General features: G+C 39.2%; 39 protein-coding genes. 17 read left to right on the top strand and 22 right to left on the bottom strand.

What is annotated here, in order from left to right; translation table 11 throughout:
* The 7 genes from HPC41_RS15855 to HPC41_RS15825 all read right to left on the bottom strand — a co-directional run.
* Positions 1-204: hypothetical protein (locus HPC41_RS15855; RefSeq protein ID WP_172394910.1), on the bottom strand; the 204-nt coding region annotated here is incomplete at its 3' end.
* A 7-nt stretch (positions 205-211) separates the two neighbouring features.
* Positions 212-673 carry a DUF6932 family protein gene (locus HPC41_RS15850; RefSeq protein ID WP_172394909.1) on the bottom strand — a complete coding sequence of 154 codons (462 nt, stop codon included), beginning with the start codon at positions 671-673 and terminating at the stop codon, positions 212-214.
* Positions 674-835: 162 nt separating this feature from the next.
* Positions 836-2482, bottom strand: coding sequence for a hypothetical protein (locus HPC41_RS15845; RefSeq protein WP_172394908.1), 1647 nt, complete (start codon positions 2480-2482; stop codon positions 836-838).
* 36 nt (positions 2483-2518) lie between these two features.
* Complete coding sequence (locus tag HPC41_RS15840) at positions 2519-2680, bottom strand: hypothetical protein (protein ID WP_172394907.1); 162 nt, start codon at positions 2678-2680, stop codon at positions 2519-2521.
* A 323-nt stretch (positions 2681-3003) separates the two neighbouring features.
* A complete protein-coding gene (locus HPC41_RS15835; RefSeq protein WP_172394906.1) occupies positions 3004-4518 on the bottom strand; it encodes a hypothetical protein in 1515 nt (504 codons plus the stop codon).
* 392 nt (positions 4519-4910) lie between these two features.
* Positions 4911-5048 (bottom strand): hypothetical protein, encoded by a 138-nt coding sequence (locus HPC41_RS15830; RefSeq protein ID WP_172394905.1) that lies wholly within the window; start codon positions 5046-5048, stop codon positions 4911-4913.
* 237 nt (positions 5049-5285) lie between these two features.
* A complete protein-coding gene (locus HPC41_RS15825; RefSeq protein WP_172394904.1) occupies positions 5286-5435 on the bottom strand; it encodes a hypothetical protein in 150 nt (49 codons plus the stop codon).
* A 68-nt stretch (positions 5436-5503) separates the two neighbouring features.
* Here HPC41_RS15825 and HPC41_RS15820 point away from each other — a divergent pair, with 68 nt between their 5' ends.
* Positions 5504-5944: a YybH family protein gene (locus tag HPC41_RS15820; protein ID WP_172394903.1), complete on the top strand. Its 441-nt coding sequence runs from the start codon at positions 5504-5506 to the stop codon at positions 5942-5944.
* 90 nt (positions 5945-6034) lie between these two features.
* On the opposite strand, the gene HPC41_RS15815 is transcribed toward HPC41_RS15820, so the two are convergent.
* The 11 genes from HPC41_RS15815 to HPC41_RS15760 form a co-directional block, all read right to left on the bottom strand.
* Entirely contained in the window at positions 6035-6202 is a 168-nt protein-coding gene (locus HPC41_RS15815) for an SDR family oxidoreductase (protein ID WP_216660781.1), read from the bottom strand.
* Positions 6203-6287: 85 nt separating this feature from the next.
* The gene (locus tag HPC41_RS25145) at positions 6288-7346 is read right to left on the bottom strand and encodes a carboxymuconolactone decarboxylase family protein (RefSeq protein WP_216660780.1); all 1059 of its coding nucleotides are present in this window, start codon (positions 7344-7346) and stop codon (positions 6288-6290) included.
* Positions 7347-7357: 11 nt separating this feature from the next.
* Positions 7358-7906 carry a cupin domain-containing protein gene (locus tag HPC41_RS15800; RefSeq protein WP_216660779.1) on the bottom strand — a complete coding sequence of 183 codons (549 nt, stop codon included), beginning with the start codon at positions 7904-7906 and terminating at the stop codon, positions 7358-7360.
* 10 nt (positions 7907-7916) lie between these two features.
* On the bottom strand, positions 7917-8483 hold the full coding sequence (locus tag HPC41_RS15795) for a sugar O-acetyltransferase (protein WP_172394902.1): 567 nt from the start codon (positions 8481-8483) through the stop codon (positions 7917-7919).
* A 106-nt stretch (positions 8484-8589) separates the two neighbouring features.
* A complete protein-coding gene (locus HPC41_RS15790) occupies positions 8590-9651 on the bottom strand; it encodes an alpha/beta hydrolase (RefSeq protein ID WP_172394901.1) in 1062 nt (353 codons plus the stop codon).
* A gap of 88 nt (positions 9652-9739) precedes the next feature.
* Entirely contained in the window at positions 9740-10603 is an 864-nt protein-coding gene (locus HPC41_RS15785; protein ID WP_172394900.1) for a helix-turn-helix domain-containing protein, read from the bottom strand.
* Between the two features lie 326 nt (positions 10604-10929).
* Positions 10930-11175 (bottom strand): Abi family protein, encoded by a 246-nt coding sequence (locus HPC41_RS25825; protein WP_216660778.1) that lies wholly within the window; start codon positions 11173-11175, stop codon positions 10930-10932.
* A gap of 560 nt (positions 11176-11735) precedes the next feature.
* The gene (locus tag HPC41_RS15775) at positions 11736-11993 is read right to left on the bottom strand and encodes a hypothetical protein (RefSeq protein WP_172394899.1); all 258 of its coding nucleotides are present in this window, start codon (positions 11991-11993) and stop codon (positions 11736-11738) included.
* Positions 11994-12219: 226 nt separating this feature from the next.
* Positions 12220-12669: a DUF1569 domain-containing protein gene (locus tag HPC41_RS15770; RefSeq protein ID WP_172394898.1), complete on the bottom strand. Its 450-nt coding sequence runs from the start codon at positions 12667-12669 to the stop codon at positions 12220-12222.
* A 187-nt stretch (positions 12670-12856) separates the two neighbouring features.
* The gene (locus HPC41_RS15765) at positions 12857-13426 is read right to left on the bottom strand and encodes a KilA-N domain-containing protein (RefSeq protein ID WP_288808886.1); all 570 of its coding nucleotides are present in this window, start codon (positions 13424-13426) and stop codon (positions 12857-12859) included.
* A 165-nt stretch (positions 13427-13591) separates the two neighbouring features.
* Positions 13592-13882 (bottom strand): hypothetical protein, encoded by a 291-nt coding sequence (locus HPC41_RS15760; RefSeq protein WP_172394897.1) that lies wholly within the window; start codon positions 13880-13882, stop codon positions 13592-13594.
* Between the two features lie 400 nt (positions 13883-14282).
* On the opposite strand from HPC41_RS15760, the gene HPC41_RS15755 reads away from it, so the two are divergent.
* The 9 genes from HPC41_RS15755 (at position 14283) to HPC41_RS15715 (ending at position 26819) form a co-directional block, all read left to right on the top strand.
* Entirely contained in the window at positions 14283-14882 is a 600-nt protein-coding gene (locus HPC41_RS15755; protein ID WP_172394896.1) for an RNA polymerase sigma factor, read from the top strand.
* Between the two features lie 93 nt (positions 14883-14975).
* On the top strand, positions 14976-16205 hold the full coding sequence (locus HPC41_RS15750) for a FecR family protein (RefSeq protein ID WP_172394895.1): 1230 nt from the start codon (positions 14976-14978) through the stop codon (positions 16203-16205).
* A gap of 181 nt (positions 16206-16386) precedes the next feature.
* Positions 16387-19599 (top strand): SusC/RagA family TonB-linked outer membrane protein, encoded by a 3213-nt coding sequence (locus HPC41_RS15745; RefSeq protein ID WP_216660777.1) that lies wholly within the window; start codon positions 16387-16389, stop codon positions 19597-19599.
* Between the two features lie 12 nt (positions 19600-19611).
* The gene (locus tag HPC41_RS15740) at positions 19612-21039 is read left to right on the top strand and encodes a RagB/SusD family nutrient uptake outer membrane protein (protein ID WP_172394893.1); all 1428 of its coding nucleotides are present in this window, start codon (positions 19612-19614) and stop codon (positions 21037-21039) included.
* A gap of 3 nt (positions 21040-21042) precedes the next feature.
* Positions 21043-21750 (top strand): DUF4843 domain-containing protein, encoded by a 708-nt coding sequence (locus tag HPC41_RS15735; RefSeq protein ID WP_172394892.1) that lies wholly within the window; start codon positions 21043-21045, stop codon positions 21748-21750.
* A 14-nt stretch (positions 21751-21764) separates the two neighbouring features.
* The gene (locus tag HPC41_RS15730) at positions 21765-23186 is read left to right on the top strand and encodes a PKD-like family lipoprotein (protein ID WP_172394891.1); all 1422 of its coding nucleotides are present in this window, start codon (positions 21765-21767) and stop codon (positions 23184-23186) included.
* Between the two features lie 394 nt (positions 23187-23580).
* Positions 23581-24936 carry a TlpA family protein disulfide reductase gene (locus tag HPC41_RS15725; protein ID WP_172394890.1) on the top strand — a complete coding sequence of 452 codons (1356 nt, stop codon included), beginning with the start codon at positions 23581-23583 and terminating at the stop codon, positions 24934-24936.
* 141 nt (positions 24937-25077) lie between these two features.
* Positions 25078-25671 (top strand): Crp/Fnr family transcriptional regulator, encoded by a 594-nt coding sequence (locus tag HPC41_RS15720; protein ID WP_172394889.1) that lies wholly within the window; start codon positions 25078-25080, stop codon positions 25669-25671.
* A gap of 80 nt (positions 25672-25751) precedes the next feature.
* The gene (locus tag HPC41_RS15715) at positions 25752-26819 is read left to right on the top strand and encodes an SDR family oxidoreductase (protein ID WP_172394888.1); all 1068 of its coding nucleotides are present in this window, start codon (positions 25752-25754) and stop codon (positions 26817-26819) included.
* A 99-nt stretch (positions 26820-26918) separates the two neighbouring features.
* On the opposite strand, the gene HPC41_RS15710 is transcribed toward HPC41_RS15715, so the two are convergent.
* Positions 26919-27482 carry a hypothetical protein gene (locus tag HPC41_RS15710; protein ID WP_172394887.1) on the bottom strand — a complete coding sequence of 188 codons (564 nt, stop codon included), beginning with the start codon at positions 27480-27482 and terminating at the stop codon, positions 26919-26921.
* A 187-nt stretch (positions 27483-27669) separates the two neighbouring features.
* Between HPC41_RS15710 and HPC41_RS15705 the strand changes: the two genes are divergently transcribed.
* From HPC41_RS15705 to HPC41_RS15680, 6 genes are all read left to right on the top strand, one after another.
* A complete protein-coding gene (locus tag HPC41_RS15705) occupies positions 27670-28062 on the top strand; it encodes a sulfatase/phosphatase domain-containing protein (RefSeq protein WP_172394886.1) in 393 nt (130 codons plus the stop codon).
* Between the two features lie 745 nt (positions 28063-28807).
* Positions 28808-29401: an RNA polymerase sigma factor gene (locus HPC41_RS15700; protein ID WP_172394885.1), complete on the top strand. Its 594-nt coding sequence runs from the start codon at positions 28808-28810 to the stop codon at positions 29399-29401.
* A 115-nt stretch (positions 29402-29516) separates the two neighbouring features.
* On the top strand, positions 29517-30647 hold the full coding sequence (locus HPC41_RS15695; protein WP_172394884.1) for a FecR family protein: 1131 nt from the start codon (positions 29517-29519) through the stop codon (positions 30645-30647).
* A gap of 236 nt (positions 30648-30883) precedes the next feature.
* Positions 30884-34411, top strand: a complete 3528-nt coding sequence (locus HPC41_RS15690; RefSeq protein WP_172394883.1) for a SusC/RagA family TonB-linked outer membrane protein — start codon at positions 30884-30886, stop codon at positions 34409-34411.
* A 4-nt stretch (positions 34412-34415) separates the two neighbouring features.
* Positions 34416-35834 carry a RagB/SusD family nutrient uptake outer membrane protein gene (locus tag HPC41_RS15685; protein ID WP_172394882.1) on the top strand — a complete coding sequence of 473 codons (1419 nt, stop codon included), beginning with the start codon at positions 34416-34418 and terminating at the stop codon, positions 35832-35834.
* A 24-nt stretch (positions 35835-35858) separates the two neighbouring features.
* Positions 35859-36971, top strand: coding sequence for a thioredoxin domain-containing protein (locus HPC41_RS15680; protein WP_172394881.1), 1113 nt, complete (start codon positions 35859-35861; stop codon positions 36969-36971).
* Between the two features lie 406 nt (positions 36972-37377).
* On the opposite strand, the gene HPC41_RS15675 is transcribed toward HPC41_RS15680, so the two are convergent.
* On the bottom strand, positions 37378-37566 hold the full coding sequence (locus HPC41_RS15675) for a transposase (RefSeq protein WP_172394880.1): 189 nt from the start codon (positions 37564-37566) through the stop codon (positions 37378-37380).
* Positions 37567-38340: 774 nt separating this feature from the next.
* Here HPC41_RS15675 and HPC41_RS15670 point away from each other — a divergent pair.
* A complete protein-coding gene (locus tag HPC41_RS15670) occupies positions 38341-39063 on the top strand; it encodes a YoaK family protein (RefSeq protein WP_172394879.1) in 723 nt (240 codons plus the stop codon).
* Positions 39064-39096: 33 nt separating this feature from the next.
* On the opposite strand, the gene HPC41_RS15665 is transcribed toward HPC41_RS15670, so the two are convergent.
* Both HPC41_RS15665 and HPC41_RS15660 read right to left on the bottom strand, forming a co-directional pair.
* The gene (locus HPC41_RS15665; protein WP_172394878.1) at positions 39097-39693 is read right to left on the bottom strand and encodes a methyltransferase domain-containing protein; all 597 of its coding nucleotides are present in this window, start codon (positions 39691-39693) and stop codon (positions 39097-39099) included.
* Positions 39694-39771: 78 nt separating this feature from the next.
* Positions 39772-39948: a hypothetical protein gene (locus HPC41_RS15660; RefSeq protein WP_172394877.1), complete on the bottom strand. Its 177-nt coding sequence runs from the start codon at positions 39946-39948 to the stop codon at positions 39772-39774.
* Positions 39949-40468: the final 520 nt, after the last annotated feature.

The following is a 40468-nucleotide window of genomic DNA, read 5'->3' as shown; positions in this document are numbered from 1 at the left end:
TATCAAAGAAAAGCTTTGTGGAGATTGTACTTTAGGGGCAGCTAATGCATCAATAAGTTCGCCTACAAGTTTAACCTTTTTTGCTTCGTATTGAGAGGCCATGAAATCCCCGCCTTCTGCATTTTTATGAAGAAGTAGAAGCGAATCAATTTTTTTGATTTCGTCCATGAGATCTAAAATATTATATACTTCTGACTTTTTCATTAGATTCTCAATTATTTATTTCAATAAATCCTTTGGGTATCTTAATACCCCTTCTATTACGTCTGTTCTTGTCAAATAGATCTCTCCAATACATTTCATCACTTATATAAAAGTGATAATTTTTATGATCTCTCGGATATACCTTTACAATATATGCATCTAATCCAAATTTACTTAAAGAATTTGGAAATTTAAAATTTTCAAGGTCTTGCTCAAAATTTTCTACTAAAGTATGGTTTATAAATACAACCAGATCCATATCATTTGGCACAATTTTCTTTGTTGTGTATGATCCGTCGATCCAAATAGTCAACGAGTCGCTATCTAATAATTTTTTTAGTGTATCCAAATATTTTTGAAAATTATTGAAAAGTTCTTCACGGACAGGTGAGGGGATATTTTCGACAAATGTTTCGTGAAAAAGCTGCAGTGAACATCTAATATTCGAATTTGGTATTAGGTTACCCACTGAATCGAAATTTTCATAATCAGTTATAATTATTCATGTGTATTAAGAAGGAAAGGAGGATGTAATTCAATAAAAAGCAACCTACCGAAGTAGGCCGCTTTTTACCGTTATCCATCAAATTGTCCGGATAACTATATTATACATGTAAAAAGAACGCACAAATTAGTTTCTTACACAACGGACGTTTTTGAGCTGGGTTTCTACAAGATCGACTCCAATTACTGACACATTGAGTAAGCTAGCTGTAAGGTCGTCATTGTGAATATTGAAAGCCCCTCTATCGGCATGATAATACCATGCGCCAAAACCAAAAAGCCCGCCAAGGTCTATCCCCGATGTACCTGTCCATAATTCGGCACGGTTACCATAATTGGCCAGGTTGATCTGTAATATACCATTGATAATAGCGAATGAGTCACTACCACCGTTAAAGTTAAAATGAAGTTTGTTGCTTGGATAAGGAGCGGCCGTTCCACTTGCATCATATTCAAAATAACCACGGTTATTGACTGACCCGTAAGTCGTTTGCTTACCGCCAATTCCTAATATTCCAGTGAGCTTTCTGAAATCGCTTTCACTCGCCTGGCGCCATACGCCAGTAGGATACACCTGAGCACAAGGGTCACTATTTACGCCAAATTGATCCGGAACAAGGCCTTTAAATGAGAAGTATGTATTTCTGGCATTGGAGTGCGCATACGTGTGGTGAAAACGATAAGGGTTGTGTCCGGCTTGGTAATAAATGTTTTGTCTAGCCCATCTGGTCCCTTCCACTGTCAATGGAGATTCTATCAAGTTGACCAACAAACGGTGACTGTTTCCCAATACCGGAGTGATGTTGAATGAAAAGTTGACAGGAGTCGCCGAAAATTGACGCGTGGAGTTGTCATCAATCTCTAATGCCAGATTGGAGACATTCACTTTGATTCCGCCGGTTACTGCCGCTGGATCCGCTGTGTACGTATAGGCAATTTTAGCATCTTGATAAAGTGCGTTGATGTCCTTAAAGTCGACAAACGGGATTTCGTGGTCGGCGGAGACAAGGTCACTTAAGGCGCCGCTGGCGATATCAATCGATGCAGTCTTAATTCCGGCTACTGCGACCTTTGCTCCGCTCATATTTGCAAACGTCCCTTGTGTATTTAATTCTATACCAAGTCTTGCAAATTTGTGGTTGAACATAATATTGATAGGTACATTGACGCTACTGCCACCGATTGGGACCGATACTTCGCCCGATGTATATAAGATATCTTTTCCGCCGGGAAGGCTGATTATGGTGTTAGCAGAAGTTACGTTAGGAACATCATCTGCTGTATTATACGAAAGTGCCACCCATTTATACGTTGTTCCTTGCGTCACATCAATAGTTCCCTGAGTTCCGGCAATAAACTGCTCAGAAGAAATCAATTGAGACCCATCTTGTGAAAACAAGTATAGACGATATTTTACCCCATTTTCTATAGCAGCAGCTCTTGTTGAGCTACCGCTAGTTGAAGCTGCCTTCGTTAAAGATTGTGCTGCCTTAAATGGTACGTTATTATCTGTCTGTAGGACAGCATCAAATTCTGGAAATTCTAATACTTTCGTATTCCCTGATTTTGCTTCGGCTACTTTTGCTTGAGAACCCTTTGTCGAAATAGGTTGACTTTCATTAATACCCGACACGTTCAGCATTAATTTAGTCCCCTCGACTTTGGCTGTTTCTTCCACTTGTTCTTTATCTTTCGAACAACTTGAAAAGATACCACTTCCCACCAGCAATAAAGCAATGGTCCAATTTATTTGCTTTTTATATAATACTCTCATAAAAATTTAATTTTGTAGTTTCTTAATAGCTTAATTTTATAAATCTCCATTACCACTACCATCCGAACCATCACCCCAGTCACCTACACCAGGGTTAGGGGTACCTGTTCCTCCAGAACCAGCAGCAATCCCTTGCTCCAGTTCGATTGTAAGCACGCTGATAGCAGGTGCTTCATAAGTTCTCTTTTCTGTTTTCATTTTGAATTATTTAAGTTTTAAATCATTGTTAATGATTAGTCGTTGAATTTTAATACATGGCCGAGCTTCTTCGGGAGCAAGGCGAGTCCTTAGAAATCCGATACAAACATGAATATTTTATGAAATAGAAATGAAAAACCTCTCCCCCCAAGAACTACTCCTTTTTTGTTAAGTTATTGTTTCTTAGTGTTTTAATCTTGATTCAAGGTGTTGGGTTGCGCTTGGGGAGCCTGCTGTGTATTGTTATTATCGAAAATATTTTAATATTTTATGATGATAAATAATTTTGAACAGATTTGGAGTTGATTTTTTAGGAGGATTTCTTAATCTTTTGTTGGAGGATTGTCGTCTACACGGCTACGTAACCAGAGGATCAGGTCTTCTTCAGGTACGAGCCCCAGTTTTTTTCGCAGGTTATAGCGATTATTTTCGATTGTTTTCGTTGCTTTAAAAGTATAATCTGCAATTTCTTTTGTTGAAAACCCCAGGTAAATGTAAGCACATAGGATTAATTCGGAGGACTTGAAATTTGCATCCATGCACAGCATCCTATTTAAGAATCTCGGATGAATTTCTTGAAACCGTGCCCAAAATGTTGGAGAGTTTTTTTTAGCTAATTCAATAAGTTCTGAAAATGATTCATTTACTTTAAGCTCAAGGGTCTCTATAAGTTGTTTCTTTTGCTCAATTTCTATTTTTTGTACTGACAAGATTTTTTTCTTTTTGTATTTGTATTCCTTGTACTTCCAGATAAACAGTAGTAAGGTTATTAACAAAGCAATACTGAGGATTATTTTTAAATGGTTATCCCTAGTTTTTAGTATTATATCATGCTTTTCGATATTATCTAATACGGCCTGTACTCTTTTTCTGTTTTTATTTTCGTCAATCAGCCGTTCTGAGGCAGATAACTTAAGGAATTTTTCTCCTTTTTCATACTGATTGATTTTATTATAACTTTTAGATATTTTTAAATATAAGTCTGCTGAAGTTGATCTGTTCCAAGTTCTTTTTTTCTTGTCTGCTATGGCAAGCAAATAATATTGAATGGCTGTTTCCGTTTTTCCAGTTTGCATATAGTAATCGGCATATAGTTCAAGAAATAGGGTTAGCGGCCTATTATCTACTATGGCTTGTTGATAGGCCAGTTGAATAAAAGGAAGGGCCTCCTTAGGCTGTAATTGTTCAATGTAGGTCATCGCCTTGGAATAGCATAAATTTGCCTTTACTTTGTAAATTTTCTTTAGTTTTTGATATACTGTGTCTGGGACTGATTTTGCATGGTCCAACGCTTTGTCTATATAATGATGGGCATTAGCATAATCTTTGACTATAGTGTATGAGAGGCCTAGAGAAGACAGACTTAGTGCCGCCGTCATCACGGATTCAGGATCTTTTCTTGATATGGTTAGATTTATTACTTCTTGGTGTTGCTTCGCCTGCAGTTTATAAAGGTAAAGTCGGGAATAATGAAAACCTTTTAATGATAAAAATCTAGCTTTTAAAGGTTTGTATATTTTGGATGCGTTTTCTTTAAGGCCTTTTTCAATAGATGGATAAGATTTTTCATATTCTTCAAGGATATTTAAAGAATAAGCGATATAATAATATGCCTCCGCTCTTCTCTTCGAATCATTTGTAGCGTTGGCAATAACACTTGCCTTTTGTGCATATGCTAATGATTTGAGGGGATTTATTTCAAGGGAGTCATCGGCTTGTAGCAAAAGTGAGTCAATCGTTGTTTTGGTATGGTGCTCTCCATTACAGGCAATTAGATTGAATATGCAAATAAAAAGCGATGAAAATATGAGATTTTTAAATAAAATACTTTTTAGCATATCTGTATGTGTATCTTCTTGAATATAAGGTGATTATGGTGTTAATTTAATAAGTAGGCCTCCAAGGATGTCTTAATTATGAGATACGTTGGTGTGACCATCCGGAAAAAGGGTGCGTTGTGCTAAGTATAGAATAAAGGAAGTAGGACTGTTGTAAACCTTTTGTAATTTCAGAGGCCTCTTTTATAGAATATTCGTGATCCAAAGGTGTAGAAGGAAAATTTTTCTACATACCTATCTGATCTAGCTATATAAAATAGCTAGCTGTTTTTTTTCCAAACAAAGAGGTAATTTAACAAATGACACAATTTTTGACTTTAATGCGTAGCCGGATTAAAGGTTCTTAACGCCTACATTAGGCTTTTCTATTCTATCTCGTACTTACTTTCACATCAAATAACTATGGTTCTTTTTTCGATAATATTATATTTTTCCATTGTTTCTTCGAGAAAAAGTTCGCCATTCACATTAGAAAGAACAATAAGCGTCCTATTTGCTTTGGAAAAACGGTAGACAGAATTTTTTTTCATCTTTTTAATAACTTTAATTTGTTAATTAGTAAGGGCTTAATATGGCAGAAAGATTCTATAGCTTAGTTTTTCTTTATTCCGATTTAAATTTGACACTTTTTCCAAAACAATAAAAATATACGTACCCCCCAACAACTACCTTTATTAGGTTTGATGACGTTATTTAGCTTTATAGATGATTATATTTTTGTAAGAATCATGTTAATAAGGTCTGAGTGCGCAATAGAAATTCGCATTTTAATAATTTAAATTACAATGCTCGGAATTATGATGTCCAAGAAGGTCTGCAAAATCCCATCCAAGTTTTCTTGCAGCTAAAGCCGTTAAGCTATCCTGGTCCTGACGGTGTTGCCTTGCTGCTCCAGTCTGTATATTCCTTTCCATCATAAGGATTTGCTTTTGGCGCGAGATAATCTCTATACACCTCTTGGAATTGTGGTTGTTGAGCTAGTAGTATGCAAATTTTTGGACAGACATCACGGGAAGAGGCGGAAAAAATTGCCGTCAAAAAAATACTTAGCACCTATATTGCTTCTATCAACCAAGCGGATACCACATTAGGTGCGAAAATTTCTCTAACTGAAGAGAACTTGAATTTCATTCATCCCCGTGGACATGAAAAAGGTTGGGAAGGCATCAAAAGTGATATTTACGGCATGTTCGATAGTACATTTAGCCAACGGGATTTGAAAAGTACAGAGGAAATTATCACCTTTTTTGATGATGTAGCTATTCTGGAATTCTATTGGGTCTTCGATGCTGTGTTTAAAGATGGTAATTCCCTTCAAACCAAGGGACGTGAAACCCAGGTGTCGAAGAAAATTGGAGGTGACTGGAAAATTATCCATGTCCATTATTCGAATATGCCGGTTACCGGTGAGTGTGAAGGGTTTTAAGGTGGGGGATAAAATTAAAATTGGTCAAGGAGTTGTTCTTGACCGATTCTTTCTTCCGATAGACAAATGTATTTGTATTTTATCGAGTCTTTACAACGCCTGCGCCGTTGGGCGGAAAAGGATTTCATTGATATCCATATCCTCCGGCTGGCTGATGGCAAAAGCGATCAAGCGGACGAAGGCATCCGGTGTTAAACCGACTTGACCGACATAATCTTTGTTTGCATCCTGTATGCCTGTGTCGGTGATGTGTTCCAACAGCTGATCCTTCAAAAACCTTATGTCCGGCTACGGAAGATACATTGATAAAATGGCCGGATTTTCGTTCATTTTCTTATTGTTTCTATTTCAATTTGCTAAAAATATTCAACATCGTTTCTTGGTCAATGCCATTCATATCCACAAGTTTGAGTGATTTCACCATGTCCAGTGTGGTGGTTTTGTAATGCTGGAAATGCGGCGTTTGGAGATGCGATTGATAAGCCGCTTTGTTGGCATAAATCTCGATAATACGCACTTGGGTAGGATGCTCTTTTTGATACATCGGGAAAATAGCAATCACGCCTGGTTCCACTTCAACCGACGCGGCTGATTCTTCTTTTAAAATGGCTTTGTATTCCTCTAGATATTCCGGTTGGATTTCAATTTCCGAGATGCGCACCATCATACCGTCTTCAATTACCGGAACAACAGGTTGTTTCAATAAATCCCGAAGAATATTGGCCTGTGTTCTGTTGATGTGTTGTTCGATCAGATCGGCAAGCTGTGTAAACTGACCGTCGGTCAATCCGGTATTTCGTCCCATTCCCAAATGCGCGTTCAGTTGAGGGGCAACACCAGTCATTGCAGACAAGGCAGAGATCGTTGCCAGTTCTCGTTGCTGATAGCTTAATACATCGCTGGCAAAAATATCGGCAAACAGGTGCTCTTTCAGAAAAGCATCCACCCGGGGTCCAAATTTCCCAAAGCCCGAAGCAGGTTTTACCTGCGGTACCTTGGTTAAGATCTCCAAGGTTTTTCTGCCTTGTTCGTATTTGTCTTCAACCTTATTCTCCACCACAATCTCTTTTCCTTCAACGTCAATGATCCCCTTCGCTTTGCGTTCATCCAATACCGTTGTAAAAGTATTTAGCGCATTCAAACTTCTCGGAAAACCCGAATAGGCATAGAGCTGAACCAATATTTCTTTGATTTCATTGACGGTAAGACCAGAATCCAAAGCGGTATTCAACTGTACTTTTAAGGCATCTAAATCACCCGTTGCAGTAAGGGATGAAATGGCGACAATACTTTGTTGCCGAGGATCTAGTGATTCTGTTTTTTCCTGTGCCTTCATGGTATTGATATTTAGGACGAAAGCTAAAAGCAAGATCCATTTCGGAAATTTCTGTTTGCACTTCATGTGGAATTTTTTTAATTATTTAAAGCTGCTGTATATTCTTCATCCGTTACAGGTTCCAACCAGGTGTTTTCATTGGTCTGCGGATTAGCCGCAATGGCCAAATGCGAAAACCAACTGTCCGGGGCCGCTCCGTGCCAATGTTCTACATTGGGTGCGATTTCAATCACATCACCCGGTTCCATACGTACAGCAGCTTTTTCCCGCTCTTGATAATAACCAACGCCGCCCACGGCAACCAGAATCTGTCCGCCGGTATGGCTGTGCCAGTTGTTGCGGCAGCCCGGTTCAAAAGTCACATTGCTCATTGGAACGTTTAATGCATCATTTTTTGTCAATCGTGCGAGCCAGGATTTTCCGGAGAAATACTGCTCATATGCTTTATTTTCTTCCCCGATTGGGAAATCACTGATTTTTGGAGGTATCGTATCCATATTTTTTGTTGTTTGTGTTGTCTTTTCTTGATTCACTGCCTTTTCCTGCGACTTTTCATCTTGCTTGGTTTGCTGGCAGCCGGTGCTAGCAAACAGCACCACAATAAACACTGCTATCTTGGTTTTCATACGCTCTGTTTTAAATAGTTTTAATAACCTTCGCTGGAATTCCTCCTACAACAGTATTATCCGGTACGTCTTTCGATACCACCGCCCCTGCAGCCACGACAGAATTCTCGCCAATGGTTACACCCTGTAAAATCGTCGCATTAGCGCCAATCCATGCGTTCTTTTTAATGTGAATGGGAGCTGGAATCAAGGACTGCCGTGCTTCGGGCGATATGGGATGTCCTTCGGTAAGCAGATTCACATTAGGTGCCAACATCACATTATCTTCAATCGTAATACCGCCCATATCTAAGAAAGTACATCCAAAATTTATAAATACGTTCTTACCAATCTTCGTATGCTTTCCGTAATTGATGTATAATGGCGTAAATAGCCCTACGCTTTCATCAATCTCCGAACCGGTGATTTGTTCTAACAGCCACCTTATCTCGTTGGGGTCTATAGACTTGTTCATCTGAAGCAACAACTCCTTGGTTTCAAATGCCGCTTCCCGCATTCGGTAACCCTCAGGGTCGCCTGATGGAATAGTTTCACCGCTCCGCAACCGCTCGAAAATATCTATATTATCTTTACTCATTTCCACCTTATTATATTTTAAAATTAATAAATACGTTCGGTATCAATATTATACAAAACACGGATATATCTACCATTTTTACAGTTTCCGAACAGAAAGCTTTCCTTTATTTCAAATTCTCTGTAAAAAACGTTTCCAATTTATCGAAGGGTATCACATCCAATTTATCGTACAGATCTGTGTGTACACCATTGGGGATAATCATCAATTCTTTGGGCTCAGAGGCATTTTTGTAGGCATCCTCACTGAAATACCGTGAATGGGCATTTTCACCTGCAATCAAAAGCATTGGTCTAGGCGAAATCTCTTTAATGTATGTCAAGAGTGGCATGTTCATAAAAGACAGACTGTTGGTTGCTGTCCAAGCCGCATTAGAGTTTAGCGAGCGTTCGTGAAAACCTCTCTCGGTTTTGTAATAGTCGTAGTATTCCTTTACGAATTGTGGAGATTCTGTATTGGTCTGTGCCAATCCGTTTTCAGGATATTTGGGCGTGCCATTTTTGGCATCTTCCCACCGTTGCAAACTCATTTGTGTTAGCATTTCAGCGCGTTGTTCGGGTGTGGTAGAACCAAAATATCCCTCTGCATTCACCCTTGACATATCGTACATACTGGTGGTAGCAACCGCCTTGACACGCATGTCAACAGCAGTAGCATTCAGAGCAAAACCACCAAAACCACATATTCCGATAATCCCGATCTTCTCCTTGTCTACATTATGCTGTAAGCCGAGAAAATCTACTGCCGCACTGAAATCTTCGGTATTGATATCCGGTGAGGCCACATTGCGCGGTTCTCCACTGCTTTCTCCAGTATAGGAAGGATCAAAAGCCAATGCTACAAATCCACGTTCAGCCATTTGGTTGGCATACAATCCCGATGATTGCTCTTTTACCGCTCCAAATGGACCACTAATGGCAATTCCTGATAAGGCATCACCACCTTTTTTTGGAAGGTATAGATCTCCGCTAAGGGTAATACCATAACGGTTTTTAAAGGTTACTTTTTCTCTAGTTACTTTGTTGCTTAACGGAAAAGTATAGCCGTCATACTTTGCTCTATGTTCCATATTATGCTCGTTTTGAATTGTACTTGTCCTGTTGTTTTGTGCGGATAGTAGCCCTGTAAATAAAAGGGACAATACCAGTGCTATGCCTGTTGTTTTCATTCTGCTTTATTAATGAATAATTACAGGTACAAAGGTACCGGACAAACAAGCGTTCAACTAACGAGATTCAAACCAATCATTAAGAATTTCAAACCATCGACTTTCGAATGGATTTTGGATTGGTTCCAGTGATTTTCTTGAAGAAATTGTTGAAATAGGTAGGGTATTCAAAGCCTAAGGCGAAGGCAATTTCGGAAATATTCCAATCTGTATGCTGTAACATGGCTTTAGCTTCCGCTATAATTCTTTCTGTGATATGTATGGTTGTCGATTTGCCAGTCACTTCTTTTACAGAGCGATTTAGGTAGTTTACATGAACGGCAAGGTTTTGTGCAAAGTCGTTCGCTGTTTTAAACTGTAATGGTCGCTGGGGTGTCTCTATCGGAAATTGGCGTTCCAATAGCTCTAAGAATACAGAGGTCAGTCTCTCAGAAGCATTCTGGTTTCTGTGGAAATTTTCCGAAGGCTGTAGTTTCAACGCTTCATGCAGAATCAGTTGGATATAATTACGAATGAGTTCATCTTTGTATTGATAATCAGATTTTTGTTCTTCTATCATTTTCAAGAAAATCCCATTGAGAAATTCCCTTTGGGTTTCGGAAATTTCCAAAATAGGTGTACCGTCGATTTTAAACAAAGGAGATTGCTGTAAACTTTCAGAGCGCTTATCGGGAAAGAGAAAGTCTTCTGAAAACAAAATGGTATAGCCTACATAGGTCCTCGATATCGTCTCCCAGGAATAGGGAATATGCGGATTACCGAAGAACAGGACAGTGCCTTCCTGTACAAAACTCCGGTCGGCATAATGGACATTGCTTTTGCCGGTAGTCAAGCAGATTTTATAAAATTCCTTTCTGCTGTAGACACGGGTTGTATTACTGTCTTCCTCAATTTGAAAAACGTTGAAACCTTTTAACTTTAGCTCGGTGTTGAAATCGGAAACTGTTCTCATAGCAGATGCAAAGTTAATAAATTCAAATAAACAGGAGTTGATATTTAACAATCCATATTTGATACTGATGTTTACTATTATTCCTGCTGTACCAAATGCTGCCACTCGGGATCATTTTTGATCCGCTCCAGTTCGGTTTCAATGACCTGCACAATGTCCTGTTTTATCTGAATCAAATGTGGCAATGGTATTTTACATCCTCATTGTAAGTGTTAATTAGGTTGTATTACACTCAAGTACGAACACAAGTTCTAAAAGTTATGGTCACCAGGTAACGAGAATATTTATATTCAGAAAATCTCGAATAATATTGCTGGTGAATGACATTATTGCCAAAGTGGCTCCTCCATCCATGTTGGTGGGAAACCCATTGCTGCAGGATCAATATTTTGGTATTTAACAAAAAGATCAAGAAATTTATCTTTAAACCTGTGGCTTGGATTTATAAAACAATACATGTTAAATGCCATACCGAAGGTTGAACCGGCCTTAAATACATGTGAATTCTTGGGACTATCAATTAACGGATACCAATAACCGCTTAGTCGATAATAGCTGATGTTTTGGAGCAAAAATAACGCTTTTGAATCATTTTCGATCCCAATCCTCTATTCTTTAATTGCTGTAGCTGATCTGCATAAGTTATCGCAGGTTTGGCATAAGGTATAATTGGCATATTCTAAAAAAGAAAAAGCCCACCCTGAGCGCGCTGTTCGACGGGAAGCGGGGTGAGCATGTTGATTCAAAGATACGAATTAAAAAGTTTTTAATAAAAATTTATTTATTGATTTTACAAAACACCAACAGCTTTATGCTTTGGTCTATTTCGGAATAGGTACATTGTCCGTATGTTCGATTTTTCCTGACGATCCGTTTTATAACGAATGGTTTGTTGTCGGTGCGGTATTTACATTTCCAGTGTCGATTGTAAGTTTTTGATATCGCTATGCCGAAGGAGATTTACTTTACCCGGTAACGCTCAAACAAAACTGTGTGCAACTAGTGGCCATGCAGGAAGAATAGCCTTATTTTAAATTTCGTCTGTTATTCAGTAATTGCGTTGAAAATATTGTACCCTGCATAGGAATCTAGCTGAGTTTTGCCTCCCTTGTTAGTTTACTTTTGTCTATCCCTAAATCATTACTGAATAAATCAACCAGTATTTTTTCAATTTCGCTTTTATTAAAAGTGCCCGGGTTGCGTCTAGATTTGAATAACTTTCACTTGTCATTTTTTTTGCTAATTGTCCAACTGTTTGCAGGTTAAGTATGTTGCCGAATTTTTTTGCAAACCAAAGTTCGGCATTTGAAAAAGCAAGTCCTGCAAGTCCGATCTGCCAATTAAAGAATAGTGCAGCGCAAGATGTAACTAGTAAAATCGCAAGTGTCACGGATGCCCAGTAGGGTGGTCGTAGGATATGAAGTTTAAACCCCAAGTGCACTTACTTCAAATAGACTACAAAACAATCACGACCAGCTCTGCGCTCCTCCACCTTCTACCAAAACAAAGCAGACGTTCTATTCAATATATCGGCTTCGCTGGCATAAATGGAAACCTGCCATAGAACGAATCTGTTATAACGCCTGACCCATGTAGCGGTTTCGTGGCTTTTTGGGTTACGCTCCAAACTGCTTTAAATGGTGGTTGCAATGTTTGTATATGAACTGACCTAATTGGGCTCTGGACATTCTACCAAAGAACCAATGTACAAATGTATCTTTTTCAAATGTTTCATATTTCTCGATTAATAATTTCCAATTTCGTTTCTCCATTTCTAAATCATGTATGTCTTCATTTACGATAAATACAGAGGATGTGGGTGCGTTTTTGCCAAAACTTGTTGTTTCATCTTTCAATATCCCCTTTATCGCATTTTGACCAAACATTCGCCCTAAAAATGAACGCTTAACCTTTATGGATCCTTGGTAATATTTTTCACATAATATACAATGCCTAACCATTTGCGTTACTGTCATTTTTCCCCAAAGAGCATCGCTGTCCTCGTGTAATAAATTAATTCTTTCGATGACCGCTTCTCTTATGTTTTTCTCAAATATTGATTTCATATTAGGAACATTTATCTATTCTATCTAGATTTTGATCATTTGCAGTCTTACAAATCTAACAGATTTGTTCTTCGATCGGCTTGGCATAGGATAAGAAATAGAACTGCATATCTAACGCATTGATGATAAGATTTGTTTAAAACTCATCATATTTCCAGTTAGAGGAATGGATAAATATGACACCTTTCTATTTCAATTTTTTAACAGCCTTATTTTCTACGAGCGACTTCATTTGGGTTACCGCTACTTTGTTCAGTTGTATAAGTCTTTCATTTTGTGGTAGGCCTTGTTGGACCAGCAAGGCATTTATACTTTCCATGTTGCTTAGCACGACCAACTGTTCTATAATCGCGTAGTCTCGAATATTGCCCTTTTTGTCAGGATTAGTATCTCTCCATTGTTTGGCTGTCATACCAAATAGTGCGACATTCAGTATATCGGCTTCGCTGGCATAAACGGAATTCGCTTGTTGCTTGGTAATTTCTGAAGGAATGAGGTTTTCCTTTATAGCATCAGTGTGAATGTGATAATTTACTTTGGCTAATGTCCTTTGTAAATCCCAGTTCAATTTCAAACGATCATTTTCTTCATCTTTTAGACGCTGAAATTCTTTGATTAAGTAAATTTTAAAATAGGGGCTAATCCACATGCCCAATTCAAAAGCTATATCAGGATGCGCATATGTCCCCCCATATCTTCCTGCGGTCGCTTTTAAGCCAATAGCATTTGTCTTCTCAACCCAATCTTTAACACTGATTTTATAACTGTTAAGTCCGGCCTGACTTTTAATTATGGCGAATTCGCCATAATTAAAAAGGGGGTTATAAATGCTTTCCTAAATAGCCAGATATTCAACTGTGTTTCTGTTTCGAAGCCAATCAGAAATGAAAAAGTCTCTAAATCCTATAAAAGGAAAGCAAAATTATATAGCTGCGATAATCTCTTTTAAGGATTCATCTTCAGGATCTCGAGAATTAACTGAGGGATAGAACTTGTCAAGAATTTTTTGTATCAAAGAAAAGCTTTGTGGAGATTGTACTTTAGGGGCAGCTAATGCATCAATAAGTTCGCCTACAAGTTTAACCTTTTTTGCTTCGTATTGAGAGGCCATGAAATCCCCGCCTTCTGCATTTTTATGAAGAAGTAGAAGCGAATCAATTTTTTTGATTTCGTCCATGAGATCTAAAATATTATATACTTCTGACTTTTTCATTAGATTCTCAATTATTTATTTCAATAAATCCTTTGGATATCTTAATACTCCTTCTATTACAAATAGATCTCTCCAATACATTTCATCACTTATATAAAAGTGATAATTTTTATGATCTCTCGGATATACCTTTACCCTGTGCTTGAAGCACTGTTCGAAAAGATCAATAAAAAATGTGTCAAAGAGAAGCTTTATTCCTACAGATGTCCGGGTAAGCCCAGCTGCTATTACCAGATAGATTCCGCTTTGGAGACCAAACTGAGAGATAAATTCAAAATGAAATAGAATGGTAGGTTATAGGTATTACTATTCTTCTATAGCTATTTTTTATATATTTGTAGCCATAGCAAAAATAGATAAGAGTTCTTGCTACTAATCCAAAAGATTAATCTGAAATATAATGGATAGCCACATCCTTAAAAACGAGATAGCAGAGATATTACTTCGTATTTCTAATGGGGACGAGCAAGCTTATCGTATCGTTTTTGATGCCTATAAAACTTCTATTTATTCTACTATTTTTAATCTGAGTGACGATGAGTTCATCGCGGAGGAAGTCTTACAGGATACCTTTATACGGCTTTGGAACTATAGGAGCAAGCTTGTTGAAGTTGATAATTTCGATGCGTGGATTTACAAGGTGGCGAAAAACGTCTTCTTGACAAAGATCAAAAAGATGAGTCCATCGCAAGAGCCCTTTGACCTAATCTTGCATGATATGTTTGCAACGCCTCTATCTTATGATGATATCGAGTATAGGGAGTTGGAGGCTGCCTTTGAACAGGCTGTCCAGAATTTGTCACCTAAACAGCGGATTACCTATCAGCTGATAAAGATTGAAGGGCTTTCTCGCAAAGAAGTAGCTAAGATACTTGAAGTATCCGCGGAAACTGTCAAATGGAATCTCAATGAATCCGTTAAAAAAATAAGGACAACGATGGTAGAATTGCTGAAAAACATGCCATTGGTCTTCATTTTATTTTTCTTGCAAAAAAAATAATCACCTTCCCCCCCAAACCGGAAGAAGACGAAGTCATACTATTAAAAGGGTTAGGTTGTTTGAAATCCTCTAACTCTTCTTTTTACAATTCATATGAATTATAACGATAGCTATATAGATTTATTGATACAGCGTTGCCTCGATCGCACAGCTACTGCCGAAGAGCGCAAGATATTTTTGCATATAATAAAATATATGGATAATGAAAATATCGAAGCTAAGATAGTCGCTGCCTTTGAACAAGAGCAGTTCAGAGCGGAGCCGGGGAGCACAGTTTGGGCAACAATCGAACAGCAGATCGCTACGGCACATCCTACAAGACGCATTCCCGTTTACAAAAGGGCGCTATCTCTGTTGAAATATGCAGCAGTTTTACTATTATTTTCAACTATTCCGATATACCTTTTTAGAGATGTTTTACCTCCGGTGGTCAGCAAATTGAAATTTGTACGCAAGGTAAGCACGATACTTGAAGGCCAGTCGAAGAGCGATTCTTCAAAAGAATTTGCGAAAGAAATTCAATTGGTTTTGTCGCCAGATAAAACCGTCAATCTTATCGCTAGGGACTCATTTGTCAACATAAGTGCAGAAAAATATATCCGTATTTCCCATAGCGATAATCAGATCACATATTCCCTCAAAGATAGCTTAGCGCCAATTGTGCCACTATCTGCGCTATACCATACCATAAAGGTACCTTATGGCAAGCGCTTTTCTGTAAAGCTGATCGACGGAACACTGGTGTCTCTAAATTCTGGTACGGAGCTACGTTATCCCATGAATAGACAAGAGCAACAGATGGATTTGTACTTGACGGGAGAGGCATATTTTGACGTGGCCAAATCTAAAAATCGCAAATTTAATGTACATGTGCAAGGGGATAAAAATAAAAAAGAGCACATCATCCAGGTCCTGGGAACACAGTTTAATATAAAGGCATTTCCAAAAGATAGGCAGAGCATTACTACATTGTTTGAGGGAGCGATACAGGTGTCAGGTATAGATAAGGTTCCCGTTCATTTGAGACCATCCCAACAGATCGCCATTGGAAACACTTTCGCTGTATCTGATGCGGATTTGGAAGGAGCTTCCGCATGGCGTCATCAGTTTTTCTATTTCAAGAACACGCCACTGGAGGAGGTCTGCATGGAACTAGAGCGATGGTACGGTGTTAAGATCAGCTATAGAAAAGGGAGGGGATCCAAAACCCTATTGGCGCAGATCTCCCGAAAAAAGAATTTGAAAGAAGTATTAGAAATGTTGGCCCAGACTTACGCTATCAAATACCAATATTACGGAAAGGAGGTTGTATTGACAGATTAAAATATTAAATCATATCAGAATAGCTTTTGGCTATGAAATTTTTAACCCTAAAATGTAGAGACGCTAACCAGTCTTTTCTTAAATATTTATGAAGATTTTTTTTCTTAATCACATGTATAGATGCTGTGTATTAATTTGCAGTTTCATTTTTACGACTGCTGTATTCGGACAACAACCTAAGGTGAATATTGACAAGAAGAATATTACCTTAGGTGATTTTCTTACCGAAATTCGTAAACAGACAGGATTCGATTTTGTATCCCTTACCAATAAGCTTGATTTTTCACGAAGAATTGATCCAAAGTTTACAGATGGTGATCTCGATATGGTTTTGGACAAGTATTTTAATGCTCATACTGGAGTAGTCTACGTATACAGAAATAACAGTATCATCCTGATGGATGAACAAAAGGCTAAATTACGGAAAATAACCGGATCGGTCGTACATGCCGAGACTGGTAAAATGATGGCTGGAGTAACGGTTTCATTTCCGGTAAAAAGTATCCGGGAACGTACAGACGAAAATGGAAGGTTTGAAATTCAGATACCCGAATATGCGAGGGAGCTGGAGTTTGTGTATCTAGGCTTTCAAAAAAAAATATTGCCTATATCTTCTGCTTCTAACTATATCGTTCGATTGACAGGAAAGTCCGAAAGCCTTGATGAGGTCGTTGTGACCGGTATTTTCAACCGCGATGCAGAGAGTTTTACCGGAGCTACTACTACGATCAGTGGTGAAGAAATCAAAAAAATAAATAACACTTCTGTGCTGGCAGCAATTTCTGCGTTAGACCCGGCTTTTAGGATGGTAACCAACAACCAGTTCGGAGGAGATATTAATAGACTGCCTCAGGTTCAAATGCGAGGGGAAAATTCATTTCCAAATCTAAGTGGTGAGCTGTCAAATAATCCGAATGAACCATTATTCATACTGGACGGGTTCCAGGTCAATTTACAGCGCGTAGTGGATCTGGATATGAATTTGATAAAATCCATTACACTTTTAAAGGATGCTTCTGCGACAGCGATTTATGGTTCTAGAGGGGCAAATGGGGTAATGGTTATTACAACGATACCTCCCGCGCCCGGCAAGATTCAACTTACATTTACGAATGATTTTAGAATAAATACACCCGATTTGTCGGTGTACAATCTTTTGAATGCCTCGGAAAAATTGGATCTTGAAAAGCGTGCTGGTTATTATTCCGCGAATACAAATTTACAACAATACTTTAGAGACGTATACTACAATGCACATCTGAAAAATGTATTAGAAGGCATTGATACGGATTGGTTAAAAATTCCGACCCAAGTCGGATACAGTAATCGTTCTTCTTTAAGACTTCAGGGCGGGGATCAGATTTTCCGTTATGGTCTACAGTTTACTGCGGATTTGCAGGAGGGGGTGATGAAAGGGCAAGACAGGGACAATTACTCCGGTCAGATTGACCTGAGCTATAATATGGATAGATTCCGTTTTATGAATTCGCTTCGTGTCTTTCAGAATAGGGCCAACGTATCTCCTTACGGTAGCTTCGGGCAGTATGTCGACGAAAACCCATATTTCTCACCGTATGACGCCGAAGGGAATGTGACAGCATTACTTGAAGAAGTATTTGTTCATCCTTGGTACTCTCCCTATACAACTAGCAATCCGCTGTACAATACGAGATTACATTCGATAAATAAATCAGAATACTTCGGTGTGACAAATAATTTTTCTGTACGTTACAATATATTGCCTTCATTTTTTGTGGAGTCAAATCTAGGTATTACGAAGCAAACGGACGGAGCTGATCAGTTTTATTCAGCGCAGGATTCCCGTTTTGCATCAATTAGCGATCCGAGTCGCCGCGGATCATACACAGCGAGAAACGGCAAGACTTTTAGTTATGAAAGTATGACTACCGCCAATTATAATTTACGAACTGACAAGAGTCAATTTTTCTCTATGTTGGGCGTTAATATCGCCAGTGATAATAATGAATTTTATCAGATAGTTGCTGAAGGATTTCCTTACGATCGTCTTGATAATCTATTGTTTGCAAATCAGTATCAGGCAAACGGACGGCCTTCTGGAGATGAAGCTACAACACGAAGGGTTGGGTTGGTATACTCCGGTAACTACAGTTATGACAATCGTTATCTGATAGATCTTTCGATACGTAGGGATGGCTCATCCCAATTCGGAACCGACAAACTTTTTGGAACATTTTGGTCAACAGGTTTAGGCTGGAATATTCATAACGAGTCTTTTTTTAAAGAGAGTAAAGTTGTGAATAAATTACGCTTAAGAGCCAATTATGGAAGCACAGGATCCCTGAATATTCCTGCTTACGCAGCACAATTCCGTTATAATTTTGGCGTAGGATCATCTTATTATGATGAACTTGGGGCAACATTAAACAATTTGGGTAATCCTGAGCTAAGCTGGCAGAATGTGTATAAATTGAATTTAGGTATGGATGCCACCTTGCTTAACGAACGTTTGGACCTTCGTATGGAACTGTATCGGGAAAATACGAAAAATGCATTGACCTCTGTCACACTTGCCCCATCGACAGGGTTTAACAGTTATTCCGAAAATTTAGGAGAGTTACAAAATACTGGGGTTGAGTTTTCTGCCCGATATACAATCATAAGACGAAAAACCGAAGGAATTTTATGGTCTGCCAATGTCAACGGATTCTCCAACAAAAACATCCTTAAGAAGCTTTCCAATAAATTGAATTCTGCTAATTCTGATTTGGATGCCGCCAATGGGGATCAGATCTATCCCAATACCCTACTGCAGGAAGGACAATCGATGAATACGATTTATGCTGTACGTTCGCTGGGAATTGATCCGGCAACAGGATCCGAAGTGTTTTTGAAAAAAAACGGACAATCTACCTATGACTGGAATGCGTCGGATAAGGTGGCCGTAGGTATAGAACAGCCAAAGTGGAATGGAAATTTTGGAACAAATTTCGTCTATAAAGGTTTTGAAATGAATCTAATTTTCAACTACCAATTTGGAGGGCAACTTTATAATTATACGCTAGCAAATCGTGTAGAAAACATAGACGTCGGAAACAACGTGGACCGTAGGGCATACGATTTAGGATGGACCAAGCCGGGCGACGTAGCGCTCTATAAGCGGATAACAGCTACGCCAAATGAGACAAAAGTAACTTCACGTTTTGTGCAGGACGACAACAACCTTAAGTTGACTTCTGCCTCGCTAGGCTATAACTTTTACGGGAAGGCCTTCCTAAAACGTTGGGGGCTCAATGGACTTTCCATTACTGCATTGACCAACGATCTTGTGTGGTGGAGCTCAATACATATCGAAAGAGGAGTTGATAACCCATTTGCACGTAATTATTCACTATCGCTTCGTGCGAGCTTCTAAATCTATTGTATCATGAAAATATATGTTATAATATTCTTTTTTGCGATCAGTATTACAACGATAAGTTGTTCGAAATATTTAAACGTTGAACCCAAGTCGTCGGTATCAGAAGATCAGATGTTTGCTTCGGAACTAGGCTTTGAGCAAGCCTTGAGCGGAGTATATTCTCAACTAGGAGGACAAAAAATGTATGGCGATCGTTTGTCGCTAGGGTTTGTTTCAGCACTCGCCCAGAACTATGCACAGCGCAATGTAGGTGCCCCGTATTATCAGACAAAAGCACTGAACTTTGATACAGACGAGGTTAGAAAATCACTGCTCGATATATGGTCTTCTACCTATAATGCTATTGCCGGCCTCAATAAGATCATAGACAAGACGGAGGGGAATCGTTCGGTACTCTCCAGTAATGGCTATAAACGTATTCGTGGTGAGGCTTTGGCAATGCGTGCTTACTTGCATTTTGATTTATTCCGTCTATTTGGCCCGGAATATCAAACTGGAAAGGCAGAAAAGGCAATTCCATACGAAACACAAATTGATGCCTATGCAAATGTTCCGAGTACTTCTGAAGCTTTTTGTCAATTTGTACTAGAAGACATAAAAGCTGCCTCTCAATTATTGAAAACAGTTGATCCCATCCTTTTTCAGGAAACGGAAATGAATATGCGTAGGATTAAGATGAATTATTACGCGGTCAAAGGATTAGAAGCCCGGGTACAAATGTATGTAGGAGACAAGCAAGCGGCTGCATCGGCAGCACAAGAAGTGGTCGACGGAGCTAAGTTTCCATTTGTTGGTATCGCTACCGTCAATGCTGCTGCCAATGTAAAGGATAGGTTGTTTATGCCCGAGTTAGTATTCGCTATTCGATCTACAAGCATTTTGAATTGGACCGAACGATATTTTAAGGCCTATGGTGGAAATGCAGGATTTGGATTGACACGGACAGCGACTGAACTTAATACTATTTATGAAAATTCAGCGACAGACATTAGACGTCTATATCTCTTTCAGGAAGATAATAGTGTGCTATTCCCTTCGAAATTCTGGCAGACATATGTTCCACTCACTGGCGAAAGCGGTACCTCGTCCAATAGAAAAGACCAAATTATTCCATTGATACGTATTTCCGAGATGTATTATATACTCGCCGAAACTGCAATTACGCCCGTACAAGGTGCAGCATTATTGAATAAGGTAATAGGTGCTAGAGCAGCCTCCAAACTGGCCGAAGGACAGCCCATAACAGGGGCTTTTTTAGAAGCGGAAATCCAGAAAGAATATCATAAAGAGTTTTATGGCGAAGGGCAGTTTTTCTTCTATTTAAAAAGAAAAAATGCCAAGAGACTACCATTTATGACTGTGGATGTTCCTTCCACTATTTTTAAACTACCTATTCCAGACAGTGAGATGGAGTATAACCCAACTTATCAATAGCTTATGAAAGTACTTAAATATTTTTTTGCCATGTGCATGCTAGTCACAGCCTGTGAAAAACAAGAAACAATGTACTATCAGGGCGAAGCACGTATCTCCTTCTATTTAGCCCAATATGAAATAGATTCCTTAAACTACTCATTTGCCTTTGATCCAATCCCTAAGGATGTAGATACAGTATATGTCAAAATGAGGATACAAGGACCGACTCTCAGTCGCGAGCGTATTATTTCTGTTAAGGCAGGAGAAGGTACTACAGCGGCCCTAGGGATAGACTTTGAGCTACCAACGATCAAGCTACCAGCTGGAGCCAATGTTATTGATTACCCATTGGTCATCTTTAATTCGTCTGCAATTAAAGATAAGTCTGTTAAGGTCGTACTGCAAGTAGCGGAGTCAGAAGATTTTCTACCTGGCGCTACTGGCCAAGAAATAGGTGGTACTTCTGCGGTTAATTCCTATAAAGTATGGCTTTCAAACAAACTTGACAAACCAGCCTATTGGGATGATGTATTATACTATTTTGGAAAATTTTCGGAAGTCCGCCTACGTTTCATGATCAGTACGTTGGGCATTTCTGATTTTTCAAGAGCGTCTATTGGAGCTTATGGTCTTTATAATTATCCGTTATCCCTCAGGAACGCATTGGTTCAATACGAAGCTCAAAATGGGCCACTGATCGATGAATTCGGTAATCCTGTCACCTTTTAAATAGCATCAAAATCATGAAACGAAAAATACACACCTTTCTTAAAAGTATGATCCTATTTGGATCTATCTTTGTCGCAGCGGGCTGTTCTAAGTTTGACCAAGATTTTAGTCGAAACCCGATTGGGGAGTTAAAGATTGAGGCAGATGAAACTGAATTTAACGCTGTTCAGTTTGAAGAGTTACGTATACCAATAAAGTTTGAAACACCTCCGAAAGGCGATGCTGATTACAGTTATCGCTGGCGCGCCATCGCCGAGGACTCCGTCTATGTTATATCCCGCCAGAAAGATTTAGATATAACTTTAAAGTTGCCTGTGGGTGAGTATAATCTCCAATATACGATAATTGATAAAACGACGGGCTTAGAGTTCAATAAATTATTTCAGCTTACTGTAAATGGTGCTTTCTTCAAAGGATGGTTAGTTTCTCACAATACTGCCGAGCAAGGTAAGCTTTCGTTTGTACGTGCTGACGGTACAGTGTTTGATAATCCTGCTGTCGATATAAATAATAAAGTGTTTCCAGGAAAAGCTATCTCCTCCTTTTATTCAAAAGTGCCATATCAGGAAAAGTATGCCTGTATTCACTATTATACAGATGCTGGTATATATCGATTTGACCCAAATAGTTTTTTATTGACAGGTGGAACAGATGATGTTTTGCCGAAAGTTTCAAGTTTTTCACAGATCGCGGATCGGTCTGGGAGAGAGGGATATGATAAGTATATTATAAATAATGGGGAGCTGTATGCTGGGATGGGATCTTTTTATCCAGAACAAATTTTAAGGCCCTATTCAGAGGGATTTGGAGGTGATTATAGATTGTATCCTGCCATTATATCGACCGATTGGTCACTTACTTATTTTTATGACAATAAATACAAACGATTTTTGCAGGCCGAGAATCTCGGAAGGAAATTACTTCCTGCCACTGGTAATGTCGAAGATTTATTTGACAAGGCAAATGTAGGTAAGACGATGATTGCGGCAGGAGAGGGTAAACCATCATATTATACCAGCATTTTCTATTTTGTCATGGAAGATCACGATGGTCGTTATCTGTATGGTCTGGACGGTACAGTGCCGAGCAAAAAACAGAAAATAGAGGATGTCCACTGCCCACGTTTCAGCAAAGCTAGCTCCTTTGCTGTTTCTAGCGTATTTGATCACATGTATTATGCGGTCGATAATGAGCTTTACCTATATAATATAATGTCGAATACAGCATCGCTTTTGTATAGGTTTCCTTCTTCACAAAAAATTTCTGACATAGAGAACGATAGTTCTGGAAATGAATTGGCTGTTAGTACGGTTAATAATAAAGTAGAAGGTGTATTCCATATTTTTAAAATTGATGAAATTGGCCATTTTGTGGCTAATGGACCAGCTCTAACGCTTAGGGGGTTTGGTGATATTGTCCATATCTCTCAAAGATGAAAGGCTGGTAATATTGCCGTGCCAATGGAAAAAATATATCAATAATAAAAGTTGAATATTAGTTATGAAACCATCATGATTTATTCAAGCCGGGTGCACCGAACGAAGTGAATTCACGGATACCTTGAAATATCAATTTAATGAGTAAACGAGCTCATGGATAGAACTAAGGAACAAAATTGTGAATGAAATAATCACATACGGGAATGAATAATCGCTTCATCCTAACTGAAAAGCCAAAGCAGCAGGAGCGCCTTTGAGAAAAATTGACTAATGAATAAACAAACCGAGTGTAAGGAGCTTATTTATACAAATGAGGCTATACACTTATACCGCCGAAGGTAGCATGAATACCTTCGTTAGAAAATAATTAATGAACAAATAATTTAAACGGATGAAAAATATAGTATTGTTACTTTGCTCATTGAGTATTAGCTCAGCTTATTGCCAAAATCAAAAAACTGATTCGGCTTTAGAGTCATTAAATCATATTAAAGATTCTAAAGTGCTCTCGAAAAAATTAAAATCATTGGGAGCTGGTTCAGAAACAGATCTACAATTGTTATTACAATTTTACAGCACATCAAGAAAGTCATCAGATTCTATCGCAGAAATTGCACTCAAGAGGTTTCCGAAGGGTAAAATCGCGCAGGAAATATTGTTCCATAAGGTCTATGAGGAAAATGATGTTGAAATGCAAGAAAACCTCTTTAAACAACTCATAAACGAATACCCTGAAACTGATGTAGAGCACCTAGCGCAAATAATGGTTGTTAATTTCTCCAGACAGCGGTATTCAGCAAAAGTGCCAGCTTCTTTGGCGTATATTCAAGGAAATGCTCGTCCCTGGGCCTTAGATGAAGTTCTAAAAGTTATTTTTAGCAGTGATTTGGAACTAGCTGAAAATCTTGTGCGTGCAGAGATGTCAAAACCGGATAATTCGAAAGAAGTACAGCTGTTGTTGCTAAAATGGCAGAGTCAACTGTTGGCAAAAAAAGGTAATTTCGTGGAAGCATATGCCGCGCTTAAGGACTATTATAACCAGACAACTTATAAAACTCCTGAATTAAATGCGCATTATTATTACCTGATGAGTAAAACAGGAGGTTATCGAGAAGCTTTCTATGAACTTGAAAAAGCAGTATTACAGGGAGAAGCAGACGAAGAGATCATACAAGAGCTAACACATGCTTATGCAAAACTCTATCCTGATAAAGATCCTGCTGTTTACCTTTCTGACCTCGGCAAAAAATACGAAAATAAGTATTTGCAGGAAATGGTTAATGAACCTGCCCCCAATTTTGTGGTAACCGATAGTAGTGGTAAAGAGGTTTCACTTTTGGACTTTAAAGGCAAGACCATCGTGCTGGATTTCTGGGCTACCTGGTGCGGTCCCTGCAAAAGGGGGCTTCCTTCTATGCAGATGGCGGTAGACAAATATAAAGATGATCCAGATGTCAAGTTTCTTTTTATTCACACTTGGGAAAAAATGCAAGATCCGACTGCCGATGCAAGAAAATACTTATCTGGTAACAAATTCAATCTGCCATTGTATATGGATCTGAAAGCTCCTGGGAGTAAGGTGAATAGGGCAGCTTTGGCCTTCAAGATTCGTGGGATACCTGCTAAGTATGTCATTGATTCCAAAGGCAATATCCGTTTTAAGCTATTATCAGGATTTTCAGGCTCAGACGAGGCCGCTGTATCGGAACTTTCGACAATGATTGAATTAGCACGTCGTCACATTTGATAGACTGGATATGCCAAAGATAAACCAGCCAATAATCAAGTCGGTAATAGGTTATCATTTTAGGGAAGGGAAGCCTGACCTAAATGTTTATGACTGAAAAAATTGTTAATTTTAATCGGACTGCGAATTAATAATTGGAATATGGAGCAACTATTTAGTACTTTATTTGAGCATATAGAAGAGAAAGCCCAACTTACTGATAAAGAGAAAGTATTGATTAAGGGGTTTTTTAAGTTTAAAAAATTGAGGAGGCGACAATACTTGCTCCAAGAGGGCGATATGTGCAAGTATATATCGTTTGTATCACAAGGCCTAATGAAATCCTATACCATTGACGACAAAGGGACCGAACACATCAATTTGTTTGCCTGGGAGGGCTGGTGGATTTCTGATTTTGCAAGTTTCATCTTTGGCAATGAAGCCAAGCTAAATATAGATACCGTTGAAAACACGATACTCTTACTTCTTTCAAGGGAAAATTATGAAAAAATGTTGACAGAAATCCCTGTAATGGAGCGTTATTTTCGCATACTTTATCAAAATAGCCTAGCCACTAAAGACAATAGACTCATCAGTGCGCATACGCACACAGCGGAAGAAAAATACGCCCTATTTCTCGATACCTATCCAGCGATCAGCCAGCGGTTACCGCAGAACTTAATTGCTTCCTATCTGGGGCTGACTCCGGAAACAATAAGCAGGATAAAAAGAAAAATGGTTAAAGCCAATACTTGATTTAGATCAATCCTATTTTTTGATCTGGGTCAAGTATGGTTACGTTGCCATAGCCTATTTTTGTGAAAAATAATTTAGATATGGAAAAAATAGCCTTGGTTGTCGGTTCAAGCGGAATGGCCGGCAACAATCTGTCAAAAGAATTATTGGAGCAAGGGTGGACAACATATGGCCTATCAAGAGGGGCTGGTAGAGATATCGAAGGTGTTGTTTCCCTACATGCCGACTTGTTGGATGTAGATAGTTTGAAACGCGCATTAGCGGATGTACACCCTACACATGTATATTTTACAACCTGGATGCGTAGAAATTCCGAATCGGAGAATATTGAGGTCAACAGTGCGATGGTTCGGAATTTGCTTGATGTCATATCCGAAAAGAAGAGTGTCAAACATGTTGGGCTGGTAACAGGTTTAAAGCACTATTTAGGCCCTTTTGATGCCTATGTGACAAGTGGAGTATTGCCTGAAACACCACTTCGGGAGGAACAACCAAGATTGAGCACCCCTAATTTCTACTACGCACAGGAAGATGAGGTGTATGTTGCGGCCAAAAGAGATGGATTTACCTGGAGCGTACACCGTCCACATACATTGATAGGGAATGCCATTGGTAACCAGATGAATATGGGGACAACGTTAGCCGTATATGCCTCCATTTGCAAAGAGGAGAATCTACCATTTGTATTTCCGGGCTCGCAGGCACAGTGGAACGGATTAACAGATGTCACCGATGCCGGAATTTTAGCGAAACAGGTTATATGGGCGTCCGAAACACCTACCGCATTTAATAAAGCATTCAATATTGTAAACGGGGATCTATTTAGATGGAGTTGGTTGTGGCAAAAGATTGCCGAATGGTTTTCAATTGAGCATGTTGGCTATGAAAACGAAATTAGACCATTAACCAAGACATTGGAGGGAAAAGAAGAAGTCTGGAGATCTATGGCAATCAACTATGGACTGGAAGAAGAAGACCTGAATAAAGTAAGCTCAGCCTGGCATACAGACCTTGATTTAAGTCGCCCAATTGAAATAATGACCGATATGACCAATAGTCGTATGCTTGGTTTTAAGGAATACTACAATACAACGGATTCATTCTTTAAGCTGTTTGAACAACTGAGATCCGATAAAATTATCCCTTGATAATTAAAGCGCTTCGTTTGATCAAAATAGTTCTATCTCTTAAAAAATAGCGGCAATTATTGATTTAGTTTTGCCATAACAAGTGTTACTTGAAGTTCTTCAGTGTTTGGCGTGGTATTGTAGCTGTTTTTCTATCCAGGCATCAATACAAGGAAATAGTGCTTTTAGATTGTATTGTTCTGTATGAAATGCTACTGCTGCTGGCTCATTTATATAATTTTGTTCAACATATGAAATATGTCTCCTATCAGGATTACATTCATACAGACGTATGAAGTTATTTTGATAATCGCCTTTGAGCATCAGAAAAGGTTCATAGTCATACCGATCGCGTAGCATATAAGCCCTATTGCCGACAAATAATGTCAGAAATGGGCTGTCTCCATTGTGGCACAAAAACATCGAGTTCTTGGATTTATGGGATTGCATCTTGATTTCCAAATTCCTTTCTAAAAAAAGCGCTTGCAGCGGAGCCAAAAAAGTTCGAAATTCAGGAATTATAGTTTGATTAAAAAAATTTTTTTGCGCTCTTAATTTCATTAAAAGTTCCTCACGTTCCTTCTGTTTGATTTCAGCTTGAAGTTTGAGTATCTCCTGCGTTTCGGCAAACTGTTTGTCAAATACGCTGAATTTCTCTTTGATTGATGAAATGAAATTTTCCATATAAAATGTTATTAACATTAAAATTGATGGTAGAAACCATTCAGGTTAAAGTATTGTTGAGCGAAATTTAGAAAAAAATGTAATTATTAATAATTTTTTTTTAAAACAGTACGGTTTTTCTGCACTACATTATGCTGCAAGCTGGACCACCAATAAGCAGCGGATAGAACTTGATGGCAATGGATTGATGGCACAGGGTCAGTATGCACCGGCATTGATTCAGGAGAGGACCATTGCTTTTATCGATGCCGACAAAGATAAACCAAGATATACGGATGGAATTTCTTTTGTTCCGACCTTGCTGGGTCAAAGCAAAAAGCAAAAGCAGCATGACTATCTTTATTGGGAATTTCATGAGGACGGCGGACGTCAGGCCGTGCGTAAAGGTAATTGGAAGCTCATATTGCAGCAAGTAATGAGCGGTGCACCAATAACGGAATTGTATAATCTGAAGCAAGATCCAAAGGAGCAACATAATATTGCTACCAATAACCCCAGAAAAGTAGCTGAATTACGTCATTTGATCGAGGAAGCCCATGTTGAAAGTCCTATTTTCCCTTTGATCAATAAGACTAGATAAACATTAGAAGAGCTTTGTTAAGCGATATATGTTAATTCGGGGAAGCAAGGTCAGCTTTGTGATAATAAAACGATGGAACATCTTGTTCCATCGTTTTACTGCATTTGTATCTTCATGATCAACTTAGTTGGTAAGTGAGTTCAAAACACCATTTATGTATTTAACCTTTCTGATTCGATCCCAGCGGAAAGATCATAGCGAAAGGTTGTCTAATCATTCAGTCAGAAGCTTAATCGAAGAAAAGAAAACCTGAGTTAAGGCATAAAGAAAGGAGATATGAGTAATATGTAATTCCTTATTCGTATAGATGGCCAGAATTTAGCTGTTGTTAATAGTAAAATTTTCGATCTATCTAAAGGGAGTATTGTGTATCAAGATAAAGATCGTTGATATATGCTCCGTGATATTCAACTTCGAGATGCTTCGATGATTTCGACACCAAATTTGAAAAGATACTTATCAGAAGTTTTAAAAAGGGAAGTCCGATAAATTGATCTCCCCTGAAAATTGAAGTGTTAAAATGAGCTGTTCGATCCCGAATTCTACTTTTAAAAAAGTCCTGTTTTATGGGAGATTTATTTTCCTGAGGCTGAAGCACCCAAATATTTTGTTAATAATCAATCCAATAATATCTCAAAAAAACAGCCTTATTTTATAATATTTTCCTACTATTGTAGCAGATAATAATATTTTAAAATTTATCTAAACTAACCGGGGCTGTTTTTTAATGCGGCTAAGAATTAAAATGGATAACTATAAAGTTTTGTCAGACAGTGAACTGGTCTCTTTGCTCAAACAGAGGGACAGACAAGCTTTTGCCGAAATTTACGATCGTTATAGCATGATGATCTATTACAAGATCAATCAGATGCTCCGCGATGAAGATTTATCCAAAGATTTGGTACAGGATCTATTTACTACAATTTGGGAAAAGTCTGATCTGATCAGAGATCATGTCGGCATTTCGTCATACCTTTATGTTGCCTCCCGCAATCGCGTACTGAACTATATTCAAAGAAGAAAAACTAAAAGTGATTATCTGGCGGAAATCGGAAAGTATAGCCTTCAAATGAGCCATGAAACACTTGAAAAAATAGACGAGAAGGATCTAATGCTTTTAATAACAGGTGAAATAGCGAAACTGCCTGCCAAAATGCGAGAGGTTTTTGAACTCAGCAGATTGGAAGATCTGTCTCACAGAGAAATTGCTGAAAGACTAAATATAAGCGAATCCACGGTGAAAAAACAAGTTCAAAATGCATTAAAAATTCTAAAAGCCAGGCTGTCCCATTACAATTCGCTTGGAATTATGCTGCTGATCTTTTTAAGAGGCAGCTGAATCGGTCGGCAGTTTAGTACCCACACTAGGCGTTATTTTTTTTACTTTTTTCTACTCCCTAGACTCTACTTAACGGTATAATATATCAAACGGTTACAGACCGCAACTTCGACTTATGGAAAAGAAACTTGGAGCAAAGCTTGTAAAGAGATATCTTTCTGGCACAGCCACGCCAAAAGAACAGCGTGTTGTTGAAGAATGGTATGCATTTAATCGCCTTGAAGAGCCGGCAATAGATTCACCCGAAGATTTTATACGAATAAAATCCGAGATGTGGGCCGCTATTGATACTCAATCCCGTCCCCAAGTTAGGATTTTCGAAAAATGGAAATGGCTGCCCTATGCGGCTGCTATTCTATTATTTGTAGGTATTCTAGGTATATACGAATGGCAACAAAGCCCTCAGGAATATGAGGTAGCAAATTATGCTGGACCGGAGATTAAAGCTGGACATGAGGGAGCTACATTGTTGCTGTCAGATGGTACAGAAATTGATCTTGCGGCTGCAAATGTCGGAGAAATCACGACAAAGCAGGGGGTGGTTATTTCTAAAAACGCGCAGGGGGTGCTTGTTTACAGTGCGAATGATACCGAACCTCAGGTCAATAAAGCCATTAGCAATACGATCGTGACAAAAAATGGCGAAATGTACCAAGTGGTCTTGCCCGACGGATCGAAAGCCTGGCTTAATGCAGCATCTAGCTTGACATTTAATTCCGATCTAGCTACCAGTGCTACACGTATGGTTAAATTGCAGGGTGAAGGATATTTTGAAGTAAGCAAAAATTCCAGGCCATTTATTGTCGCAACGGCATCTCAGCATGTTCGCGTCCTTGGTACACATTTCAACATCAATGCCTATGCAGAATCAAAGGGGCTTGTCAAAACCACGCTTATTGAAGGAAAAGTCAATGTGGTGAGCAGCTCAGGAGAACGTATTATCAAACCTGGCGAGCAAGCTGTGAACCGACTTGGACAAATCAATGTCCATGAGCAAGATACGGAAGAGATTTTGGCGTGGAAGAATGGTTTCTTTAAAATTGACGGAAATCTTCACGATATCATGCTGTCCATAGGACGTTGGTACAATGTGGATGTACAGTTTACAGCAGATGCGCCAAAGTCGCTCAATTTGTGGGGATACATCTCCAGGTCAAATGATTTAGTAACCACATTACGCCAAATCGAAAGAACAAACAAAGTAAAATTCAAAATTAAAGAAAGGACCCTTATAGTAACAAATTAAAGCTATTTATCTTAAATCAGCAGGGGAACGACCGAAAGGTGAATTTTCGAGAAAACCGCAAGGTGCATCACCACCTCGCGGCTATAAAAGAAAAATGATGCTGCCCAAAAGATGCCCATTAAAAACGAACGACACTAATCAGACATGAACCATTTAACCAAAACAAAAGTATGAAAAAAAATGTGCTATTGGGTGTTTTTTACCCCATGCGGCCTTTACCTAAACTACTATTTATTATGAAATTAGTTTTTTTTATCATGACATGTATGTTGATGCATACCTACGGGGCCTCGTATGCACAACGTGTCACGATAATGGAGCGAAATGCCTCCTTAGAACAGATCATAAAACAGCTGCGGCAACAGACGGGATATGACTTTTTGCTGGACAAAGCTATTTTTCAACAACATCGGTCGATTCATCTCGATCTTCAGAACATAAGTCTTGATCAGGCTCTGCAATCACTTACGAAGGGGCGTGACCTCGCCTTCTCTATTGAAGGAAAGTCCGTTGTGATAACAAGCCTAAAGAAGCCTAAGTTAAAAGATGAATCGACTGATAGCGGGCTGAGCATGCAGCAAGGATTAGCAGGTTTGGTGGTGGGAGACAAGTCTATCCCTTTGGCTGGTGCTACAGTGAAAATAAAAAGAACCAATCAGGTCTCAGCTACAGACAACAAAGGTTTCTTTCGTTTTGATCGGCTTGAGGTCAATGATATTCTTGAGGTGAGCTATGTGGGCTACGAAACCAGCGAAACGACAGTGACAGCTGGACAATTAGCGCAAAAAGAGTATATGATCATCAACATGAAGCCTACGCTGCGCAGTCTGGACGAAGTAACAGTTGTCAATACCGGTTTTCAAAAGATCAGTAGAGAAAATATTACCGGTTCCGTGACTACTGTGACCAGCAAAGATATCGAAAAACGCAATAGCATCAACGTGATGGACAATCTCGAAGGCATCGTTCCCGGCTTGGTACAGTATCAAGGCAAGGCTACTATTCGCGGTACGAGCACAATGGAGGCTTCAACAGGTATTTTGGTTGTTGTCGATGGTTTGCCGATCGAAGGATCCATTGCGGATGTCAATCCCTATGATGTAGAAACGGTGACCGTGTTAAAAGATGCTGCGGCTGCAGCCATATATGGTGCCAGGGCCTCCAATGGAGTGATTGTCATATCGACAAAAAAAGCAACAGAAAAGGGGAGAACCACTGTTGAAGCTTCGGCCAATGTGACAGTTACCGAAAAACCGGATTATAGCTATAACAATTTTATGTCGCCGCGCCAGCAGGTAGACTGGGAGAGCACTTATTATAAATGGTGGTTCAGTGGCGGCAGTGGAACAGTTAAGCAACCTATTCAAGATTTTGAAAGTAATATCGCCACCGGGCAGGCAATTACCCCTGTCCAATATGCATATTATCAACTCAACACCAATCGCATTAATCAATCTGAGCTCGATGCACGATTAAAAAATTATAAGGAGAATGATTTTGCAAAAGAATATCATGATCATGTCCTGCTGAAAGGTGTAACCCAACAATACAATCTGGCCTTACGGACAAATACCGGTAAAGCTCAAAATAGCTTTGTATTAAATTATATGAATGACAATAAAAGTATTATTAATGCATTTGATCGCCGTATTAATTTACACTATAAAGGCGGTTATAGTGTAGATAAGTGGCTTGATATCGATTACGGCATCAATAGTGTCATCGGGAGGGCTCGCACTCACAATAACCAATTTGCACTTACCCCTTTTAATGTTCCTTCTTATTTCAGATTGTTCAATGATGATGGTAGCAGAGCATACTATACAAACAATCGTTTTAATGTCTATAACACTATTACCGAGAGCCAACCAGAACTACAGTCCGCGTTGTTCAATCACATGGACGAATTGGAACGCGATTTTGTGAATACCAATACACTAAATACCCGGTATTATTTAAATTTAAATATCAGACCTTTCAATGGTTTGTCTTTGCAGCCGATGTTCCAATATGAAGATATCCGCACAGATGTATCGGGTTATTCGGAAGAAGATAGTTATACGATGCGATGGTTGCATAATGTGTACACTTATCGGTATGAAGATCCTGTAACGAAAGCTGTTTCCTACCCATCTTATATTCCAAAAGGCGGAAAATTGGCCACATCTCATTTACGTAGTCCCAATTATACGGCACGTTTGCAGGCCAATTTTGACCGTACTTTTAATAAACATCGCTTCATTGCATTGGCGGGTATGGAATTTCGCCAAACGCGATCCCATGGTACGAATGGGATCCTGTTAGGCTATGATGATCAGTTGCAGACCCAGCTGACCAATACCGTTAATTTTGATGCAATGGACGAGAAAAAAATGGGCACCCTTTGGGACCTGAACTATCCCTTATATCAATATCATTTTGCAGAGGCAGTATCCATGGGGCTGCAAAAAGACATCATGCATCGTTTTGCCTCTGGGTATGCTAATCTGACTTATACTTATGATCAAAAATATAATCTTTTTGGTTCCTTACGTAAAGATTACGCCGATCTCTTTGGGGGCGATGAAAAATATAGAGGGCGCCCACTGTGGTCAATCGGCGTTTCGTGGGTTGCTTCCAATGAAGATTTCATCAAGCAATATTCCTGGATAAATTATCTAAAGATTAGATCATCTTACGGGCTTACTGGAAATATTCGCAACGTGAGTGCGCTCTTGGTAGGGACAGCGGGGATCAATAATCTAACACAGGAACCCAATGCTACAGTCTCCAATCCACCAAACCCACAATTACGCTGGGAAAAAACAGCGACAGCAAATATGGGTATAGATTTTAGTCTTTTGGAAAGCCGGCTAAGAGGTACCATAGATTGGTACCGTCGTAAGGGAACAGATCTATTTGCACAGAAAAGATTGGATCCGTCCGAAGGTTTTGCTTCCATGGTGATTAACAATGCCAGTATGGTTAATAATGGTGTTGAATTTAATCTGAGCTATGATTGGTTTAGAGCCACGTCACGGGAAACATTTGGCTGGACAAGTAATTTAACCGGTGCTTATAATCAAAACCGTATTACTGATGTCGATGAATTGACCAGAAATCCGATTACGCTGGCAGCCGGCGATTCGTACCGTAGAGGGTACCCTGTAAATTCATTATTCTCTTTCCGTTTTGCTGGACTCGATGATATGGGAATGGCACAGTGGTATAATACTGCCGGTGTACCGACCAAGACAACATTAGGGCCGACGGAGGCAGATGCTGTTGTCTTTTCAGGTAGTGGTGACCTTAAGATCAACATGGGTTTCAATAATGATTTTTCATATAAAGGTTTTACCCTCAGTGTTTTTGCAATGTATTATGGCGGGCACTATTTTAGAGCAAGGCCAGTACCCTTGGCCTATCGATCGGCCAATTATGGTGCTATGCCTTCCTATTTATTGGATAGCTGGACACCGGAAAATACTGATACCGACATACCGGGAAGTGGCCAGTATTATCAATTAGCACCAACGAACCAATATTATTATTCAGACAATCTAGTGCGCAGGGCAGATTTTATTAAAATCAGGAATATTGCTTTAGGTTATCTTTTACCGTCGAATTTAGCGAACCGAATCAAGGCCAAAAATCTCAGGCTACGTTTTCAGGTCGATAATCCGAGGTCACTATGGATCAGACAAAGTGATGTTCACATCGATCCTGAGACCGGTGGTGCGCCTCTTCAGACTTCGTTTGTCTTTGGAATCAATGCAAATTTTTAAGATCATGAGAATAAACTTTAAACTATACCTCTTAGCGCTTGTGATTTCCATTTTTGGGATGAATGGATGCGCAAAATACACCGATTTTGTACCTAAAGGCCAGAATCTTCTAGACCGTGCCGATGACCTTGACCAGTTAATGAATGTAAACTTTTCGGGGAACGCCTTTAATATGAATAGGCTTTCTTTGATTGTCAACGATATGTATCTCTTGGCATACAACGTTCCGAATGTCATTTCATCTAATGTCCTGACGATGGACAAAGTATTGTTGACCTATGACGAAGCTGCCGACCGTGCCGCACTTACCCCTACAGATGCACGATACGATGGGTTGTATAAAAATATTGCGATGGTCGCCAATATTGTATTAGCCAATGCTGATCAGGCAAGCGGTGACAAAAAACTTTTGGAGCGACTCAAGGCAGAGGCTTATGTGCTTAGATCCTTTATGCATTTCCTTCTGGTCAATATGTATGCAAAAGCTTATGATCCTGCCACAGCATCAACAGATGGTGGTATTCCCTATGTCACTGATATTAACTTTGAGAAGATAAACCCCAAAGTAACAGTGCAGGAGGTTTACGACAAGATGCTTGCAGATATTGATGCTGCAATGGCGACAGGAGCATTGCCTGAGCGGCCTAAAAATAGCATGCGGTTTGGGCAAGGATTTGCATATGCGTTAAAGGCAAAAATTTTGATGTCTCTACGCAATTACACCGGCGCATTAGAAGCCGTAAATAGCGTACTAGCTATCAATAACAATTTAGAAGATCACCGTTATCTGCTGACAGAACCTGTTAAGGCTAATCGCGTTCTGAGCCGAAATGGCCTCGCTGCCCAGGACAATTTGTTTTATGCATTTTCCAATACATTCGATCCGTCTTTGCTCACGCCTACTTATGAGATACTAAAAGATTACTATGAGCCAGGCAATATCATTAAGGATTACACCAATGTATATAATTATCAAAATGGTTTTCTATATGTAGGGCTTCCTGATATCCCTGCCTGGATTGCGATTAGTTATGAAGGAAATAGTGCCGGAATGACCGTGTCAGATCTCGTGCTTATGAAAGCCGAGTGTTTGATCCGCAGCAATAAACTTTCTGCTGGTATGGAGGAAATTGAAAAGATCCGGGTCCGTCGCATTGCGCCAGAAGTGTATGCTCCACTCGTGGTGAAAGATGCCACCGAGGCGATGGCCTATCTGAAGAAAGTCTCACGGATAGAATTTCTATTTACCTGGCGCAATTTTGTCGATGTAAAGCGCTGGAATACCGAAGCGGCTTATGCAGAAACCATCAATAGAACTATTGGAGGTAAGACCTATGTCTTAAAGCCTAATTCGCCGCTATGGATCTTGTCATTTCCACAGAGCGCCACCCAGTTTAATCCCACACTCACACAGAACTATTAATAAATACAAAAACAAATAATAATAATGAAAAAGCATTCTATAATAAGCTGCATCCTGATCTTCACATTATCAATGTTTGCTATTGGCGGCTATGCACAGACAAGTGGAAAGTTAAATGTAGGTGATCCCGCCCCGGCAATCAGCTATTCGAAGTGGTTGAAAGGGAAACAGTTCGACTCGTTTGATCCAGCGCAAATCTATGTGATGGAGTTTTGGGCTACCTGGTGTAGCCCTTGTAAAGCAGCTATGCCTCATCTTACCGTTTTACAAAAACAATATGAAGGTAAGATTACCTTTGTAGGTGTCAATGTATGGGAAAAGATTCCAAAAGGTCAGTCTTACGAAACGGTAGTTCCGGCGGTGGAAAAATTCGTGCGTGGGAATGATGCCAATATGGGTTATAGTGTTATTGTCGATGATAAAGACCAGGGTATGGGTAATAAATGGCTGCGTGCAGCTGGGCAAAACGGAATACCAGCGAGTTTTATAGTCAAAGAAAATCATATTATTTGGGTTGGGCACCCGGGGCAATTGGATTCTATCATTCCACAAGTATTAGCTGGGTCTTATGATATGAAGGTGTTCAAGGAAAAGTCTGATAAAGCTGCTCAGAAGGCCCGGGAGGAAAGTGAGGCTATGATGGCTATGTTCAATCCAATTCAGGAGGCTTTAACGGCTAAAGATCACAAAAGAGCATTTGAGTTAATGGATAAATTGGTTGCTGAAAAGCCAGACTTTAAAATTTCCATGAGTCTTCTTAAATTTAAAACATTGTTGACCGATGTAGATGAGAAGCAAGCCATTGCCTTTGCTATAGAATTTCAAAAAGAATATAAAACTGCACCATCGTTATTTCTGGGAGAGGTGTATAAAACAGATAACCTTTCCAAAGATACCTATGCATGGGTGGCAGACAATTTTGGCAGCACGACAGAAGTGAGCAATCCATTGATTTTAGATGCATTGGCAACCTGTTATGCAAAAGCTGGTCAATATGCAAAAGCGGTGGATAATCAAGCTAAAGCTTTAGCGATAGCTGAAAAAGCACTTAAAGACGGAGAAATGGTCGGTACTGTTATGGATTATACGGTGGAAGAGTACAAGAAGAAATTGGCCGAATATAAAAATAAAATGTAAACTCAAAAAATAAATAATGGGTACCATAATCAATTATGGTACCCATTATTTACGATGACGGCGTAAGTCCCGTATTAAAATAGGTTGAATTGTCATATCTTTAACGGTCTAACTCTAATGAAAGTATGGAAGGTAGAAGCATTATGAAATATTTCAGGGTGATCAGAGTATCAAAAATAAAATCGGGAAAGACAAAAAAATGAGCCAAGCCAATCCATGGATCAATATAGAAATTTGCCGTTGTCCCATGATTTGCTTTATTACATTTTCAGTAGGTTTATTCATTGCGTACTATTATTTATCCGTTAACTGGAGAAGGTGCTTACAGCCTTCTTTAATATATCCCGTTCTATCTGTGTCTCCCGAAGTTCTTTTCTTAGTCGTGCTAATTCCTGTTCGCCTTCACTCAGATAACTTTTCCATTACAGGGGAAACTATTTTCTTGTTTTGTCGAATGTTCCTTGCGCCACCTATACAATAATTCTGGGGTAATATCTAATTCCCTAGCCAGTGTGCTAAGGTCACTACGCGTGTTGCTCAGTTCAACACTCATCAGTTTGAACTCTTTGGTATAAACTTTTCTTTCTCTTGACATATGTCTGTTAAGTTATTAAAATTCTCTTAACTTAATGTCCACTCAAATGTAGCAACTTCAAGTGTTAGCTGTGTTATACAGCTATCCATTACGATTAGAGAAATTTGAAATAATGGGCCGGGTGTCAGGAGCCTGTGTCTATTATTTTTAATTCTTCATGCGGCGGATCGGAACAATCACAGGTATCTTTTGCGTACAATCCATTAAATAGTAAATTACATTTCATTAGCCTATATAACAATTGACCTTTTTGGATCACTGCGCATTGACTAAAAAACAACATTGCTTTTTTCTGTGTGACACAATTTTGTTTTAAATTTGTCGTTGAAAGCATTGTTCAACGTAATTCTTCTCTCAAGCTACGCCAACATTTCTTTTTCACGGGGGGATTTATTGCTGGATGAAGCAATGTCTCGGTTTTCGAACAACAACAAATCAACATGCTAATCAGTAGTGATATAGATCAGATTATCCTGGACCGGCTGGTAATTTTTTACGACTCCATATATGTAGAAAGGGAATTCCGTTTCTACCATACAGAGGTAGTTTCGGTTGACAGATGTTTTAAAAGTAAAAAAGACTTTATAATTATACAGCGTATACACCTTATAGGCTCATGAAACACTCGGATAAAACAGGCGATTTCTTTGTACTCTGTAAGATATGATTCAGTTCGGTAGAGATTGCTGCACTCGAGATATATGTAATTTTTGTAGAAATTTCTTCTTATTTTGACCGGCGATCATCAGCTTCAAATTCCCATTATATTAGGTTATGTTCAGACACAGAAATAAAGGAAGGACTTTTCAGCACAATATCAAGCTTGCCGCGTTATTGTCGGCAGTGGCCGGTGTTGTCAATATTGTCGGTGTCCTTGCATTTGGAACATTGACAACAAATGTTACCGGACATTTTGCCTTTCTCTCTGAAGACCTATATCTCCACAGTTACCGGCTAGTGCTTCTCAGCATGCTCTATGTAAGTTCTTTTTTTCTTGGGGCTTTTCTTGCCAATACCTCCATGGAGCTCACATCTAAAAATACGGATCATTTCTCCTATGTGTTACCGCTTTCCATAGAGATTCTATTGCTTGGTGCTGTTGCAGTATCAGAGTTTATGGGCCACGGATCCTCTGTGCTGTTTTCCTGTATATTGCTTCTTGCCATGGGTCTGCAAAATGCCCTGGTTACAAAGATATCGGGATCTGTGGTTCGTACCACGCACCTGACTGGCCTTTTCACCGATCTGGGCATAGAGCTGTCGCAGCTTATTTTTTATAGGGGCCCGAATGACCGGAGCCGTCTTAGGAATTCGATCATGCTCAGGGGAATAATCGTGACCGGATTTTTCCTGGGAGGAATTGCCGGAGCTTTTCTATTTGGCTGGCTTGGAAGAAAAACACTCCTGCTGCCCGTTTCCATCCTATTTGCAGCTCTTTATTATGACCGTTTACTGATCGTGTATTATCGTTCCGTCAGAAAACACCGAAATAGATAATATGTTTTTGAGGTTGCTTTGGAGCCCCTCTTACTAAACACTTTTGCGCCAAAAGTTGAGATAACCATTAAAAGCAGTATATTCGAGATCGAAGCTTTCAGGGATCTCATCCGATCCGCTGTAATAGGAAACGACTCTCGTTCCGGCCGGCGTCCTGCCGAGCTGGTCCCAGAGGTAGCGCGTATAGCGGTCGTAGAGTTTGATACTCGGTAAGATTGTATTGTCTATCGGGCAGGATGTATCCAGGTTTTCAAAGAAAGAATTGTAAAAATAAAAGGCATCGAAATCATCAAAAGATATCTGGTCAATGTTAGCATGTATAAATTTTACATTTTGGATATTATGTTTTCTAGCAAGGCTGCTGGATATCTTGACCAGTGATTCCCGCTGTTCCACCCCATAGAACATGCCCCCAGTACAGGAAGCCCCGATAAGACAGAATTTTCCTGCCCCCGAACCGATATCAAGAATTCTGTCACCGGATTGTTCAACAAGATACCGTGCGGCCATTTCTGCTACATCTAACGGTGTCCAGTGGCGTCCAGCAAGTTCTTTTATGTGGTCTGGATAAAGGTCATTGAATCTGCTGTCATCTATAGATATACCGGAACGTAAAAGCTTAAAGATCATTGTCAATTTTGTCTTGGGTGAAATGGAAAACGAAGGCCAGGCTACATAAAATGCCTCTGGAATATTATGAATCTATTCTCAAAGTTCCCTCAGGAAATGCACTTTACCTGTTTCATGGTTGACTTCCACAAGTACCTTTCTATGGTTGCCATATTCGTAAATGTACCAGTCAGGATGCGCAGTATCCCCAGCCGGGTAGGATTTAAGGATATGTTCCTCTTCCTCTTGCATTATTTCCGGAAAATTATTGTCCATGTTTCTAGTTGGTACTGTGGGCTAAATATACAAAATTTTTGACTGGATGACAATCTGGTGCTTCCCCTTTATATTTTCCTTGTTTTTCGGTCATCAAAGTAATCCAGATTAAAGTATCTATTGGAGGCGATTTGACATACACAGTAAAAAGAACTCTTTTTCCGAGGAGATTTGCTTTCGTAGACAGTATTCTAGATGACAAAGGTAATAGCTTCTGAGAGAAGCTTATTGGGGGTATTCTATATTTTCAGCAGGAAATGATTATCCTCTTATTCCTTTTTGAGCCTAAGGATATTCCATAATTCGAACAGATTTGTGCCTAAGTCAAAGGCTTTTCTCGCTTTAAAGTAAGTTGCTGTCATATAGATAATTTAAGAAATTCATTACAATGCAGAAAACTCCATCTTTTAAATAGAAATAATATTATTGGGAACCGCTCAATTGATGGCGAACACGCATTAAACTTAGTAAACTTCCAGTAGTCCGATCTGCCAATTAAAGAATAGTGCAGCGCAAGATG

This window comes from Sphingobacterium prati (assembly GCF_013167215.1).
GTDB classification, from domain to species: Bacteria; Bacteroidota; Bacteroidia; order Sphingobacteriales; family Sphingobacteriaceae; genus Sphingobacterium; species Sphingobacterium prati.
The sequence above is the reverse complement of the archived record's forward strand: the minus strand, read 5'-3'. Positions and strand labels throughout refer to the sequence as shown.

What these genes read in the sequence shown, in the direction of transcription:
- HPC41_RS15845 (WP_172394908.1), bottom strand. Translation starts at nt 2,482, where the DNA reads ATGAGAGTATTATATAAAAAGCAAATAAATTGGACCATTGCTTTATTG.
- HPC41_RS15840 (WP_172394907.1), bottom strand. Translation starts at nt 2,680, where the DNA reads ATGAAAACAGAAAAGAGAACTTATGAAGCACCTGCTATCAGCGTGCTT.
- HPC41_RS15835 (WP_172394906.1), bottom strand. Translation starts at nt 4,518, where the DNA reads ATGCTAAAAAGTATTTTATTTAAAAATCTCATATTTTCATCGCTTTTT.
- HPC41_RS15830 (WP_172394905.1), bottom strand. Translation starts at nt 5,048, where the DNA reads ATGAAAAAAAATTCTGTCTACCGTTTTTCCAAAGCAAATAGGACGCTT.
- HPC41_RS15825 (WP_172394904.1), bottom strand. Translation starts at nt 5,435, where the DNA reads ATGATGGAAAGGAATATACAGACTGGAGCAGCAAGGCAACACCGTCAG.
- HPC41_RS15820 (WP_172394903.1), top strand. Translation starts at nt 5,504, where the DNA reads ATGCAAATTTTTGGACAGACATCACGGGAAGAGGCGGAAAAAATTGCC.
- HPC41_RS25145 (WP_216660780.1), bottom strand. Translation starts at nt 7,346, where the DNA reads ATGAAGTGCAAACAGAAATTTCCGAAATGGATCTTGCTTTTAGCTTTC.
- HPC41_RS15800 (WP_216660779.1), bottom strand. Translation starts at nt 7,906, where the DNA reads ATGAAAACCAAGATAGCAGTGTTTATTGTGGTGCTGTTTGCTAGCACC.
- HPC41_RS15795 (WP_172394902.1), bottom strand. Translation starts at nt 8,483, where the DNA reads ATGAGTAAAGATAATATAGATATTTTCGAGCGGTTGCGGAGCGGTGAA.
- HPC41_RS15790 (WP_172394901.1), bottom strand. Translation starts at nt 9,651, where the DNA reads ATGAAAACAACAGGCATAGCACTGGTATTGTCCCTTTTATTTACAGGG.
- HPC41_RS15785 (WP_172394900.1), bottom strand. Translation starts at nt 10,603, where the DNA reads ATGAGAACAGTTTCCGATTTCAACACCGAGCTAAAGTTAAAAGGTTTC.
- HPC41_RS15770 (WP_172394898.1), bottom strand. Translation starts at nt 12,669, where the DNA reads ATGAAATCAATATTTGAGAAAAACATAAGAGAAGCGGTCATCGAAAGA.
- HPC41_RS15760 (WP_172394897.1), bottom strand. Translation starts at nt 13,882, where the DNA reads ATGAAAAAGTCAGAAGTATATAATATTTTAGATCTCATGGACGAAATC.
- HPC41_RS15755 (WP_172394896.1), top strand. Translation starts at nt 14,283, where the DNA reads ATGGATAGCCACATCCTTAAAAACGAGATAGCAGAGATATTACTTCGT.
- HPC41_RS15750 (WP_172394895.1), top strand. Translation starts at nt 14,976, where the DNA reads ATGAATTATAACGATAGCTATATAGATTTATTGATACAGCGTTGCCTC.
- HPC41_RS15740 (WP_172394893.1), top strand. Translation starts at nt 19,612, where the DNA reads ATGAAAATATATGTTATAATATTCTTTTTTGCGATCAGTATTACAACG.
- HPC41_RS15735 (WP_172394892.1), top strand. Translation starts at nt 21,043, where the DNA reads ATGAAAGTACTTAAATATTTTTTTGCCATGTGCATGCTAGTCACAGCC.
- HPC41_RS15730 (WP_172394891.1), top strand. Translation starts at nt 21,765, where the DNA reads ATGAAACGAAAAATACACACCTTTCTTAAAAGTATGATCCTATTTGGA.
- HPC41_RS15725 (WP_172394890.1), top strand. Translation starts at nt 23,581, where the DNA reads ATGAAAAATATAGTATTGTTACTTTGCTCATTGAGTATTAGCTCAGCT.
- HPC41_RS15720 (WP_172394889.1), top strand. Translation starts at nt 25,078, where the DNA reads ATGGAGCAACTATTTAGTACTTTATTTGAGCATATAGAAGAGAAAGCC.
- HPC41_RS15715 (WP_172394888.1), top strand. Translation starts at nt 25,752, where the DNA reads ATGGAAAAAATAGCCTTGGTTGTCGGTTCAAGCGGAATGGCCGGCAAC.
- HPC41_RS15710 (WP_172394887.1), bottom strand. Translation starts at nt 27,482, where the DNA reads ATGGAAAATTTCATTTCATCAATCAAAGAGAAATTCAGCGTATTTGAC.
- HPC41_RS15705 (WP_172394886.1), top strand. Translation starts at nt 27,670, where the DNA reads ATGGCACAGGGTCAGTATGCACCGGCATTGATTCAGGAGAGGACCATT.
- HPC41_RS15700 (WP_172394885.1), top strand. Translation starts at nt 28,808, where the DNA reads ATGGATAACTATAAAGTTTTGTCAGACAGTGAACTGGTCTCTTTGCTC.
- HPC41_RS15695 (WP_172394884.1), top strand. Translation starts at nt 29,517, where the DNA reads ATGGAAAAGAAACTTGGAGCAAAGCTTGTAAAGAGATATCTTTCTGGC.
- HPC41_RS15690 (WP_172394883.1), top strand. Translation starts at nt 30,884, where the DNA reads ATGAAATTAGTTTTTTTTATCATGACATGTATGTTGATGCATACCTAC.
- HPC41_RS15685 (WP_172394882.1), top strand. Translation starts at nt 34,416, where the DNA reads ATGAGAATAAACTTTAAACTATACCTCTTAGCGCTTGTGATTTCCATT.
- HPC41_RS15680 (WP_172394881.1), top strand. Translation starts at nt 35,859, where the DNA reads ATGAAAAAGCATTCTATAATAAGCTGCATCCTGATCTTCACATTATCA.
- HPC41_RS15675 (WP_172394880.1), bottom strand. Translation starts at nt 37,566, where the DNA reads ATGTCAAGAGAAAGAAAAGTTTATACCAAAGAGTTCAAACTGATGAGT.
- HPC41_RS15670 (WP_172394879.1), top strand. Translation starts at nt 38,341, where the DNA reads ATGTTCAGACACAGAAATAAAGGAAGGACTTTTCAGCACAATATCAAG.
- HPC41_RS15665 (WP_172394878.1), bottom strand. Translation starts at nt 39,693, where the DNA reads ATGATCTTTAAGCTTTTACGTTCCGGTATATCTATAGATGACAGCAGA.
- HPC41_RS15660 (WP_172394877.1), bottom strand. Translation starts at nt 39,948, where the DNA reads ATGGACAATAATTTTCCGGAAATAATGCAAGAGGAAGAGGAACATATC.